Origin of the sequence: Proteus sp. CA142267 (genome assembly GCF_003336825.1) — a bacterium.
GTDB classification, from domain to species: Bacteria; Pseudomonadota; Gammaproteobacteria; order Enterobacterales; family Enterobacteriaceae; genus Proteus; species Proteus terrae.
In genome coordinates this window covers 1-57,671 of record NZ_QPMG01000004.1, presented here as the reverse complement: position 1 = coordinate 57,671, position 57,671 = coordinate 1, and the positions used below count along the sequence as shown (strand labels likewise).

The window sequence follows — 57,671 nt, the reverse complement described above, 5'->3', positions numbered from 1 at the left end:
GTGTAGATAACAGTGTTATTTTCATCTAAAACAATTACTGCACGGCTCGTTAAGCCAGCTAATGGGCCCGATGCAATTGCAACGCCGTAGTTTTCTTTGAATTCAGCACCACGCATTGTAGATAATGTCACAACGTTGTCTAAGCCTTCTGCGCCACAAAAACGCGCTTGAGCAAAAGGTAAATCAGCTGAAATACATAAAACAACGGTGTTATTTAATTCATTTGCAACTTTATTAAATTGGCGAACACTTGCAGCACAAACACCAGTATCTACACTTGGGAAAATGTTTAGAACTTTACGTTTACCTGCAAAATTCGCTAAAGAAACATCATTAAGATCTTTACCAACAAGAGAGAAATCCACAGCTTTTTGGCCTAATGCCGGGAATTTACCCGCTAGTGCCACTGCATTTCCTTGTAAAGTAACTTGATGTGCCATTGTTGTTCTCCTTTATTAGTTGTCAGACTAACTGTTATTAATACTCATTATTAACGATAATTCTCGTTAATGCTTAACCATTATTAAAATTTGCCACTATTGGCATAGTCATCACTAAAAACATAAAAATTTATAAAATATTTGTAATCAGTGATTGTGCCTTTTTATCAGGCTCTTATAATTGTGCTGTTCATTCTCATACAGATTACAGGACGAAACAGACATGCGCAAAATATTCGTCATCTCATGTGCACTTGTCGTTCAAGGATTGCTCACATCGCAGGTAAATGCGGCAGTAGTCCCCGTAGGAACGATACTCGATAAAAAGCAAGAAGTGGTCCGACATTTGAAAGATGAGCCTGCATCACTTGATCCTATTAATGCAGTAGGGTTAACAGAAGCTCAAGTGCAACGTGATTTGTTTGAAGGGTTGACGATAGAAGATGAGTATGGACGACCCATTCCGGGAGTTGCTCAGAGTTGGCGCACAGAAGATAATCGCGTGTGGATCTTCACTTTACGTGATAATGCAAAATGGTCCAATGGTGAAAAAGTAACAGCAACAGATTTTGTCTATAGTTGGCAAAGGTTGGTTGATCCTAAAAATCTTTCACCTTTTGCATGGTATGCCTCACTCGCATCGATTGAAAATGCACAAAAAATTATTGATGGAGAATTAAAACCAACATCATTAGGTGTAGAAGCGATTGATGAAAAAACACTAAAAGTCACGTTAGAACGACCAGTTTCTTATTTTCCAAATTTGACGACTAATTTTTCGTTATATCCTGTACCTCGTCATAGTATTGAAAAATATGGTGCCGAGTGGGTTAAAGTTGGCAATTTAGTCGGAAATGGGGCTTTTGTTTTAAAAGACAGAGTCGTTAATGAGAAGATTGTATTAACGCCAAATCCTTATTATTGGGATCATAAAAATACAGTATTAACTAAAGTCACTTTTGTGCCTATTAATCATGAATCACATGCGACTAAACGTTATTTAGCTGGTGATATTGATATTACAGAGTCGTTCCCGAAAAATTTATATCATAAATTAATGAAAGATATTCCTAATGAGGTTTATATTCCTGACCAGTTAGGAACTTATTATTATGCTTTTAATACTCAATCAGGGCCAACAAAAGATATTCGTGTACGTAAAGCGTTAGCGATGGCGATAGATAGAAAAATTATCACTGATAAAGTATTAGGAACAGGGGAGAAATCAGCAAACCGTTTCACACCTGATGTAACGGCTGGCTTTACCCCAGAACCTACAATTTATGATGAATACAATCAAGATGAATTAGACAGTCAGGCTAAGATCTTGTTAGCGGCTGCTGGATATGGCCCTCATAATCCATTAACACTCTCATTGTTATACAATAATTCAGAGAATCATCAGAAAATTGCTATTGCAGTTGCTTCTATGTGGAAGAAAAAATTAGGAGTGAAAGTTGAATTACGTAATCAGGAATGGAAAACATATATTGATAGCCGAAATTCGGGGGATTTTGATGTTATAAGGGCATCATGGGTTGGTGACTATAATGAGCCTTCTACTTTTTTAAGCTTATTAGGTTCTAAACATACCGGTAATATCTCTAAATATCAGAATAAGCAATATGATGAAGTATTAACCTTATCTGGTATGGCTATTGATATAAATGAGCGAAATAGTTTGTATAACCGTGCTGAACAAATAATTGCTGAAGATGCACCAATAGCACCTATTTATCAATATACAAATGGGCGATTAATAAAGCCATGGCTAAAAGGTTATCCAATTAAGAATCCAGAAGATGTTGCATATAGCCATACGCTCTATATTCTGAAGCACTAACATAGAAACTAAATTAAAAGCTTATATTATGCCTCAAAGTTAATATCTATTTTGGGGCATTTTTTTATTTCATGTACAAATAGAATGTAAAGAAGTTGTGATTTATATGATGGTATATATCAATAATAAGAAAATTAAAGAAGTGTGAGAAAATAGTAGAGAGTATCAATAAAAAAGAACCCCTTTAAAAAAGGGGCGTAGCAAAATAAAGCAGGGTGACTTATCGTCTGGATATAAATTATATTTTTAATGCTTTCTTTGCACGTTTTTTATTGTATCTAACTGTTACAGTGATTAATAAAATATTTATAACAAAAAAAATCCCTCTGTTATAAAAACAGAAGGAGACTCAAAAGGAATAAACATTGCAAGAGTATGTTAATACATTTTTATGGTATTGTTTTGACTAATTGTGCAATGTGCTTGATGTTAAATATTATGTCTTGTTTTATTTATGGATATAAACACTTAATTGTAATAAAATCTAATGTATTTATCATGGTATTTGAGCAAATTAAAGTGGATTTATCTATTCGTTTTTCTTTATTATTAAATAAAGTTACAGGTTATCAATAATTATTAGAAAGTCGTCTAAAAACGGAATCCTAGAGATAATTGTAAAACACTTAATTCAAAATGCCGCTTATTTGCTGTGGTATCAGAGTAAAGATAGCCCAAGCTAAACGAGATATCCTTAATAGGATTATAATCGATGCCAATTTGACCAATTACACTTGTTGTGTTTACAATATGAGAATCTATTGTATTTATTTTAGAGTGATGTTTGTCTTCCTGATATTTTAATTTATTAGGACCCATTTGAGCATAAACAGAAATTTCAGGTGTTATCCTATAAGTTGGGCCGATTAATAAGCCTGTGGTTTTGGTTCGGTACTTTATTGTTGATGGTGTGGTAAATCGAGGATCAATAAAATATTCTTTATGATTTGTATTTAAACGCAGTAGAGAAATTAATATCCCCCAAGTATTTTCTGTTTCATATCGATAACTGATTATCTCTCCTTTTGCGGTGTCGCCTTTTATTTTGCCGTAAATATAACCAGCAGAGAGCGTATGTATTTTATCATAGGCATGTAATGTAGAAGAATACGATAAAGCAAAGCTAATTAAAATAAGGACTAATTTATTCATTTTAGGGTTTCTATGTTGATGTGTAGAACGCTATTTTTAGTAAAATAAATGTTGATTTCAATATTAATTAATTGAAATTACTCTTAAAAAAAGTTTGTGTGCTTATTTTTAAACCCAATAAAAATAAAACTATTATAAATAGCTAATAATTAATATAAATTGTATTAATTATTTTAAATGATGGTGTAATGAGACGTCATTATTTAAATAAAAGGGAGTGGAAATTGAGCGTAATAGGTGAAAATACTCACAATAAGTTTTAATACCTATTGTGAGCTAGATTTTGGTGTGACGTTCTATTTCTTATCTACAACTTCAATCAGAGTATATTTCACACTTGATGCATCTGCTGGAGGGTTAGGAATATCTGTAACATTAACTTTTAATGTGTATTCAGTGCCTGCTTTATATTCAAAACCATCAATATTTTGATAGAACAGAGACCATTCGCCAGAAGGTAACTCTTTCACCTTCATACACTTCATTGGTGCGACACCAACACAATCATACAGTTGTGAATCTACTAGAAGCGTTTTTGTTGTTCCCGTAGTTGGTGTTGTATTTGCACTTTTAGTTGAAGTTGCATCATTGCATCCAGCTAAAAGCAAAAATAAAGGAATAGCGATAAATTTTTTCATATTGATGACCTTATTTTTAGGGTGCAATAAATGTATTAAATAATATTTAGTATACACCAGATAGATAATTATTATAAATTACAGCAGGTAATTTTTTTCCTAAAAATAAAATAAGTTACCTGCTGTTATTCTAAGTATTAATATCCTAACGTAACTATCAGTATTTAATTTAGTGTAATAATCCTAAAGTGATGAAGATAAATAGAATTTTCAGATAAATTAAACAAAAATAGCGTTGATATACAGATAACTAGAAAAAAGTATAGAATAATAGCTCAAAACATAGCGTTATAAAATGAAGGTAAATCAATCAGATTTGATAATTGGGCATTGAGTTCAAGTATTACCTTTAAAAAGCAAAAGTTATGGAGGAAGCTAAGTGAAAACAATTAATGACTCTGTTATACAGGATTCAGATGCTATTTACACAGCACAACTTAATGGGCATGGCGGGGCAACAGAAATCACAGCAGAGACTGTTGCAACAAATGAAAACCCATACTGGGTGCACTTAGATTACCGTAAACCACAAAGTGCTCAATGGATACAAGAGACAGAATTACTTCCACCTATTGCTAAAGATATATTGCTTGCAGAGAATGTCAGACCAAAAGCACAACGCATTGGTGAAGGTATCGTTATCAATCTGCAAACAATTAATAATAATCCTAATGATCGACCTGATGAGCTTGTTGCTTTTAGAATTTACATTAACAGTCAAACAATCGTTTCAAGTCGTCACCGCCGAGTTAATTCTGTAGATTCTGTTATTCATACTTTAGAATTAGGTAATGGACCTGAAAATAGTGGCGATTGGCTTATTACGATGGCTGATGCTGTGACTGATGAAATAGGTGAATTTGTTGAGACTTTGCATGACCAATTAATTGAATTGGAAGATATGATCCTTGACCAACAAATACCGGCAAGAGGTGAACTCGCATTATTAAGAAAGCAGTTAATAGTTTTACGTCGTTATATGGCGCCTCAGCGAGATGTATTCTCAAGACTCTCTATTGAAAAATTGCCGTGGATGAGTGATAGCGATAGAGTTACGATGTTAGAAATCTCAGAAAGGCTTTCTCGGCGTTTAGAGGATTTGGATAGTAGTATTTCTCGTACCGCTGTGATTGCTGATGAAATAACATCAATGATGGCTGATGCGATGAATAGACGTACTTATACTATGTCACTAATGGCGATGTTATTTTTACCAACAACATTTCTAACAGGGTTATTTGGTGTCAATTTAGGCGGAATACCCGGAAATGAGTTTCCGTATGGTTTTACCATCTTTTGTTTATCCCTCTTTGTTTTGATTGTGATTGTTACTTGGTGGTTAAAGCGTAGTAGATGGTTGTAAATTTTCAGCAAATTAATCGTAACTAAATGGATTTAAAAAAGAATTCTCTAACCCTGTTTGAGATATATCAATTTTTTAAAATAGAACATCTGGCATTATAACTCTCGCAGGTGAATACAACGTTGAGCGATGAACGTTGTGCTCCATAATTGTAGTTTTTCTCATATTGAGTTCTTAATACAGAATAATTGACCATTATTACACCGATGTTTATTAACATCGGTTTTTTTTGCTTAAATTTATTGTTGGCTATTATTTAGTCATAAAAATCCTAAGCCCTGAATGCAAGGCTTAGGAGATAGTGCATTATTTCACTTCAACAATATCGAGTTTGTTTTGGCTAAAGTCAGGACGTTCATCATCTTCTTCTTGGAACATCACTGGAACGGTTGGAATATCGTCTTTATCAAAAGCTAAGTCGCCACCATTAATGACTTCATCACCATGCTTGATGTTCACAAAATCAAATAATTGAGTATCACATAAATGTGATGGGACAATATTTTGAGTTGCTCTAAACATAGTTTCAATACGACCAGGATAACGTTTATCCCAATCTCTTAGCATCTCTTTAATCACTTGGCGCTGAAGGTTAGGCTGTGAGCCACAAAGATTGCATGGAATAATTGGGAATTGCTTAGCTTGTGCAAAACGCTCAATATCTTTCTCACGAGCATAAGCTAGAGGACGAATAACGATTTGTTTCCCATCATCACTCATTAATTTAGGTGGCATACCTTTAAGCTTGCCACCATAGAACATATTTAAAAATAATGTTTCTAAAATATCATCACGATGGTGACCTAAAGCAATTTTAGTTGCACCAACTTCTGTTGCTGTGCGATATAAAATACCACGACGTAAACGTGAGCATAAAGAGCAGGTTGTTTTACCTTCAGGAATAATATCTTTAACGATCCCATAGGTATTCTCTTCAACAATTTTATATTCCACACCAAGCTCATTTAAATACTCAGGTAGAATATGCTCAGGGAATCCAGGTTGTTTTTGGTCTAAATTGATTGCAATAAGTGAAAAGTTAATTGGCGCACTTTTTTGCAGATTCATTAAGATAGAAAGTAGCGTGTAGCTATCTTTACCGCCAGAAAGGCAGACCATGATTTTATCGCCATCTTCAATCATATTAAAGTCAGCGATAGCTTGCCCAACATCGCGGCGTAAGCGTTTTTGTAGTTTGTTGAAATTATACTGCTCTTTTGGGATGCTCATTTTTTACGGTTCTATATCGTTGCTGATTATTCTGTAACTTGCTAACCAAGGCTTTGTTCTTCGCTGTTTTGATACCTTAAAAACATGATAAATCAAAAAATATCTTATAGGCTCAAATGATAAGTTGTGTGAAAAACAAAGTTATTTATGGCAAGAAAATTGATAAGTCGACAATGATACCAGATGGTAGGGTGGTTTCGATATAGATAACTACAGTTAAGCGCTTTCAAGGTGGTAAAAAGTAAGAAGTAATAGCCTTATATAAACTGAATAAGGCTATTAAATTTTTGCATTACTAGGAAATTGGCAATCAGTATAGGACTTAATCAGGCGTCAATTACTAAAATTTAGGATGATAATGTCGCTAATTTAGTCGCAAATCCCATAAAGAAAAGCCCGATAACACCATTACCTAGTTTAGCGATATTTTTACGTGAGCCGAAGAAGCGAGCAAGGGCCACACCACCAAATATCAGAAAAGAGAGATAGATAAAGCTAAAGGCTTCAAGCATGGAAGCCAAAATTAAATAAGATAATCCCGTATGTGCATAATTAAAATCGATAAACTGAACAAAAAATGAGATATAAAATAAAATCGCTTTAGGATTAGTCATACTTAATGTAAGTGCTTTTCTAAAAACGTGTTTTTGTACAGTTGTTGTTTGTTCTGAATGTACTTTTTGGGAGAAAAAAGTTGCACGAATAATTTTTATTCCCAAGTAGAGAAGATAAAAAGCACCTAAAAAGCGAACAATAGTAAAGAGTAAAGGAGAGGCTTTTATTACAGATGCAACACCAATAAAGGCGAGAAAAATTAAAATAGCATCACCTAAGAAAACACCAAATGCAGCACGATATCCATCACGAACACCGCCTGATGCGCTTGTTTTTAGCACATAGAGTGTATTGGGGCCAGGAACAAGAATAATAAAAAACATGCCTGCAAGGTATGTCCAAATATTGAGTACACCAAATTGTTCAAGCCACATGTTAACCCCCAAATCTCACTTTCTCTGCATTACTTAATGAATTGCTATTATATAAAGAGAATCCACATTATTTAAACGCATATTTTCATTCATACAGAAGATAAATGTTTGATGCTTACTGCTTTCTGGCTAAAACGGTACTTCTTTACCACTTCAACAGATTGCTGAACTGTTTCATCTTTGTTTCCAAAATTGGTTCACGATTAAAAAAATGATAGGGTTTCAAATAGAAAAATAAAACCTTATAAAGGAAAATTATGGTTTTTTCTCAAGTAAATAAAATAAGCTTACCACCTAAGTAAATAAAATAAGCTTACCACCTACAACAGGTTTTCAAACACTATTTAAACCTGTCATTACAGATGTTGCTGAGCACCTTTCCCAATTATTAAAAGACAATTTATACAGCATTTATGTTTATGGGAGTGTGGCTAATGGATGTGCAATAGCAGAAAAATCAGACTTGGATATTTGTTTGATTTTAAAAAATAAAATAGATGAATTTGAAAATCAGCAATTAGATAAAACAAAAGTAATGCTAAGTACATTACACCCTATTGTTAGCAAAATTGATTTCGATATTGGTGTTTTAAGCGAAGTCTTGGCGCCTAACAATTTATACAGCTGGGGATATTGGTTAAAACATCACTGTCGTTGTATTTTTGGTGATGATTTGACGCAACATTTTTCGCCATTTGCTCCATCAAGAAAAATTGCTTTGGCAATCAATGGTGATTTTGTCCAAGTTGTAGAGGGATATATTAAGCAAATATACCCAAAAGATCTTCTTATTGAAAAACGTCATATACAAAGAGCCATTGCTCGAAAATTAATTCGCTCAGTGAATATTTTGCGTAGTGAAAAAGATGAATATTGGCCTGAAACACTAAAGGATCACGTAAAAATACTAGAGGCTAATTACTCTGAGCAACATAAAAATATTAATTATCTTTTATCTGAAAGCATAAATCCAAGCGATGATATAGAGGCGTTTATACACAAAGCAAAGCTATTTATGCATTGGTTAGAAATTGAGTGTTTAAAGAAAGATAAAGAGGATATAGCCTGAGATGCTAGAGGAGTTTTGTTGTTTAAAAAAAAGCGCTTTTTTATGTAAATAGGGTAGATCTCTTACGTTAATCAGACTACATTTAACTGTGTTTTTATACAGTTTTTGTCAATCAATTACGGTAAGGAAAATGCGATGTTAAAAGTGATAGCTGAAGATTTTATTAAAACAGAAGCGATAGAAATTGTTTTACCTCTTTATCGTGAACTTGTTGAGGCGACTAAGAAAGAATCTTTTTGTATTAGCTACAATCTATACGTTGATGAAAAAGATCCTGGTCATTTTGTCTTTGTTGAACAATGGCCTGATCATGCTGCACTTGATGAGCATTGTGCTAGTGAACATTTTCAGCGATTAGTCCCTATGATTAATGCATATACAAAAGCAGAGCCTAAATTTTTACTTATGGCAGATGCTTTTGATGAAAAACAAAAGTAATAAAAAGTGGCTAATTTATAGTGGGTACATTAAATAAGAAAAAGTAAAACAAGAGAGAAGGTGATGTTAGCGAAGTATATATCTCAAGTTGTAAACCAAGAAGATAGCTATCAAATTTTAAGTACCCAGAAACTTTTGGATGACTTAACAGAAATAACCAGGGCAACCCATACTTGGTTATTTCCTGATGGTGTCATTTTGAAATGTACAGAAGAGATAGAAACAGAACACTATGATAATGACGCTCAATGTCCTGAACATTGGATCACTTGGGAAATTGTCGAATCGAATAACAAACCTATCTCTCCTTATAGAAAAGAATTTTTTAATTTATGTCAGCAAAGCTTTTGGTTAAAAATGCAACTTTCTAATAATAAATAAAAAAGAAAGCCACTTTATAAGTGGTTTTTTTATACGTATTAAAATTAATAAAATAACTTATTTCCATACTGTTTTAAATTTTAGATTAAATATTAATTAACATTTTATAGACTAAGATAAGTTAATTTGACTTAGTGGGTTTTTTTTATCCTAATGATTAAGCATAAATAGAACGACAATAGTGTTTTTAAGAAAATTAAAACTGATGAAAATTAAAATTAGTCTTTTTTTCATAATGTTATGATCTTAATATTTACTTAATAATAGTGAAAAATAAGGTAAGTTTGTTGTTGAGAGAAATGGTGTTTTAATTATAACTTTAATCATAAGATTTTCTTTATAAAATATTATTGTTAATGTATTATTTATAAATAAATTTTATTGAGTATTACACTCAATTTAACAAGAGAGCTAAATTATAATTTAGTTCCATTTGTCTATCCTTTTGTTTTTATATAGAGAATAAAGATGCGTCGTAATTTATTTATTTCAACTTCACTGTTAGCTATTTCTACACTTTCTTTTAATGCACAAGCAGCATTAGATAATACTTTATCTGTGGGTTATGCCCAGACTTCAATTAAAGTTGATGATAAAATGGATGATGATCTTAAAGGAATTAACTTTAAATATAATCATGAATTTGATAATAACTGGGGAGTTATTGGATCACTAACGTATACAAAATTAACTTATAATTATTATGGCCGCTGGGGAAAAATTGGTTCAACTGAAATTGATTATGTTTCATTAACAGCGGGTCCTAGCTACCGTTTTAATGACTATTTTAGTGCGTATGGTTTAATTGGCCTTGGTCATATTAATCAAGAAGATAATTTTTTCTATGATAATGACAATGATAAGTTAAGTAAATCGTCTATGGCTTATGGATTAGGTTTACAAATCAATCCAATTCCAAACGTGGCCATTGATGCATCTTATGAATATTCAAAAATAGATGGTGCAAAATTTGGTACTTGGATATTAGGTGTTGGTTACCGTTTCTAGTATTAAGCTGATAAATAATATATTTAAAAGGTCACGTTATGTGGCCTTTTTTGTTTTATATGAATGTAAATACTTATCGCTATATTGGGGATTTTGTCTTATCAAAACTTATTTAATATACACAATATGTGTGTTTTTTCTTCGGGTGGCTTGACTGTTAATAATGGAGCTATAAGATGCAGTATTTTATGGAGAGAGAAGTATGTTAACTATAATAAAAGCAGAGCCTTTGCACTATAATGAAATGATTGCAGTTTGGGAATCATCAGTTAGAGCCACACATACATTTCTATCTGAAGATATCATTTTGTCACTCAAAAAAGATATTGTAGAACAGTATTTTCCTATGCTTAATACCTATATTGCGATAGATGATAATAATGTTATTCACGGGATCTTAGGTACAACAGAAAATAAGTTAGAGATGCTTTTTGTCGATGCGAATTCTAGGGGGCATGGCTGTGGTAAATTGCTTACAACTTTTGCGATAAATACACTGCATATTGATGAATTAGATGTAAATGAGCAGAATCCTCAAGCAATTGGTTTTTATTTTTATATTGGGTTTGAGCAAATAGGACGTTCTGAATTAGATGGACAAGGCAATCCTTTCCCATTGTTACATTTAAAATTAAATAAAAATAAGTATAAATACTAAATAAAGAAATATGAAAGATACAAAATAGGGAGGAAAATAAAAAAACTCTCTTTTTATCTTATAAAAATAACAATTATCCACTTAAATTTGATTTATATCGTAATAATTTCCCTGCTTTAATGAAATAATTTTTTCATAATTAAATAAATTTAACACAACAGTGGCATAGTTATGAACAAAACCTTAGTTGTTATTTTATCTTTATTTTTACTACCAGCTTGCTCTGAATCACAAGAAAATAAAGTTATTGAATATTGTATGGATACATTAAATGTCTATAGTAACGTGAGTAAAGATCAATGTTTGTGTTTTTATAATGAAACGAGAGATAAATTTTCTTCAACTGAAATAGATAGAATGGTCAAATCACCGCCCATAAAGCAAGACAGCACACTCACAAGAGAAGGCACAATGTTTTTAACTATTGCTCATTCATCTAAATGCTTTGAGTAACAGTTATTACACGTAATAAGTGACAATAATCTAATAAAGAATAAGTCGTAAATTAAGTCACATATACCGAAGATCATTGCCTCTAAAAGCAAATACCACAAATTTGATAAACCTATCTCTATAAATTGAATATATTATCACTGTTTTTATATACAGTTAGTTGTGGGTTTATCCTTTATTGTGAATTGTGAGGAAATTATGTCAAAGCTTCGCTTATCTTACCCAAAACTAAGCCCTAAAGCTTATGCTGGTTTAATTCAATGTAAAACTGCGCTAGAAGGTAGTTCATTGGATATAACGTTGATTGAACTTGTCTATTTAAGAGTGTCTCAACTTAATGGCTGTGCTTTTTGTTTGGAAATGCATAATAACTCATTGCGTAATCATGGCGTTGATCAAAATAAGTTAGATGCACTAAATGGTTGGCAAGTGAGCGAACGTTTTACTGATAAAGAGCAAGCTGCATTATTATGGGCAGAAGCAGTCAGTAATATTTCAGCAAAAAACACAGATGATAATATTTATCAGCAGGTTAAAGCGTATTTTACAGACATAGAAATGAGTGATCTGACATTGGCAATTGGGTTAATGAATGCCTTTAATCGTATTGCTGTGAGTTTGCGCCAGTAATGAGTATTATCTACGCAAATTATATATCATTAAATTATGATAAAGAGAAAAGCGCCGATAGAGCGCTTTTAATTTTTTAGGTTTAATTTTACCAAAGATATTGCATAAAGGGCAAATAAGCAAAAATTAAAGCAATGAGTATAAATAAGATACGAAATAACATTTTTTGTGTTTTTATTACAGCAAAGAGCATTACGATAATAATAGCTACGCAGATATGCCAATAAAATGCACCAAAGAAAGCTAAGGTAAAAATAGTATCGATAATAAAGTGGCTTTCACTCATTTTATTTCTCTTTGAAATAAAAAATCACCCACTAAAATATAAGCAGGTGAAGATAAAAGTGATTATGATTTCCAAATAATATGGAACATAGGTTGTAATGGATCGCGGCTAATTAGGACACGACCAAAAATATCATCAATATCGGAATCATCGTCTGGAGCAAGACCAATAATTACTTCGCTAAAACGGGCTGATGTGACAGGCAAGCCAACAATAAATTGCCAATCATTACCTAATGGAACCACTTCAGCTGCGCCTCTTTCTTCAAATTGCAGGTTAAACAATAATTGGTCTGCAACATCCAAATTATCCGCTGCTTGGGCTAAAAATAGATCATAAGCTTGTTCTAAAGCGTCGTCTTCACTGATTAAAGTTGGTTCATTCATGGTAATGCCTGTCTATTATTCCAATAATTATCGCGTTATTTGTATCGCATTTTTACTAATTTAGCACGGTTATCTGTTGCCCGTTTTTAGTAGTCTCTTGATTATAACATTTCTGTTATAGCAGAGGACTAAAGAAATAGCAGATACGCTCTAATACGCGATTTAAGAATGGTCGTTTTTCCCATTCATCCATAGTTAATTCTGTCGAGCGAGCAATATAATCATATTGAACAATGCTTAAATCACTGCCAAAACCTTCATCATCAATGACAACGGTAATTTCAAAATTTAACCACAAGCTACGCATATCAAGGTTAACTGAACCCACCATACTGAGTTGTCCATCAACCATCACGCTTTTGGTATGTAATAAACCATCTTCAAATTGGAATATTTTCACACCAGATTCGAGCATTTCTGTAAAGAATGAACGGCTTGCCCAACGTACAAGGAATGAATCATTGCTGCGAGGAACGATAATACTTACATTAACACCTCGCATCGCAGCGGTTGATATTGCATGGGCAAGATCATCGCTAGGTACAAAATAAGGAGTTGTCAATACTAATTCTTTTCTCGCAGAGTAAATAGCTGTAATAAGTGACTGTTGAATTAGCTCATCAGGAAAACCTGGACCTGAGGCGATGATTTGTGTTGTATGGCCGCTTTCTTGTTCACAAGGCATAATATTATCATCAGGAGGAGGGGGTAAATGGCGCTCACCAGTTTCCATTTCCCAGTCAAAGGCATAAATCATTCCTAATGTGGTCGAAACAGGGCCTTCCATTCTGACCATGATATCAATCCATTGGCCTACACCAGAATCTTGCTTGAAATAACGAGGATCAACCATATTCATGCTTCCTGTGTAGGAAATATAGTTATCAATCAATACGATTTTTCGATGTTGACGCAAATCCATGCGGCGTAAGAAGAAACGGAATAAATTAACATGTAATGATTCAACAAATTCAATACCCGCAGCTCTCATTACATCTGGGCCGTTAGTACGGAAGAAATTCCAACTACCCGCAGAGTCAACCATGACTCGGCATTTTACACCACGCTTAGCGGCTCTAATTAAGGCATCGGTTACTTCATCGACTAAACCACCTGATTGCCAAATATAGAAAACCATTTCAATATTGTCACGGGCATTATTAATATCGCGTGTAATTGAATTGAGCGAATCTTCACAGGTGGTTAAAAGTTCAATTTTGTTACCTTTAACACCTTTAATACCTTGGCGTTTAGCTGTTAATTGGAAAAGAGGCGTTGCAACATCGCTCGTACTTGTAGCAAAGATGTGCTTACATTTTCTCAAGTCTTCAAGCCACGCAACAACAGAAGGCCACATCTGCTTAGCATGTTCAACACGTCGTTTTCCTAGGTGTAATTCACCAAAAGCAAAATACGCAATAACTCCAACTAATGGCAGGATGTAAATGATCAATAGCCATGTCATTGTTGATGTAACGGGTCGTCGGTGCATTAGGACACGAAATGTGACCCCCGCAATTAATAGCCAATAGAAGAAAAAGGTTAGCCAACTTAATACAGTATAAAATGTTGTCATAGTAGAGCTATTTTCCGTTGAAAATGAATTGCATGGATAAGCTAAAGGCAATTTAATAAAAATAGTTCATTATTTTTGTTATTTGCCGAATGTTGTTATTAAATCAGGATTATTATCTCTGTCAAATCTCTTTCTTAAGAGATAAGCATTAAATAAGTAATAAGATACAACTCTTTATTCATTTTTTCTTTGTGAGAAATGCTCAAATAATGGATTAAATTCAAGCAAATCATAAATCACCCCTTGGATCACAAAATGAACGTCTTATAATAGTCTACTTATTCGAAAAAATAGGTGCTGATAGCATGAGACACAGTAGGACTGAAGTAGCTCGTTGGCGTATGATGAGACAAGCTATACGTAAACGACGTCGATGGTTAGAAGGGCAATCTCGTCGTAATTTCCGAATTTATAAACTGCGTAAACTTGATACTTCTAGAAAACATAGAGCACTTTTATTTGTACAACACATAGAATGGAACTCATAATTTCACTTTTTAGCGGCTAATATCAATCATTTTACTAAACGTTATTGAATATGATTGCTATTTGCATTTAAACTAGGAGCATATTTTTTCTTTAGGTGAAATAAGATCAGTTATGCGTTGGAAGCTTTGGGTATTCATATCACTTTGTCTACATGCCTCACTTGTTGCGGCTGCGATGTTATATGTTGTAGAAGATAAGCCAGTTACACCTGAGCCTATCTCTATACAGATGTTGGCATTTGCAGCAGATGAACCGGCTGGCGAACCAGAACCTGTGGTTGAAGAAGTTACTCCTCCAGAACCTGAGCCGGTTGTTGAGCCTGAACCCGAGCCAGAACCTATTCCTGACGTAAAACCTATTATCGAAAAACCAATAGAGAAAAAACCAGAACCAAAACCGAAACCTAAGCCAAAACCAGTAGACAAACCGAAACCGCCTGTTGAGCGACCACAACCTTTAGTCGTTAATAAAGGTAATGATCTCAAAAATCTTAATCCGACGGCAAAGCCAAGTGATAAAGGCGATGAAAAACCGGTTGCAATGGCAAGTAGTGGGGAAGGTAAAGTACCTAATGCAGTACGCCAAGGTTTACCTGAATATCCATCACGAGCACGAGCGGTAGGTATGGAAGGTACAATCAAAGTTCGTTTTGATGTTGATGCCGATGGAAGAGTCGATAATGTAGAAATTATTTCAGCTGATCCTAAAAACGTGTTTGAGCGAGAAGTAAAAAGAGCAATGCGACAGTGGCGTTATGAAAAAATTCCTTATAAAGGAAAAGTGGTTCTGATTGAATTCAAAATAACAGGGATCTCAGCAAGCTAATTTTTATAAAACTAGCGCTTAAACAGAGCGATATGATTATTTGATACCAGATAAATAAAAGGCACTTTAATAAGTGCCTTTTTTAGTTTCAATTTTTAATGCTTTCACGCTATTTGTCATAAGCGAATTGTCGTAATGGCGTTTTATTCCATTGTACTTGTTAGCGTGAAATGAGCTTTACCTTCAGGTAAGCGACGAGCTGAATTGTTCTCATCAACGGCAACGTAGGTAAATACAGCCTCTGTTGCACGATAGCGTTGGCCGACAGGTTCTGTGGCGACTTTCTTAACCCAGACTTCAATATTAACAGTAATTGAAGAGTTACCTGTTTTTAAGCAACGCGCATAGCAACAAACGACATCGCCAACAGCAACAGGTTTAAGAAAGGTAATGCCTGTTACGCTTACAGTAACGACACGACCTAACGCAATTTCTTTCGCTAAAATTGCACCACCGATATCCATTTGGGACATTAACCAGCCACCGAAAATATCACCATTGGCGTTAGTATCAGCAGGCATGGCAAGAGTACGTAAAACGAGCTCACCATTAGGCAAAGATTGTTGTTCAGTCATGGGTATAAAGTATCTGTAAATAATGTTAAAACCAAAGAAATGTCTACTCATCATACTTCAAGTATTTAGAGTATCTACTGGTTATACTCTAATAGCTACTTTGAATTATTTAGAGCACACATCTCCCAATAAAATAAAAATGATTATTCAGATTTTGAATGAGCATCGTGTGATGTCGGTTTAGATGCTTGTTTTGTCATATCATCTGATAATTTGTGTTCATTATTTTCTGTGGTTTCGTCTTCAGTTTGTTCTTCTGGTAAACGGTTATTCCAGATATAAACCACACTGGCGATAGTAAAAACAAAGGTTAAAATAGTTAAGCCAAAGACTTTAAAATTAACCCAAGTCTCCTCCGCCAAAGAAAATGCCACATAAATATTACCAAGAGCACAAGCAAAAAAGAAAATCACCCATGCAATATTGAGTTTCTTCCAATTTGCAGGTGGCATTGCAAGCTCTTTGCCTAACATTCTTTCCATTAGCGTTTTGGGCGTAAATAACTGCATACCAATTAAAACGATGGCAAAAATGGCATAAATAGCCGTCACTTTCCATTTAATAAAATCGGCAGAATGAAAGAAGATGGTTAATGAGCCAAAAATAGTGACCACAATGGCGGTAATGAGTGGCGCTTTCTCAACTTTATGGAAAATAAGCCATGTCAAGCCGACTGAGATCCACGTCGCGATAATTAATGCACCTGAAGCATAGAAAATATCTTGCCATTTATAGAAGATAAAAAACACTAATAGTGGAGCAAAATCAAGTAATTGCTTAAGCCAGCCATTTTTCATAACAGATAGGAACCTATGGTAATTAAATTCATAAACTTGGCTATTCTAATGCAAAGCGACAGAAAATGGGTAAACAATTGCACATCTTTAACGACAGAGTGTTAATTTATACAAAAAACGCTATTTTTATCTGAAATAACTCAATGAAAAATCAACGTAATTGCATTTATGTAAAATTAAAACTCAAGCTTGAGTTATGAAAGAGGATTTAAATATTACACTAGTATATGATTTATTAACTCATCATTATCACGCGCCACTTTTTGATGAATGCATAAATAAAAAGTATTTCTGATAAGAGGAAATCAATGAACGGAAAAAGAATAATAAAATGGATGCCAGGACTAGGCTTATTATTTAACTATAAGCGTGAATATTTTGGCTACGACTTAAAAGCAGGGCTTTCTGTTGCAGCTGTCGCGCTACCAGTTGCCATTGCTTACACCGAATTATTAGGCATTAATGCTATTGTTGGATTATATGCCTGTATTTTTCCCATGATTATTTATGCATTATTTGGTACTTCTCGCCAATTAATTACAGGGCCTGATGCTGCAACGTGCGCCGTTATTGCTGCGGTCGTTATTCCATTATCTGCTGGTGATGAAAATACACGATGGCAACTTGCAATTATCATGACAGCAATGACGGGTTTTTGGTGTATTTTAGCCAGCCACTTTCGATTGGGGGCTTTTACTGATTTTCTGTCTCGTCCGATCCTTCAAGGGCTATTAAATGGTGTTGCGATCACCATTATGGTGGGACAAATTAGTAAAGTATTTGGTTTTGACACTTCCCCAGATCATTTAATCGAAAAACTAATTGAAGTCCCATTTCGATTAATGGATGCACATTTACCCACGGTATTGATGTCTGGGATAACACTCGCCTTATTATTGGGTATTCGCTATTTTCGTAGCCGATGGCCGGCACCATTAATTGCTATGGTTGTGATGACTTACCTTAGCTGGCAATTTGATTTAGCCAGCTATGGTATTGCTATTGTGAATAAAGAAGCGGGAAATGTTGATCTCTTTCTACCCGTTGTATCTATGAGTGGATTTCATCCTGGTGTATTACGAGAATTATTGGTTCCATCCATAAACTTGGCTGTCATTAGCTTTGTGAGTTTTATGATGACAGCCCGCAGTTTTGCTAGCAAAAATGGTTATGATGTTGATGCGGACCAAGAATTAAAAGCATTAGGTATCGCTAATATTGCGGCAGCGCTTTCTCAAGGATTTGCTGTAAGTGCAGCAAGTAGCCGTACTGCAGTCAATGATTCTGTTGGTGGTAAAACACAATTAGTTTCTATTATCGCAGCACTGGTAATTCTGCTAGTGCTATTATTTATGACTGATTTTCTCGCTTATATTCCATTATCTTCGCTAGGAATTGTGTTGATCGTCTCTTCATGGTCATTGTTGAGTATTCGTCATATTTGGTCTTATCGCAAACGTAATAAACAAGCATTCACATTGGCATCATTTACATTATTAGCAGTGTTATTGGCAGGACTAATTAACGGTATCGGCTTTGCGGTTTTATTAGGTTTGTTGCAGTTTTTACGTATTGTTTTTCGTCCGAGCGATCAATTGTTGGGTGTTGATGAACAGGGTATGGTTCACTCAATGAATAAGGATAATGGTATTGAACCTATCGATGGCTTGATGATGTATCGTTTTAATTCACCACTGACTTATTTTAATGTGGGTTATTTTAAAAAACGAGTGCTTCAACTTGTTGATAGCGCGCCTCAACGACCAGCATGGTTAGCCGTAGATGCGGCTGTAAGCTTTACCTATGACGATGTCAGCGTGTTTGCTGCTATTGATGAACTAATACGGGAATTGCGAATAAAAGGTGTGAAATTGGTTTTAGCAGGACGCAGAACCGAACTAAATCGCTGGATTGAACGTAACAGAATTTCACTAAATGAAGATGACTTAATTATCGCCCCTGATCTCTATTTTGTGATCCGGCTTTATCAAAGCCGACAGCAGATCAAAGAAAAACAGAAAGAAGCAAGAAAAGAGGCTCTAAAGCAAGAAGCTGAAAGCCAAGAAACAGAGAATAACGAAAATGCGATATTAGAAGTACCAATAGAGAGCCATACATCAACGCCTTAAGTATTTTGGTTAAGTTTTACGAGTAGTGATGAATAAAAAGCAAAATCCCGTGATAAGTCGTTAGCTTATACACGGGATTTTTTATCGGTAAATTTTGTGGATAGCTATGTCTTGAATAGATTAGCGCGTTTGTTGCGTTATGTATTTGTTCTCAACCAACATAAATAAACGAAATAGGTAAATAATCATCCACGCTGAAGCCATATTTTTCAGAAAATAGAATAAGAAGTTATGGATAAGATCAGGCAGTTGAATTGTAAGATTACTCACAAAACCAATACCAAACTGCAATAAGATCCAAATACCTAAAGCAGGAATAAGTGAGCCAGACTCACTAAACCCAATCTTCCAACCTAAACGTATTGCACTTCCCATATTTTGTTGGCGCACTAAGACAACGGGCGCTAATGCAAAACCGATTAGCAAAATGATGCCAGGAATAATCATCACCATAAAACCTGCGCTAATCAAAATAGAGCACAGAACAATCAGTAAAAACATTTTTGGTAAGCGAGGTAAACATGCGTTAAATGTTTGACCAAGGGTGACGTTGTGACCTGCAGAGATTGCCATAGCAAACATCAATAAGGTTAGCACCAAGATGCTCTGCTGTAGTGTTTCAAATGCATACAGTGATAACACTTTTTTGGCGATACCCACGACACTGTTTGACATTGCTTCTAATTCAGCAGGAGAAGTAGAAGAAAGCTGTGTATTTTTAAAATTAGCCACAAACTCAATCATCAATTGATATTCTTGAGGATTAGGGCCAATTAAGACATGAACTATCGCTAACACAACAGCAAGGATAGCGGAAAGGGTAACAATACTACGTCGTTCATTCTTATAAAAATTCAGACTGTCTCGGTAGATTGTGCGTGCCGTGGTAGGCATGAAACTGCTCCTATAAAAATAGACTGTGTCAATGCGCGCTATTGTACCTTCTACAACAGCAAAAAGGGATATTTTCTCTTACTTCTCTTATTTGGTTTTTTTCTTGATGTTAATAATCAGAATATGCACAGAATTTAAAATAAAACAAACATAATATTAACATAAGAATAACTTTATTTTTAAATTAATCTTTTTAGGATATTTTTTATTCAAAAAGTATTACTAAGAATAAATTTAATTATAAGAAAAAATTGTATTAATAGGTAATTTGATGTGGATCAATTATAAATAATAGCATTGATAAATAATAAAAAGAGAAATAACACTTTCTGCAAAAATAATTCCAAAGTTGTGATCGGTATTAGATCATAATTATCAATAAATGGTTATATTTTTAGCGGAGATTTTACTTATTACAGGAATGGGTTAAATAATGAAAAAACTTTCTGCGCTTATTTTAGCGGCTGCAACTCTTGCGCCTTCTATTTCTTTCGCTCACCAAGCCGGTGATTTTTTATTCCGTGCTGGTACTGCAACTGTTCGTCCAAATGCAGGCTCTGATGCAATATTAGGTGGCGACCATTTTGAAGTAAATAATAATACTCAATTAGGTTTAACTTTTGGGTATATGATTACTGATAATATTGGTGTTGAGTTATTAGCAGCTACTCCTTTTGAACATAAAGTATCATTAACTGGTGTTGGCGAAATTGCAAAAGTTAAACATTTACCACCAACATTAATGGCGCAATACTACTTCGGTAATGGTGAAGACAAACTACGCCCTTATTTAGGTGCAGGTCTTAACTTTACCACGTTCTTTGATGAGAAATTCAATAATAACCCAGCTGTTGATGGTTTAGGTTTAAATGGACTTGATCTTAAGGATTCATGGGGCTTTGCAGCACAAGCAGGTTTAGATTATAACCTCGATAAAAACTGGATGCTGAATGCTTCTGTTTGGTGGATGAACATCGAAACAAAAGCAAGATTCAACAGTGAAGTTGCTAATAAAGACTTTGACGTTAAAACACGTTTAGACCCATTTGTCTTTATGTTTGGTGTGGGTTACCGTTTCTAATTATTCTTTCTTTAAAAGAATATCTCTTAATGAAAAGCGAAGATTATCTTCGCTTTTTTTGTTTTTTTAAATTCGAATAAAGCCTTTCATTTTTAGATAATATAAAGTCTCTAGTTTATTGTTGAATACACTACTTATGGGTAATTAAAAATAACGATAAATAAAAAAAGATGCATTTTAAATAAAATATTTAATATTAAAATAATAAGAAAGATGTATTTTATATATATCTTTTATTTACACCATCTTAATAAGATAAGAAAGAGTATTTTTATTTATTAAAAACTAACGAGCTTTTAATAAAGAAAAGAGAGTATTAAATAGATGTATTTAAAATGCACCTTTAATTTGATTTTAGCAAAAGTACTTTATCTATCAAGAGATAGAAAGAAGTAAAAGAAGAATAAAAGAGGTTTAAGATAGGGCATATTTATAAAAACATGAAGATCAAATTTCAATCAGTAAATGATTAATTATTCTTTTGCATTGCTCTTTTTATGAACGATTATTAATGCTAGGTAAAAATAACCTTTTTTTAATCCATTGGCGTTTTTTATAAAAATTGATCTGCTTTATAATAAAAGCAAATGCTAAAAATGAAATACTTGGCAAAAAAAGACCACCGAAAAGGTGGTCTAAAAAGTAAGGCTAAAGGAAGACTAGAATAAAGAGGGGATCAGCGAATAACCATTGAGTTGATAACGCCTTTTACACCTGTAACTTTGCGTGTCGTTTCAATGGCACGATTAGCATCCGCTTGCGAAGAGACGAAACCACTTAGTTGAACTTTACCCTTAAATGTCTCGACGCTAATTTGTGTTGAATTAAGATTTTTTTCACCGATTAGTGCAGTCTTAACTTTAGTGGTGATCACGGAGTCATCAAAATAACCCCCTGTACCTTCTGATGTTGCAGTAGGTGAACATGCAGATAAGGTAAACGCCATAAGTAACGCCGTCATAACAGCAGATATTTTTGCCCATAGTTTCATCATAAAACTCCTTTTAATCACATTATTGATTGAGTATTTCTGAAAAGAAAATATAAAGCGCTTTATAAAGTATGTGCAAAAAATAGAGTTTTGCCAAATTTTTATCAGTACAGTTCAAGTCTCTTGAAATAAGAGAAGAGGGGATATTACACCATTTTATGCGGGTTAAGCAGCAAAATAGGTAATAAAAAGCGTGAGTTAATCAGTGTAGATTTCAGAGTAATCCGCTTAGAAAAATAGCAGGCTATTCTTCTAAGGCGGATCAAATAAGAAGGTTAGGCAATAGTTGCCGCTTTCATTTCTTTAACAAACTGAGTGAGCGCTTTAAGCATGATATCTGGCTGGTGTAGGTTTTTCTCAATAATTTGCACAACCGCTGAGCCTGAAATTGCGCCAGCCGCGCCATTTGCAATCGCTTCTTTTACTTGTTTAGGCTCTGAAATTCCAAACCCTTGTAATGCCTGAGGGGCATTATAGGTTTTTAGTTTGTCAGTAAGATGTGTTAGCGATTGTTCTGCACGTTTATCTGTACCCGTTACGCCGGCTCTTGATAGCAAATAGGTATAACCTTTACCTGATGCCGCTAATTCTTGTAAAAGTTCATCATCAGCATTAGGTGGGCAAATAAAAATAGGGCTGATATTGGCACGTTGCGCTGCTTCACGGAACTCTTTTGATTCACGCAGAGGTACATCACCAATTAAGACGGAATCCACACCTGCTTGCTCGCATTTACTATAAAAATTATCGATGCCATTACTAAAAACAAGGTTGGCATAAACTAATAGGCCAATAGGAATATTAGGATGTTTTTTACGTACACTTGCTAAAAGTACAAAGCAATCAGTAGGGGTCACACCTACATTTAGTGATCGTAAATTAGCACCTTGAATGGTAGGGCCATCAGCAAGTGGATCGGAAAAGGGAATACCAATCTCTAATGCATCTGCGCCACCTTCAATTAACGCATCAATTATTTGTAATGACAGCTCAGGAGAAGGATCACCTAATGTGACGAAAGGAACGAATGCGCCTTGTTGTTTTTGTGCTAGTGCTTCAAAGCATACTTGATAACGGCTCATTAGATTTCTCCTCTTGCTGCTAAAATATCGTTTACAGTAAAAATATCTTTATCGCCACGACCGGATAAGTTCACGATTAATAACTGTTCTTTATCAGGATTTTGTTCAATTAATTTCAGTGCATAAGCCAATGCATGAGAAGATTCTAAAGCTGGGATGATCCCTTCACGGCGAGAAAGTGCTTTGAATGCTTCAATGGCTTCATCATCGGTAACAGAAACATAATCAGCACGACCAATGCTATTTAAATGTGCGTGCTGAGGCCCGACAGATGGGAAATCAAGACCTGCTGAAATTGAATATGACTCTTCAATTTGTCCTTCATCTGTCTGCATAATTGGGGATTTCATACCAAAATAGATCCCTAATTTACCATGTTTCAGTGGTGCGCCATGCTCACCGGTTTCAATACCTTTACCTGCAGGTTCAACACCAATCAATTGCACTGAAGTTTCAGGAATAAAGGAAGCAAATAAACCGATAGCATTAGAGCCTCCGCCAATACAAGCGATAGCTGCATCCGGTAGACGACCTTCACGCTCTAGAATTTGTGCTTTGGCTTCATCACCAATCATACGTTGAAACTCACGGACAATTGTTGGATAAGGATGAGGGCCTGCTGCTGTTCCTAATAAGTAGTGCGCACGATCGTAACAACCAGACCAGTCACGTAAAGCCTCATTACAGGCATCTTTTAAGGTAGATGAACCACTGTGAACAGGAATAACCTCTGCACCCATTAAGCGCATACGAAATACGTTAGGTGATTGACGTTCGACGTCTTTCGCACCCATATAGATACGGCATTTCATATTAAGCAGTGCGCAGGCTAAAGCGGTTGCAACACCATGTTGGCCTGCTCCTGTTTCTGCAATAATTTCAGTTTTACCCATACGTTTTGCTAGTAAGGCTTGACCTAATACTTGGTTAGTTTTATGAGCACCACCATGCAGTAAATCTTCACGTTTTAGATATAAACGGGTTCGAGTGCCTTCTGTTAAATTACGGCAAAGCGTTAATGCCGTTGGTCTGCCTGCATAATTTTTTAATAAATCTTGGAATTCTTGCTGAAATGACGGATCGTTTTGTGCATCAATAAAAGCTTGTTCGAGTTGATCCAATGCAGGAATTAAGATTTCAGGTACATATTGGCCACCAAATTCACCAAAGTAGGGGTTAAGTTTTCTCATTGTGATGTCATCCTGTTTAAAATTTTATTTTTGTGAGATTTAGCTTAGCTGTAATTGTGCAAATACCTGATTCAGGCGTTGTATATCTTTTATGCCAGGAGCCGATTCTACTCCAGAGTTAAAATCAAGCCCGATACAGCCTGTTTTAACCGCATCTAAACAGTTTTCACTGTTAAGACCACCTGCAAGTAATGCTTTTTCACGTAATGTATTAGGAATTTTTTGCCAATTAAATGTTGTTCCTGTGCCACCTGTTCCGTTATCAAGTACATATTTATTAACGAGTGCAACGGGGTGAATATCAGTATGGTTTGCCATATTTATCGCTTGCCAAATTTCACAATTAGGTTGGATTTTCTGGTGAAGTTGTTCAATAAATTGCGCATCTTCTTGTCCATGTAATTGAATGGCAGATAAATTAAGTTTTTCGGCATAGTCACAAATAAGCTCAATAGGTTGATTTTGAAACACGCCCACAAACGCTAAGGGAGCTTGTGCTATTAACTCTTTCGCTTGTGACAACGTCACCTTACGCGGGGATTTTTCTGCGAAAATCAACCCTGCATAATAAGCACCTGCTTGATAAACCGCTTTTACATCTTGTGTACGAGTTAACCCGCACACTTTATGCTTTCCCAAAACGAGTGCTCTCACTGCTTGGTCGATATTGTCTTGTGACATTAAAGCACTGCCTACCAGAAAACCATTAGCATATTGGCTTAACTCTTGAACTTGCTGGTGGGTATGAATACCTGACTCACTGATCACGATTGCATCTTGGGGCAATCCTTGGCTTAACTGCTGGGTACGAGCTAAATCGATAGAGAGATCACGCAAATCACGATTATTAATACCAATAACTTTGGCATTAAGATTGATGGCACGCTGACGCTCTTCTTCTGTACTTACTTCGGTTAATACACCCATATTTAATTGATGAGCAACGGCTGATAGCGCACGATATTGCTCATCATCTAAGACAGAAAGCATTAATAAAATGGCATCTGCTTGATAAAAACGTGCTAAATAGATTTGGTATTCATCAATAATAAAGTCTTTGCACAAAACGGGCTGATGAACAGCTTGACTGACTTGACGTAAATAATCGAAGCTCCCTTGAAAATATTTTTCATCGGTTAATACAGAAATTGCAGCAGCATAAGGCTGATAAATTTTTGCAATCGTCGCAGGATCAAAATCAGCACGGATTAAGCCTTTTGATGGTGATGCTTTTTTACACTCTAAGATAAAAACAGTATTAGGCTGAGTTAATGCCTGATAAAACGAACGTGTTGATGGCTCTATTTGGTGCACAAATTCTGATAGCGGTTGGTTTGCTTTACGTACAATCAGATATTCAGCTTTATCTTTTACAATGGCGTTTAATACAGTCATGCTCTTATCCTCTTGCTGCTAATGCAGTTACACGATCTATTGCTTTACCGCTATAAATGGCGTGCATAGCAACTTCAGTATTCATTTTTAAATCCTCTTGCCCATGTAAACGCATTAATAAAGCGACATTAGCTGCGACAGATTCGGTATGTGCTCTTTTTCCTTCACCTTGTAGTAAATCTGCTAATAATTGACGGTTTACTTCAGGTGTACCACCTTCTAGATCAGTAATGGCACAAGGGCGAAGACCAAAATCACTTGGTGTGAGTTCATAACGTGTAATTTCACCATTACGTAATTCAGCGACTTGAGTAGGCGCATGTAATGAAACTTCATCCATTCCGCCACTGTGAACGACGGCCGCACGCTCATAACCTAAAACTTTTAATGTATCTGCAATAGGCATCAATAGCTCTGGGCTATATACACCAATTAATGCTAATGGTGGGCGAGCAGGGTTAATTAGAGGGCCTAATACATTAAATAATGTGCGTGTTTTCAGTTGTTGGCGAACAGGGGCTGCAAAACGAAAACCACTGTGATATTGAGGTGCAAATAAAAAGCATAAACCCACTTCATCCAATAATTGGCGTGCATCATCAGCACTTCTGTCTAAAGGGATACCAAATGCCGCTAATAAATCAGAAGAGCCGGAGCGACTGGATACGCTACGATTACCGTGTTTCGCCACTTTGATACCGACTTCAGCTGCAACAAATGCGCTTGCTGTTGAAATATTAATACTGTTGGCGCCATCTCCCCCTGTGCCGACAATATCGCAAAAAGTGTAATCAGGGCGAGGAAATGGTTGTGCATTTTCAAGTAATGCACGCGCTGCGCCAGCAATTTCTTGAGGATGTTCACCACGCATTTTCATGCTGATCAAAACTGCTGCTAATTGTGATTCCGTTAACTCACCGCGGATAATGGCACTAAACAGTGTTTGGCTTTCTTCTAATGTTAACTGTTGTGCGCTAAATAATTTGTTGAAGATAGTTTCCATTTTATGCGTCTCCTTTAGGAGTTAATGCCCATGCGATTGTTTGTTCTAAAAGTTGTGCGCCTTTTGTGGTTAAAATTGATTCTGGATGAAACTGAAAACCACACGTTTTATGTTGACGGTGACGCACCGCCATAACAGTGTTATCGCACCAAGCATTAATTATGAGTTGTTTTGGAACTTGTTCTCCTGAAAGCGAATGATAACGAGCAACGGGTAAAGGGTTAGGCAAATTCACAAACATTTTGCTGTTATCGTGCTCAGCTAATGTTGCTTTGCCGTGTAAGATCTCTCCACATGAAGAAACTTTGCCACCGTAAGCCTCAATAATGGCTTGATGACCTAAGCAAATACCAATCATTGGTAATGTGCCTAATACACGTTTTAACAGTTCAGGCATACAACCGGCTTGTGAAGGTGCTCCTGGTCCCGGAGATAACAGTAAAATCGGGTGATCGAGCTCACGTAGCTTTTGTTCAATAAAATCGGCTGTGACGCTATTGCGATAAATCACAACGTTATTGCCAAGGCTACGTAATTGATCGACAAGGTTATAAGTAAATGAGTCGATGTTATCGAGCAGTAAGATAGTCGCCATTAGCAAGCCTCCTGCAGTTGTGTATCTGTATGAGCTTGTAAAATAGCGTTGATTACCGCTTGTGATTTATTGCGTGTTTCTTCAGCTTCCATTTGAGGATCTGAATCAAGCACAATTCCAGCACCGACTTGAATAGTTGCAATATTATTTTCAACATAAGCAGAGCGAATAACTATGCAAGTATCAAAATCACCTGCGCCAGTAAAATAGCCGATGGCACCACCGTAACTACCACGTTTTGTTTTTTCATAATGAGCAATTAATTGCATTGCACTGACTTTGGGTGCACCTGATAACGTTCCCATATTCATACAAGCTTGATAAGCATGGAAAATATCTAAGTCATCACGTAGTTTGCCTACGACTCTTGAAACTAAGTGCATTACAAAAGCGTAACGGTCAACTTTTGTTAATTCCGCGACATAACGGCTGCCTGCTTGGCAAATACGTGCCAAATCATTACGCGCTAAATCGACTAACATTAAATGTTCAGAAAGCTCTTTCGTATCAGTGCGCATTTCAAGTTCAATTCGACTGTCTAAATCGGCATTAATCGAACCATCTGCATTACGTCCTCTTGGGCGAGTTCCTGCAATTGGGTAGATTTCAATTTGTCGATCGCTTGTTTGATATTTCAATGCACTTTCTGGTGATGCACCAAATACTGTGAATAAGGCATCTTGCATATAGAACAAATAAGGGCTTGGATTTTTCTCTTTCAACACTTGATAAGCGGCAAGCGGTGAAGGGCAAGCAACTTGAAAGCGACGTGATGGAACAACTTGGAAAATATCACCACGACGAATATAGGTTTTCATTGCTTCTACGATATCGCCATAACCTTTATCATCCATATTGCCTTGTATTGTTGATTCTGCTGCTGTTAAAGCACGGCGAATAGGGTGTTTTAATGGTTGTTTGGCCAACGAGATTAACTCGGCTTGTCGCGAAGTGAGGCGTTGACACTCCGTTTTATCGTCAGTAAAAGCAATGGAGATTAACTGACTATCTTTATTCTGATGGTCGATAACAATTAATTGTTCTGCTAAGTAAAAGCAGTAGTCAGGGCATGAAAAAACAGTGTCTAATTCAGGAATAGGTTCAAATCCACTGACTAAATCGTAAGCAAATAAACCACCAACAAAAATAGCATTAGCATCTTTAGTGTCTTTATTAGCAAGAAAGAAGCGTAAAGCATCAAATACGCTGGCTGATTTTAATTTACTTTCTTCATCAATATATTGTGCTGGTGCTGAAAAGGTAAAAACACACTGTTTATCGCTCTCTTGTGTTAAGAAAGCTTTTTCTTTTAGTGCGATTTTTAATGCAGGCAATAAAGCTTGCCCATTCACGCTTAATGCATCAATAGTGACTTGATTTTTTACTGCACTGATACGCAGTGCGCTATCAACAATTAACAAACTTTTTAAGTTTGCTTTCGTGTCAACTTGTGCAGATTCTAACAATAGTGTGTGATGTTTGTTTTCACATAATGTATTGAAAAGTAAAGCTGGTTCACTGTGGTAAGGCAGTGGCGTTGCCTTGGTGTTAAATGAGAATGCAAGTGACGTATTCATTATTATCGCTCTATATTATTTTTTACTAACCGTTTTTAATGCATAAAAAAACCCGCGTAGGCGGGTTTTAGATATCACTGACGTAAAGTCGGAGATCAAACCGCCCATAAAAGAGTATTACGCCACCAAAGAGCGATAAGACGTTGATTGATATTCATAAGATCTCCTTACAGCTAACGACAGATAATAAGTTAATAGACTAGCTCGTGTTGTGTACTAGTAAACTGGATTGCGTTAGGTTCGTCAAGTACTTTATGGCATACTCTTTAAAAATTATTATCTTGCTAAGATGAAAAGGGAGAAGCGATGACAGAAGTGCTATCTGATTTAAGAGTGATTTATGATTTGCACAGCCACACTACCGCGTCAGATGGCGAGCTTTCACCAGAAGAATTGGTTGATAGAGCGATAGAGCGTCAAATTAATGTCTTAGCGATTACCGATCACGATACAACGGCGGCGATTACTCCTGCTAATGATTATATTGCAGAAAAAAATCTGCCTCTTACCCTGATATCAGGTGTCGAAATATCGACTTTGTGGGAGAATATAGAAATCCATATTGTTGGATTGAATATTGATATCAACCATAACGCAATCAAGGCACTTCTTTCGTCACAAAGCCAATGTCGCGAAACTCGAGCGATAATGATTGGTGAGAGATTAGAAAAAGCAGGTATTGCAAATGCATTTGAAGGGGCAAAAGCCTTAGCGCATGGTGGACAAGTTACAAGAGGACATTTTGCCCGTTTTCTCGTGAATGAAGGGCATGTTGCCTCGGTTAATAAAGTGTTTAAACGGTATTTAGCTAAAGGTAAAACCGGTTATGTACCACCACAATGGTGTTCAATCGGTGACGCTGTCACGGCAATTCATGAAGCTGGTGGTGTTGCAGTATTAGCGCATCCGGGACGATATGGTCTATCCTCTAAATGGTTAAAACGATTAACGCTTTATTTTAAACAACTCGGTGGTGACGCAATCGAAGTGGCACAATGCCAACAACCACCACAAGAACGGGAACAACACGCAGCATTAGCGCAACTTTATGGGTTAAAGGCTTCGTTAGGTTCTGATTTTCATCGCCCTTGTTCGTGGATAGAATTGGGGCGTAATTTATGGTTACCCAGTGGCGTCGAACCTGTTTGGTCGCTATGGCAAGAGTAACATTAGAAATTCGTTGAGGGATGTATGAGCCAACTTTTTTATATTCACCCTGATAATCCGCAGGCTCGTTTAATTGAACAAAGTGCTGATATTTTACGCAAAGGCGGTGTGGTGATTTATCCAACAGATTCTGGCTATGCTATTGGCTGTTGTTTAGAAAATAAAGATGCAATGACGCGAATTTGTCGTATTCGCCAATTAGATAAAAACCACAATTTCACACTGATGTGCCGTGATTTGTCTGAAATCGCTAACTACGCTTATGTTGATAATGTGGTGTTTCGCTTAATAAAAAACAATACCCCAGGTAATTACACCTTTATCTTAAAAGCAACTAAAGATGTACCAAAGCGTTTGATGAATGATAAGCGTAAAACCATAGGGTTGCGTGTTCCTTCTAACCCAATTGCACTGGCATTGTTAGAAAATATTGGTGAGCCATTAATGTCAACGAGCCTGATTTTACCGGGCAATGATTTTGCGGAGTCTGATCCGGAAGAAATCGAAGATTTATTAAGTAAACAAGTTGATTTGGTGATCCACGGTGGTTATTTAGGACAAAAACCGACAACGGTCATTGATTTAACGGAAGATACCCCAGTTATTGTACGTGAAGGTACGGGTGATATTACGCCATTTCAGTAAGCAATTTGGTTGATTAAACTAAATTGGGAGTAAATGACTCGATAGCGAAGAAATTTATCACGAGATAAAGAGATAAAAGGTGAAGGGATCTATCGCTTGTGTTAAATTTATACATTGCGATAAAAATCACGGTGTCTGTTTTTGAAATCGGTTATATCAACGCGTATTTTAAGCGCTAAGCACAGTAACTTGATAAGCAGACAAATGGTTAAGCTGTCATTATAGTTTTGCCAACATCGTTTTATCGGCACTATTTATCACAATGTTGATGTGAAAAATCATCAACATTGTTCACTATTGAATCAATAAACCTGTGTTTATTTCTTATTTTAATAAACATGGGTTATTTTTATTTAATTGATTTTTAAAAATTAATTCTATTTTTATGACGCCTGTGAAGGCGACACATGAGGTTGTTTCATGAGCGATAAATCGCAACGCACTGAAAAATTACAAAAAATCCTTGCTCGTTCAGGTCATGGTTCTCGCCGTGAAATTGAAGGTTATCTTCAAGAAGGACGTATCAGCATTGATGGTACAAAAGCGAAATTAGGTGATCGTATTGATGTCACCACTACAGCAAAAATCCGCTTAGATGGCCGTATTCTAAATATTCGTGAAGCACAAAAAGATGTTTGTCGTGTGCTTGCTTATTACAAGCCTGAAGGTGAACTGTGTACTCGCAGTGATCCACAAGGTCGCCCGACTGTTTTCCAACGCCTTCCTCGCCTTAACAGTGCTCGCTGGATTGCAGTGGGTCGTCTTGATGTAAATACCAGTGGATTACTGTTATTTACAACAGATGGTGAATTAGCTAACCGTTTAATGCACCCTAGTCGTGAAGTCGAGCGCGAATACGCAGTACGTGTTTTTGGTGAAATTGATGATGCCAAAATTCGTCAGTTAACGCGCGGTGTACAATTAGAAGATGGTCCCGCTTCATTCCGCTCTGTTTCTTATCGTGGTGGCGAAGGGATTAACCAATGGTATAACGTTTCTCTTACTGAAGGACGCAACCGTGAAGTTCGTCGTATGTGGGAAGCGGTTGGTGTACAAGTTAGCCGCCTTATTCGAGTTCGTTATGGTGATATTGATTTACCAAAAGGCTTACCACGTGGTGGTTGGGTTGAACTTGGATTAGATCAAATTAACTATTTACGTCAGTTAGTTGAATTAAACGACGAAACAGTAACAAAAGTTGCAGTAGAAAAAGATCAGCGTCGCATCAAAGCGAATCAGATCCGTCGTGCTGTTAAGCGTCATACTAAGATTTCAGCACGCACTTCAACATCACCTGCTAAAAGAGCGTCAAGTCGTCGTCAGTCAGCAGGAAATAAAAAGTAATTAGCGAATAATTATTTATTATTTTAAATTAAAATATCATTTTTCATAAAGAAGCACTCATTGAATAGGGTGCTTCTTTTTTTTGATAGCTTTCTTTTTTCCATAAATGAAACTATGATGCACAGATTAATGAGATGAGAAGTCATTTTTATTAAAATAATATTTTATTTGTATATTTTACGATAAGGTATACGCGATATATGCATCGTTCTTTTTATTTAACAACAATGTTATGTGCGACTACTCTTACTACGGGTTGTGAGCCAACGACTAATTCAAACTCACAGTCTGGCGTGTTTTATATTAGTAACAATAAAACAACGCCGTTAGTATTTCAAATAGATAATAATTCTTTTTGGCTTAATACCGGTGAAGTGAAAGAAATAAAATTAGAGAATGGAAAGCATGTATTAGTTGATGCCGATGGGGCGAAGAAAACCTTTATGATTTATCCCGGTAATCATGGCGGAATAATTAATCCATCTAGGGAAATCTACTATAGTTTTACTTCTATTTTTTCTCCTAAAGAAGACAGTGAGCATTTGTACTTAACAATGCGTTCCATTTGGATTAATGGCCAACTTGTGCATGGTGCTATTAATAGCTCTGATGCTATGTTTATTGATAATAATGTTTTCCGCTGTGAAATCCCATTAAATGAACCTATCCCAACTTATTTACCTGATTGGAGTAATAAGGGGGTAGTAAATGTATTAACTAAGTGTTTTTCCCAATCTGAATTTCAAGATTTTATATCAAGAAAGCCATATGGTATTCATGTTTATGCAGGACGTAATTTATTAGAAGCTCATAAAGAAAAAGATAAATACAATTGGATAAATGATGAAAATACGCGAACAGATGATTTTATTCCGACATTGAGTCATATTGAGTTTAATAATGGCGAAATGCTGAAAGAAGCTAAAATTATTTATAAAGTAACTAATTCCTATTTAGCTTCACGTGATCCGAATGAAAAGCAAAATTACTATAATGAATATCATTTTCATATAATGGCAATGGCTATGGTTTATAATCAACAAATACAGAATGATATATTCGATGATAGAGAAGCTTACTTTAAACTGATAAATGAAACAGGGCGTATATTTGGTGCTGGTATATTAAGTGAGCCAGCTTTAATATAAATAATCATTCATTTTTATATAATTGGAAAGGTGGTAAGGGATTATTACCAATCTATGCCTTTTTGTGCTTTTATCCCACTATCAAAAGCATGTTTAATAGGACGCATTTCTGTCACAGTATCTGCTAACTCGATTAATTTTCTATGGCAGCCTCTTCCAGTGATAATGACATTTTGATGAGAAGGGCGAGAGCTAATCGCTGAAATAACCTCATCTAATGGCAAATAGTTAAAACTAATCATATAGGTAATTTCATCGAGAATAACGAGATCGTATTCTGGGTTATTAAGCAGTTTGAGTGCATATTGCCAAGTATTTAAACAGGCGGCTGTATCTGCACTTTTATCTTGCGTTTCCCAAGTAAATCCAGTTTCCATTACATAGAAAGGTACGCCAAATTGTTCCAGTAGGTTACGTTCACCGTTTTCCCAAGTTCCTTTAATAAATTGCACAACACCAACCTTTTTTTGATGACCAACTGCGCGGGCCGCTGTACCCATAGCTGCGGTTGTTTTTCCTTTACCATTACCGGTAAAAATCATCACAATACCTTGTTCTCGTTGAGCTTGCTCAATTCTGGTATCTACTTTTTCTTTTAAACGTTGTTGGCGTTTTTGGTGTTGTGCATCATTCATTGAACTACCTCGAACTTATATTACGTTATTCAGCAGGGCCAGCTTTACGACCAGGTTGTGCATCTAAAGATTGTCCTTTCACATCAATACTGTCATCACTCATCAAATAGAGATATAACGGCATCAAATCTTTAGGTGTTTTTAGCTTTTGTGAATTTTCATCAGGGAATGCGCTCGCTCTCATTGCTGTACGAGTACCACCAGGATTGATGCAGTTAATACGCAAAGTACTTTCGTTATACTCTTCATTCAGTACCTGCATAAAGCCTTCTGTTGCGAATTTAGATACAGAGTAAGCACCCCAACCATAACGACCTTGGCGACCCACACTGGATGTCGTGAGGATAAGACTCGCATGAGGTGCTTTGAGCATCAATGGCAGTAGGGCTTTTGTGAGCATAAATGTCGCATTAACGTTGACTTGCATAACGTCATGCCAAAGGTTGCTAGGTTGATTAATGATAGGCTCAACAACACCTAATAAACCGGCATTTTGTAATACACCATCAAGATGAGGGAAGCGTTTAACGAGAGTATCCGCAAATTGCTGAAAATCGTTCTCTGTCGCTGTAAGTAGATCAAGTGGATATAACATAGGTTGTTGGCCACCTGATGTGATTATCTCTTCTTGAACATCCTCAAGTTTTGATAGAGTACGGCCTAATAAGATAAGTGTTGCGCCGTATTGCGCATAAGTTAGTGCAGCTTCTTTTCCTATGCCATCACCAGCACCCGTTACTAGAATAATTTTATCTTTTAGCACGCTATGATCGGGTTGATATTGCAACATATTGATATCCTGTCTAGTAAAAAGTAAATAAAGTGTAACGTCTTATTTGTCTAGCGACCAGTTTAGTCTGACTTTTTGTTTACAATTTATGGCTGTTTTCTTTATGGTATTAAACATAATCATGCCTTTGTTGCTGGCGCTAAAGCAGAATTTCGTTAAACTAGGCGTATTGATTTGAGTCAGTGTTATTAACCTTAAAAAGAGGTCTTTGTGGAATATATTTTGCAATATGGACTGTTTTTAGCAGAAATTGTCACTGTTGTTGTGGCGATTATCGCTATCGTATTGTTTTTCGTCGTGATTGGAAATAAAAAGCAAAATCGTAAAGGGACATTAAGAGTCACAGATCTTGCTGAAGCCTATGAAGAAAAACAGCGCGTTATGCAACAAGCGAAAATGGACGATGCTGAATTAAAAGTCTGGTATAAAGCATTTAAGAAACAGCAGAAAAAAGAGAATAAACAGAGTAAAAACAATGCGAAAGAAGGTAAAAAAGGCGTTGTAAAACCTTGTTTATATGTGCTTGATTTTAACGGTAGCATGGATGCCCACGAAGTGGGTGCATTACGTGAAGAAATCAGTGCCATTCTTTCTGTTGTGCAATCGGGTGATGAAGTATTACTGCGTTTAGAAAGTCCGGGTGGTATGGTTCATGGTTATGGATTAGCAGCAGCCCAGTTAACGCGTTTAAAAGAAAAGGGCATTAAACTGACTGCAGTTGTCGATAAAGTGGCTGCCAGCGGAGGATATATGATGGCATGTGTAGCAGATAAAATTGTTGCTGCACCATTTGCGATTATTGGTTCGATTGGTGTTGTGGCTCAAATCCCTAATATTCACCGTTTACTCAAGAAAAATGATATTGATGTTGAGTTACATACTGCCGGCGAATATAAACGCACATTAACCTTATTAGGCGAAAATACCGAAGAAGGACGTGAGAAATTTAAGCAAGATTTAAATGAAACACATCTGTTATTTAAATCATTTGTGCATAAATATCGCCCTCAACTTGATATCGATAGTGTTGCAACCGGTGAGTATTGGTACGGCTCAGAAGCACTAAACAGAGGCTTAATTGATGAAGTTGGTGTGAGTGATGATTGGTTGATCGATCATATTAATGATTTTGAAGTTCTCTCAGTCCAATATGTTACCAAGAAAAAAATGGTCGAACGTGTTACAGGCGGTGCAATGGAAAGCATTGATAAACTGATGATGCGTTGGGTACAAAGAAGTAAAAAACCGCTACTATAAGACAATAAATACGCCATAAATGATATCAGCGATACGGGTTATTGCTGGTATCATCTTTCCTTACCCATCACTATTCCCAAATCTTTCCAATAAATATTCTAATCTTCTATTCTAAAAGCTTTTATTTCGATAAGGCAAAAAAAAGCCAGTGAAAATTTCACTGGCAATCAAAGAAATAATTGATATTGCTTATAACAACAACTGGGTAAATATTTCCTCTTTCTAGGAGGTTTCAATATAACTGTAAATAGAAAATAAAAATAATTGATATTACTGATTGTATTGATAGGTAATTGTAATCGTGAGTTGAGATGTGACAGAAAATCCGCATTACGTTCAAATTGAATTTTTATTCTTTATTTTTGTTTGGTTATGCCAGTTATTGGCATCTGAATGAATGCAATAACTGGCAAGCAAAGCCTCTTTTTTTGTTATCGATAAATTTACTTTAGTGATTAAACAAAAATAATCACAAGGATGGTTTATTCTAAATGGTATTTATCAGATAACACATGAGCTAAATGCTTAAACATATTGAATGCTGCGGTGCTTTTTGCAGTAGGTAAACCTTGTTCATCTAAAAAAAATTCGCCTTTAAATACGAGGACATTACCTTTCTGTTCAACCGAATCAGCACGCATACCGTGTATATAATCTTCATGTTCACATATGATTTTATTCGCTTTTTCAAGTAGCATCTCTGTTGTAATCGGTGTAGTTTGTGTTGACATAATATGTGCTCCTTAGAAAAATAATTTGTTGCGCCTCACTTTTTATCAGGTAGAGTGTGGCATTTTTAAAAGCTTAGCTACTCTATATGTAGCAAACAATGATTTGCCTGTACCCGATCAAAGCGATGAGGTGATTAAAATACCTCAAAAAAAGTCACGAGTTTTGAGCTCGAACAAAAGCTTTGAATAAAAACAGGTTGATATATTGCAAAACTAACGCAATATAAAAAAGAGATTTTAAACATTTTTTTAGTTGAAGGTATTAAACGATACCGTCATAACAAAGTTTAATTAGGTAAAGGTAATTATGGGTAAAGCTCTTGTTATCGTGGAGTCCCCGGCTAAAGCCAAAACAATCAATAAATATCTTGGCAATGACTACGTAGTTAAATCTAGCGTGGGTCACATTCGTGATTTGCCAAAGAGTGGTTCTGGCAGCCAGAAGAGCGAAAACTCATCCGCCACGAAAGGCGTGAAAAAAGTTAAAAAGGATGAGAAATCAGCCTTAGTCAGCCGTATGGGAGTTGATCCCTATAATGGATGGAATGCGAATTATCAAATTCTACCCGGCAAAGAAAAAGTCGTGGCTGAACTAAAAGCATTGGCTGAGAAAGCTGATCATGTCTATCTTGCAACGGACCTTGACCGCGAAGGAGAAGCTATCGCGTGGCATTTACGCGAAGTTATCGGCGGTGATGATGAACGATTTAGTCGAGTGGTTTTTAACGAAATCACTAAAAATGCCATTACACAAGCTTTCCAAACTCCGGGTGAGTTAAATATAGATCGCGTTAACGCACAACAAGCACGTCGCTTTATGGATCGTGTTGTGGGCTATATGGTTTCACCTTTACTTTGGAAAAAAGTGGCTCGTGGATTATCTGCAGGTCGAGTGCAATCAGTTGCCGTGCGTCTTTTAGTTGAACGTGAGCGTGAAATTAAAGCCTTTGTTCCCGAAGAATATTGGCAATTACATGCGTCACTGCTAACGCCTGACGAACAGCCATTGCGTATGGAAGTCACGCATTATAATGATAAAGCCTTCAACCCTGTTTCATCTGATGAAACACAGGTTGCGGTTAAAGCATTACAGAATGCGACCTTCACGGTAAAAGATCGTGAAGATAAACCAACATCCAGCAAGCCAAGCGCACCACTTATCACATCAACCCTACAGCAAGCGGCAAGTACGCGTTTAAGCTTTGGTGTGAAAAAGACGATGATGCTAGCTCAGCGCCTTTATGAGGCAGGTTATATAACCTATATGCGTACTGACTCAACTAACTTAAGTCAGGATGCAATTCAAATGGCGCGTGATTATATCAATGAGAATTTTGGCGCTAAGTATTTGCCGAAAGAGCCAAACGTTTATTCGAGCAAAGAAAATTCTCAAGAAGCGCACGAAGCTATCCGTCCTTCTGATATCAACGTTATCGCAGAATCTTTAAAAGATATGGATAACGATGCCAAACGTTTATATCAACTGATTTGGAATCAATTTGTTGCTTGTCAAATGACACCGGCAAAATACGATTCGACCACATTAACAGTCGAATCAGGTGATTATAAACTACGTGCTAAAGGTCGTACTTTACGTTTTGCAGGTTGGACTAAAGTCATGCCAGCGATGCGTAATAAAGATGAAGATAAAACCTTACCAGCCGTTGATGTTGGGGCAAAACTGGCTTTAGCTGAATTAGAACCTACTCAGCACTTTACTAAGCCACCAGCTCGTTTTAGCGAAGCGACGTTAGTTAAAGAATTAGAAAAACGCGGTATCGGCCGTCCATCAACATACGCATCTATCATCTCCACTATTCAAGATCGTGGTTATGTGAAAGTTGAAAACCGTCGTTTTTATGCAGAAAAAATGGGTGAAATTGTAACCGATCGCTTAGAAGAGAATTTTAGCGATTTAATGAATTACGATTTTACTGCGCAAATGGAAGATCACCTCGACCATGTTGCTAATAATGAAGAAAACTGGAAAGCGGTATTAGATGCGTTCTTCACTGATTTTAGTCAGCAATTAGAAGTTGCTGAAAAAGATCCTGAAGAAGGTGGAATGCGACCAAATCCAATGGTTATTACGTCGATTGAATGTCCAACGTGTTCTCGTCATATGGGAATTAGAACGGCGACAACAGGCGTATTCTTAGGATGTTCGGGCTATGCTTTACCGCCTAAAGAGCGTTGCAAGCAAACCATCAATCTTATCCCTGAAGATGAATTATTAAATATTCTTGAAGGGGAAGATGCAGAAACCAACGCATTACGTGCTCGTCGTCGTTGCCCGAAATGTGGTACTGCAATGGACAGTTACCTGATTGATACTCATCGTAAATTACATGTTTGTGGTAATAATCCTGCATGTGATGGTTATGAAGTTGAAGAAGGTGAATTCCGCTTAAAAGGTTATGAAGGTCCAGTTATTGAGTGCGATAAATGTGGTTCTGAAATGCACCTGAAAATGGGGCGTTTTGGTAAATACATGGGTTGTACTAATGATGATTGTAAAAATACTCGTAAGATCTTAAAAAGCGGTGAAATTGCACCACCGAAGGAAGATCCTGTTCCACTTCCTGAGTTGCTATGTGAAAAATCAGATGCTTACTTTGTCTTACGAGACGGTGCTGCGGGCGTCTTCTTGGCTGCAAATACGTTCCCTAAATCAAGAGAAACGCGTGCACCAAAAGTAGAAGAACTGGTTCGCTTTAAAGACCGTTTAGCAGAGAAAATGCGTTATTTAGCAGAAGCGCCGGTGGCTGATCCTGAAGGAAACCCAACGATTGTGCGTTTTAGCCGTAAAACAAAACAGCAATATGTTTCTTCAGAGAAAGATGGCAAAGCAACAGGCTGGTCTGCGTTTTATGTCGATGGTAAATGGGTTGAAAAAACCAAATAACATCGGCATTACGTGCTAAATAAAAAAGCGACTAATGAGAGTTAGTCGCTTTTTTGTATTTAGAAGGTATGCTAATTAAAGATATTGAAACAGTATTAATGGTTGATTTCTATTTGTCTGATATTTTACTTTGCTAATAATAAGACGGAGATACTATGAAACTGATGCCTTTGTTACTATCTGGCTTACTCTTCACTTCTGTGGCGAGCGCTGCAACGTTAGATGTCACGTTAAAAGAAGCCTTACCAACGGGTGCTGGCAACGATATTGGTGTTGTCACTATCACTGAAACTGATTATGGGCTGTTATTTACGCCAAAACTCACTGGATTAACACCGGGTATTCATGGTTTTCATATTCATGCTAATGGTTCTTGTGAACCAGATATGAAAGATGGCAAACCTGTACCCGCTTTAAAAGCGGGTGGCCATTTAGATCCTGAAAAAGTTGGTGTTCACTTGGGGCCTTATAATAAAAATGGGCATCTAGGTGATTTACCGGGATTAGTCGTGAATGACAAAGGTGTTGCTAATTACGCAGTATTAGCGCCAAAACTCACTAAGCTTGAACAAGTGAAAGACAAAGCAATCATGGTGCATGTTGGGGGAGACAACTATTCTGATGATCCCGAGGCTCTTGGCGGTGGTGGTGCAAGAATGGCATGTGGTGTGATTAAATAATTTAGTGCCATTATTATGAAATAAAAGCTGACAACGAACGTCGGCTTTTTTTATGCTTGTTTATAGCTTATAACTATTCGATATAACAAAATCTAAATAACGTTATTAATTACGTTAGACCGAAATGAAATAAGTGATATAGTGGTTATATATTACATCTTTATTATTCTTTTTAGTTATATGGATATAAATAGAATAACGGAATAATAAGTCTTTTGTTGAAGGGATAGCCTCTCCATGAAATTACAACAGTTGCGTTATATCGTTGAAGTGGTGAATAACGATTTAAATGTTTCAACCACGGCAGAGCGTTTGTATACATCTCAACCGGGAATAAGTAAACAAATTCGCATGTTAGAAGATGAGTTAGGTATACAAATATTTTCTCGTAGTGGTAAGCATCTAACGCATGTGACACCTGCGGGTGAAGAAATTGTAAGGCTGTCTAGAGAAATCTTATCAAAAACAGAAGCTATTCGGTCTGCTGCGGGTGAACACACTTATCCAGATAGAGGCTCATTATCGATTGCAACAACGCATACGCAAGCTCGTTATGTATTACCTCCAGTAATAAAAGGTTTTATTGAGCGCTATCCTGATGTTTCATTGCATATGAACCAAGGCTCGCCAACACAAATAGCTGAAGATGTATGCAGAGGTAAAAGTGATTTTGCGATCGCGACAGAATCACTGCATCTTTATAACGATTTAGTGATGTTGCCTTGTTATCGTTGGAACCGTATTGTGGTGGTTTCAAAAGATCACCCACTGGCACAAAAACGAGAAGTGACGTTAAAAGAGCTTGCGGGTTACGATATTGTCACTTATACCCAAGGTTTTACTGGGCGTTCTGATCTTGATGATGCTTTCGGTAAAGTAGGGTTAAAACCTAAAATTGTTTTCACTGCAACCGATGCGGATGTCATTAAAACTTATGTGAGATTACATTTAGGTATTGGTGTGATTGCCAGTATGGCATTTGATCCTGTACTCGATAGTGATTTAGTCGCAATTGATATGCGTGATAAGTTTAGTTATAGCACCACTAAAATTGCATTCCGTCGTAGTGGTTTCTTACGTGGCTATATGTATGATTTTATGTGGCGTTTTGCCCCTCATCTTACGCGTAATTTGATTGAACAAGCGGTTGCATTGCGAACTAACGAAGAGATTGAAGAGTTATTTAAAGATATCGAATTACCCTTAGTGTAATACTGAAAGGCGGGTGATCCCCGCCTTCAAGCGTGTTCATAAACCTAATTTCTGCTATTACTCATTTCAAATAAAAATCCCCACTAAAAAAAGCATCGGATTTTGCAATACTTAGCTGACGATACTTATTTAAAAAATCATAAAACTGCTGATTAATCAGTGGATCATCAAGTGCGCTAGCATCAAATACAGAAGTAATAGTCGTGTACTCTAAAGAGAGGGTAAATTTACGACCTATACAACTGGCGAGTAACATTTTCGCTGATTGATAAGAAAAACGTAGACTCAAAATTTTCAGCTTTGGAACAAAAATAAGATGATTATTATGATTGAGTATCTCCGTGATCCCAGCAATAGTTATCGTTTGATAGCTGTCTAATGATTTTCGTAAGCCGACTTCTATTTTTTGTCCTTGGGTACGTAAAAAATCAATAAACTCTCCAAGTGCGGGTGATGTGGCACTGATTGCAGCGCCTAGTAATAACTGAATAAATGCTTGAGCAACGGAAAAATCAAAGGTTTGCTTATGAAGCTTTTTTGTTTCGATTTTATTGTGCCCTAGAAGGGGTAAATGATTGAGGGTATCTAACCAATGTTCAGGGCGATAATAGGCTTCATTATCCTCTTTTTTTAATGCAGCAAGATGGTTTGCCATAATAGAAATGAGTCCAATTTGAATATTTTTAAGCTGTGACATTTTTTCTATTTCGGAAGGCTCAAAAGGTTTTGGTGATGCGATGATAAACTGCACTAAACCTTCTGCATCTTTTATGTTTTGAGAATGTAATGCATTCATCGATAAGGTTTGCGGAAAAGGCGGTGTAACAGGCTCCGCAAAATAGCGATCGGCATTCATAATATTTTTTAGTAAATCAGATTGTTCGTTATTCATAAATATTATCCTTACACAGTTATACCTCCGCCATTAAAGTCTAATTAAGTGAAAATCTAGAGACTAAAATTTATTAACATCATGACAGTCATAACATTGCGTTAACAAAATGTGTGATCTTTAAGCGAAATTCAATGTTATATGATATGTTTAATAAATAACCTTACCTATTTTGATGGTTTAAACATGCTGTCAGTATAAAAATAAGAAGGAGGAGCTATGTCGTTACGTTTGAAAAAAGAGAGCCATTCCACGCTCTTAGTCGGATCTCAAGAATATGAGTATTACCGTCTTTCAGAAGTTGCCCGCCAATTAGGCGATATTACCCGTCTTCCTAAATCTCTGAAGGTGTTACTAGAAAACTTAGTGCGTTATCTCGACAATGAAACTGTTGTTGAAGAGGACATTAAGGCGTTGGTTGAGTGGCAAAAAACAGCGCATGCATCACGTGAAATTGCTTATCGACCTGCCAGGGTGCTTATGCAAGATTTTACCGGTGTACCTGCGGTCGTTGATTTAGCCGCTATGCGTGAAGCAGTGAAATCTTTGGGTGGGCAAGTGGATAAAGTCAATCCATTATCACCTGTTGATTTGGTTATCGATCACTCAGTTATGGTTGATGAATATGCCAGTAAAAATGCGTTTGCTGAAAACGTGGAAATTGAAATGGAGCGTAACTATGAACGTTACCTTTTCTTACGTTGGGGACAGCAATCCTTTGAACGCTTTCGTGTCGTGCCACCAGGTACAGGAATTTGCCATCAGGTAAACCTTGAGTACTTAGGTAAAGCTATTTGGTCTGAAGTGCAAAATGGACGTCATGTGGCTTATCCAGATACCTTAGTTGGCACGGATTCTCACACCACAATGATCAACGGTCTTGGTGTCCTAGGTTGGGGGGTAGGAGGCATTGAAGCGGAAGCTGCAATGTTAGGTCAACCTATCTCCATGCTAATTCCTGATGTTGTTGGCTTTAAATTGACAGGAAAATTACGCGAAGGGATCACCGCAACTGATCTGGTTTTAACCGTCACACAGATGTTACGCGCTCATGGTGTGGTGGGTAAATTTGTAGAATTCTATGGGGATGGTCTAGCGTCATTACCTTTAGCTGATCGTGCAACAATAGCGAATATGTCGCCAGAGTATGGTGCGACCTGTGGATTCTTCCCAATAGATGATATCACTCTTGATTATTTGCGTTTAACAGGTCGTGAAGAACAAGAGATTGCACTAGTTGAAGCTTATAGCAAAGAGCAGGGCTTATGGCGACATACAGGCGATGAACCTATCTTTACGTCAACATTATCGCTAGATATGGGAACCGTTGAAGCAAGCCTTGCTGGACCTAAACGTCCTCAAGATAGAGTTAATCTACCGAGTGTACCAAAAGCATTTAAAGCGGCAGTAGAGCTTGAAACTAATAAGAAACCACAGTCACACTTTCCTCAAGTCAAAATTGATGATTATCCTGCGTTTGAATTAACTGATGGTGCTGTCGTTATTGCGGCGATCACATCATGTACCAACACATCAAACCCTAATGTTTTAATGGCCGCCGGATTACTGGCTAAAAATGCGGTAGAAAAAGGATTGCAGCGTAAACCTTGGGTTAAGTCTTCTTTGGCTCCAGGCTCTAAAGTGGTCACGGATTATCTTAATCTTGCAGGATTAACCCCTTATCTTGATGAATTAGGATTTAACCTTGTGGGATATGGATGCACAACATGTATTGGTAACTCAGGACCTTTATTAGCACCGATTGAAAGTGCAATTAAGGATAATGATTTAACTATTGCGGCTGTATTATCTGGTAACCGTAACTTTGAAGGTCGAATTCATCCCTTAGTGAAAACCAACTGGTTAGCCTCACCGCCTTTAGTGGTCGCTTATGCTTTATCAGGAAATATGAATATCGATCTCACTAAAGAGCCATTAGGTAAAGATAAACAGGGCAATCCTGTTTATTTAAAAGATATTTGGCCTGATAGTAGAGCGATTGCTGATGCCGTTGAGAAAGTTAAAACAGAGATGTTCCATAAAGAGTACTCCGCTGTGTTTGAAGGTGATGAGACATGGAAATCACTAAAAACACAAGATACACCTGTCTATGATTGGCAACCCGATTCTACCTATATTCGACATCCTCCTTTCTTTGAAGGAATGTCAAAAATACCAGCGCCAATTAAAGATATTCATCAAGCCAGTATTTTGGCTATTTTAGGTGATTCGGTGACAACTGATCATATCTCACCTGCAGGTAATATTAAGGCGGATAGTCCAGCGGGACGTTATTTACGTGAACACGGTGTCGAGCCGAAAGATTTTAACTCTTATGGCTCAAGACGCGGTAATCATGAAGTCATGATGCGAGGCACATTTGCCAATATTCGCATTCGTAACGAAATGGTACCGGGAGTAGAAGGTGGTTTTACCAAGCATATTCCAACGGGTGAAATATTGGCTATTTATGACGCCTCAATGCGTTATCAACAAGAAAATACACCATTAGCGATTATTGCTGGTAGTGAATATGGTTCAGGCTCTAGCCGAGACTGGGCAGCGAAAGGAACGCGTTTATTAGGGGTGCGAGTCGTTATCGCAGGCTCTTTTGAGCGTATTCACCGTTCCAACTTGATCGGTATGGGAGTTTTACCTTTAGAGTTTCCTAAAGGAGTAACTCGTCAAACATTGGGCTTAAAAGGTGATGAGAAAATTGAGATCACAGGGCTTAATGCATTAACACCGAGCCAAGATGTCGCAGTTAATATTACTTTTGCAGATAATCGCACTGAAACCATTATGGCGCGTTGCCGTATTGATACTCAAACTGAATTAGCCTATTTCCAACATGGTGGCATATTGCATTATGTTATTCGTAATATGCTTTAACTAGGTTTAGTTGTAATAAATCAAACGCCTCATTATAAAAATAATGGGGCGTTATATTCCTCGTATAGATATCGCTTTAGATGATGCTTGGTATTTTGAAAGAGGACCTGATGCTAAATAGAGCTTCTATCACCAGCCCTGGATCGCGCCACCGTTAAAAATAGTTTCGGCAGCGGTGGCAACTTCGGGTGATTGGTAAGCCTTAATAAAATCCCGCACATTATCAGCGTCTTTGTTCTCTTCTCTTGTCACAATAATATTGGTGTAAGGAGAGTTTTTATCTTCAATAAAAATACTGTCTTTGGTAGGAGATAAATTAATTTGCTGGATGTAAGTTGTACTGATAATAGCGACAGTCACCTTTGGATCGTTCAAAACTCGCGGTAATTGTGCGCCTTCTAGCTCCATAATTTTAAGCTTAAGTGGATTATCAATAATGTCGATAGCCGTAGGCAATAAACCACTGTTTGGTTTTAATGTAATCAGCTTTTCTTTATCTAATAGCAGTAATGCTCGACCTAAATTGGTGGGATCGTTAGGTACGGCAATGGTATCGCCTGATTTTAACTCCGAAGGATGCTTAATTTTTGTTGAATAGCCCGCCATAGGAAAAACAAAGGTATTACCAACAGCGACTAAATTGTAACCACGAGATTGATTATCTTGGGCAAGAAAAGGGCGATGTTGGAAAACATTGGCATCAAGTTCTTTATTTGCTGTAGGATCATTAGGTAATAAAGAACCACTGAAACTCACCAATTCAACCTCTAAGCCATATTTTTCTTTTGCGACTTTTTTGGCAATTTCAGCCACATCTTGTTCAGCGCCATTAATTACACCAACCTTGATTGAATAGCTGGTTTTATCACTATTATCACAGCCAGTTAATAACGTTCCTACTAATAATAGTGCGCCGAAAATCCTACCAGAAAAATGTAATGGCATAATGCATTCCTATCAAAATTTATTTATTAATAAATAACTTAGAATAAGATAGATAGTCAATGAAATCGCATATGACAAATTTTCACATGATATAATTTAATGATGAAAGAGCAGTAAAAAAGAACAAGATATAAGCAGAGAAAAATAGATAAAGAATGAATTTACAAGGTAATAGAACAAGAGGAATAAATAAAAAATCCGAGCAACTCAGGCTCGGATTTGAAAATAATTAATGTTGAGCTGTTACTTTATTATTGCGCTTTCTTAAATAAAAGATGACCCATTTTATCGGCTTTAGTATCAAGATAATGTGCATTGCTTGGATTACGTCCGACGATCAATGGCACTCGCTCGATAACATTAATGCCTGCGGCTTTCATGATTTCAATTTTCTTCGGATTATTGGTTAATAACCGAACTTCATGAATACCTAATAGGTTATACATGTCAGCACAAAGGGTAAAATCGCGTTCGTCAGCTTTAAAACCTAACTCGAGGTTCGCTTCAACGGTATCTAATCCTTTATCTTGCAATGCATAAGCGCGTATTTTATTTAATAATCCAATATTTCGGCCTTCTTGGCGATGATAAAGTAATACGCCACGACCCGCTTTGCTGATTTGTGAAAGCGCAGCTTCAAGCTGGAAACCACAATCACAACGTAGGCTAAATAAAGCATCACCCGTTAAGCACTCTGAATGAATACGAGATAATACGGGCTCTGAGCCTGAAATATCGCCATAAACAAGGGCGACATGATCTTTTCCTGTTGCGATTTCTTCAAAACCAACCATTAAAAACTCACCAAAAGGAGTAGGTAGTTTTGCTTCTGCGATACGTCTTAATTTCATTATTTTTGACTCATAATTTCAGGTGAAACTCTCGTTCAAGATTATACACTTTATAACGAGAACAAAGAGAAATAAAACACTGAAATGCTTCCATGTCTGATAGGCAAGGAAATGGGATAACACACACTTATAAATTCACACCATTACAAATTATCAGATTTTGTGCCCTCTTGCATAATGATTTATTGCTAAACTTGCATCGTTTATACTGATAATCTTTAGCTGTGAACGGAAGATAATATTTGTATTTAACAAGGGGCAATATATTGAATAAGCAAATAACAAAGTTGATTCTATTAGGCAGTATGTTGCTCTTAATCATACCGAGTGTTGTTTTGATATTGGGTTGGAAATGGCAACCTACCGACCACCCTTTAGGCGGTATAAGTACATTATGGATAGCAGATAGTGCAGCAAAACCTTGGGGTGCTGTGACTATTATTACTTTCTTAACGTTGCTTTTTATGGTTTTAAAATTAAAGCGTAACCATTTTATTCAATTAGCCGTGATAATTATTGCTACACTGGCTATTGGACAATTAATTAAAGTTGCGGTTAAAAATACAGTAAAAGAGCCTCGTCCTTATGTTGTTTGGGTTAGTGAAAATTTGCACATTAGCTCTGAGGCTTTTTATCAAGTTTCAAGACTAGAGCGAGAACAATTGCTTCAAAATGGATTAACCAACTCACCTGTGATCCCTGAATGGCAACTTAAACATTGGAAAGCTGAAACGGGTTATGCTTTCCCGTCGGGTCATAGCTTATTTTCTGCCACGCTCGCATTATTTGTTTTTGCCCTTTTTATGTTGCGTCGTCATTATTTTTTAGCGTCACTCGGGTTATTATGGGGAATTGATGTCACGGTAGGGCGTATTGTATTAGGAATGCACTGGGCATCTGATGTGATTGTCGGTATTCTTATCAGCACAGTGCTGGTTTGGTGTGCATTTAAGGTGATTGAGCGACGTTTATTGCTCAAATCCTGACAATAGCCCTTATTTTTGAGATACAGAATGTCTTTTTCGATATTTATGTGAAAAAATATACGAAAATCAGATGATTCTAAGAAATCACTTTCTTTGTGCGCAGTGAAAATGCTACCTTTATCTGTCTACTAAAGAAAAGAGAATAAAAAAGGAAATAATGTGAAAAAAGTCCTACTTTTTATTTTGGTTATTCTTGTTCTTGCCATCGTGGTGATTGCCATGACTTTAGGCACAAATAACGATCAGGTAGTCACATTTAATTACCTTATTGCTCAAGGCGAATATCGTATTTCTACCTTGTTAGCGACCCTGTTTGGTGTGGGCTTTGTACTTGGCTGGATTGTAAGTGGTGTTTTTTATCTACGTGCACGCTTATCATTAGGCCGAGCAAAACGTAAAATTAAACGCCTTGAAAGCGCCCAAACAAAACAAGAAAACCAAGAAAGTCGCCCAACGGTTGCTTCTGCTACGAAATAAGGACGATAGCTGATGCTAGAATTGCTGTTTCTGTTATTACCTGTCGCTGCGGCTTACGGCTGGTATATGGGGCGTCGTGGTGCTCAACAGGACAAACAGCAGAACGCCGATCGCCTGTCACGTGAATATGTGGCGGGTGTTAACTTCTTACTTTCTGATCAACAAGATAAAGCGGTTGATCTTTTCCTCGAAATGCTTAAAGAAGATAGCTCCGCTTTTGAGGCTCATCTTACTTTAGGTAATCTTTTCCGCTCTCGTGGCGAAGTTGAACGAGCTATTCGTATCCACCAATCGTTAATGGAGAGTGCTGCACTTTCTTTTGATCAACGCCTACTTGCTGTTCAACAGTTAGGTCGCGATTATGTGGCGGCGGGTGTTTACGATCGTGCTGAAAATATGTTTCAGCAACTTATTGATGAACAAGAATTTCGCCAAAGTGCGCTACAGTCTTTGCTTGCTATTTACCAGTTAACCAGTGATTGGGGGAAAGCCATAGAAACGGCTGAAAAATTGGTAAAGTTAGGTCAGCATGAATTAAAAGAACAAATTTCACATTTTTATTGTGAATTGGCACTTCAAGAAATGAGCAGTGATAATCTCGATAGTGCGCTTAATTTGTTGCAAAAAGCAGGGCAAATGGATCCACTTTGCGCCCGTGTTTCAATTATGTATGGTCGTATCTATATTGCCCGTGATGATAAACAAAAAGCCATTGATGTTTTAATGAAAGTCATTGAGCAAGATAAAGAGATGGTCAGTGAAACCTTACCTATGCTTTTTGAATGTTTCCAATCTCAAGGCGATACTTCTCGCTGGGAAACTTATTTACGTCAATGTGTGGATAGTAATTGTGGTGCGATTGCTGAACTTTACCTTGCTGACATTATTGAAGCTAAAGAAGGTATTGAAGCGGCTCAGTTATACATTAATCGCCAATTAGAACGTCATCCAACCATGCGCCTGTTCTATCGTTTAATGCGTTACCATTTAGCAGAGGCGGAAGAAGGACGCGCCAAAGAGAGCCTTATCTTATTACGCTATATGGTTGGTGAACAAATTCGCACAAAACCAGATTATCGTTGCCATAAATGTGGTTTTACCTCTCATGCATTATATTGGCATTGTCCATCCTGTCGTTCATGGGATACCGTTAAACCTATTCGCGGTTTAGATGGTCAGTGACAATGTCACTTTTTTAATAGTCTCTTTATAAATAAAGGCCCTAAAATGTCATTTCATTGTGATAAAAAATCGCCCGAGCTTACCTGCGCGCCCGTTATCGTGGCACTAGACTATGAAGACCAAAAAAGTGCATTAGATTTTGCACAACGTATCGATCCCTTATCTTGTCGTTTAAAAATTGGTAAAGAGATGTTTACCCGTTTTGGGCCTCAATTTGTGACTCAGTTACAAAAAGAAGGGTTTGATATTTTTTTAGATTTGAAATTCCATGATATTCCCAATACCGTTGCAAGAGCTGTCGCCGCCGCTGCTGATTTAGGTGTATGGATGGTCAATGTACATGCGAGTGGTGGAAGTCGTATGATGCGTGCTGCCAAAGAGAGCCTTACAGCCTTTGGTAAAGATGCACCACTTTTAACGGCAGTGACAGTACTTACCAGTATGGACCAATCTGATTTAATTGAATTGGGAATAACATTGACGCCTGCAGAACAAGCTGAACGTTTAGCGTTACTGACAAAATCTTGTGGTCTTGATGGGGTTGTCTGCTCTGCGCATGAAGCAATGCGTTTTAAACAAGTTTGTGGTGATGATTTCTTATTAGTCACTCCGGGTATTCGCCCGGCAGGAAGTGATGTTGGCGATCAGCGTCGCGTAATGACACCAGAGCAAGCTATTGCAGCCGGTGTTGATTATATGGTGATTGGTCGACCTATCACGCGTAGCGATAACCCTCTTGAAACACTGCAACAAATTAATCGTTCTATACAAGGTATGTAATTTAACATGGATAATAACTCTCGTTTGGTTTATTCCACAGATGCGGGTCGCATTAAAGAAGAAGAGCAAAAACCGGTTCGTCCTACTGGTGATGGTATTGTGCGTATTCAGCGTCAAACTAGTGGACGTAAAGGCAAAGGTGTTTGCGTTGTTTCAGGTATCGATCTGGATGATGTAGAGCTAGCCAAACTGGCGGCCGAACTAAAGAAAAAATGTGGTTGTGGTGGTAGTGTAAAAGACGGTTTAATTGAGATCCAAGGCGATAAACGCGATTTAATTAAATCGCTATTAGAAGCCAAAGGAATGAAAGTTAAACTCGCTGGTGGCTGATTTATTTAGCTAGATAGCAACAAAATTAATCATAGTGCGCTGATTTTCCATTGAGATTAGCGCATTTTTTATTTTTACACTCTTTATTGTCACATAAGAGATGTCTTTTTAAAGGTATTTTATGAAAGCGTATTTGATGATTGTTGCACTGTTATATTCTTCTGCGCTTTTTGCAGAAAACAAGACTGAAAACATGGTTATTCATGATAAATATTGCTCTTCGCCAGAGCAAACAATGGATGAGGTTTTTGAAAATGGGGCGCTAACCTATTGTGTTTATGCAGGTCTTTCAATTGCAGATGCTTATAAAAAATATGTCAGTGAGCATAATGAAGATTATCTCGTAAAAACCATTAAGGTGAACAATAACATCCAAAAAGAGTATACGAAAGATGATGTTGTTGTTGATTATAAATGGGAAAGCCCAAAGAAATTGATGATAGAACAACAGTTTTCAGGTGGCTTTACGGAGTTTTTGCTAGAAGAAGATAAGAAAGGCACTAAAATCACAATTACGGGACATCCGGATTAATAATCAGTCAAACAGAGAAGTCTATAAGTAAGATTATAGGTGACAATGTCACCTATTTTTTGCATTTCATTTTATTCTTTCTCATCTATTTTTAGATATTTCACCGGTACTGAAAGCGTTAACCAGACCCCATTATCAGCCTGATAAAACTCAAAACCTTCACTAAACATTTTTTCACTATCCACAGTTAAAACAATAGCTTTTCCATGACGATCACCGACATTCACGGCTGTTTTATAATCTTGTGAAAGGTGAACATATTGACGACCATTAGGAATTAAACCTTGCTTAAAAATACTATCGATAAAGCGAGTTGCTGTACCGTGAAAAAGTATTTTAGGGGGAGTAATAGCTTGGTAATCAATTGTGGTTTTAAGCGAGTGGCCTTGAACTGCGCGAATAAAAAGCCCGTCTTCTGAGATAGCAAAACGCTTTTTATCATTGGTTTCTACAACGTCTTTAATTAATTCAAGGGTTAGCGCTGTTCCATTTTTCTGTGCTAAAGGGATTAATTTTGATATTTCTCCCCATCCTTGGTCATCTAACGTTAAACCGATACTTTCAGGGGCGTGACGTAAGATATAACTTAAAAAACGACTAATTTGTACTTTATCTTTCATTGATTTAATCCATTTATTAACTATTAAATTTATGATGCAAGAGAAGATCCCCATGCAACATAAAAACATTTCCTTTCTTTTTAATGCTCTTTTTTATCGCTAGTTTAAAAATGAGAGACATAAAAAAAGCTGATAGCTCAAAACGAACTATCAGCCTTATTGTATACCGATTTAAGTCCTATTAGATAGGACGAGCAACGATATTACGAGTTTCTAGTTTTACATCTTCAATACGAACAGGAATGACATCATTGAGTTTATACGCGGTTTCGCCTTTCACAATAACGGTGCCTGTCTCTTGGCTACATTGGATTTCATCACGTACAGCATGTAAGAATGGTGCAGGAATAAAAGCGACAGCACCATTTTCAACTAGGCGAACACGAACACCACCACGAGTAATATCGATAATTTCTGCATTAAATGGTGTTTCAGTGCCAGCAAAGGGTTTTAAGAAACGTGCATATAACCAATCACCCACATCACGTTCAGCCATACGGTTAGCGCGGCGACGCTCTGCGATACGAATGCCATCTTCTTCTTGCGGTTTTTCAGCACTTTCTTTGCTGATAATCGCTTTGAGTAAACGGTGATTTAAAATATCACTGTATTTACGAATTGGAGAAGTCCATGTTGCATAAGCTTCTAACCCCAAGCCAAAATGAGGGCCTGGCTCTGCTTTGATTTCAGCAAAGTTCTGGAAGCGACGAATACGGCTATCAAGGAATTGATTTGGCTGATTATCAAGTTCACGACGCAATTGACAGAAACCTTCAAGCGTTAACAAACTTTCAGATGTCGTTTCAATACCGTTATCTTTTAAGGTTTGTACAACTTGATCGATATAAAGTGGATCAAAGCCTGTATGAACGTTGTAAACGCCAAAGCCTAAGTTTTTCGCTAGCACTTTTGCTGCACAGATATTGGCGGTGATCATCGCTTCTTCAACAATGCGGTTTGCGATACGGCGTTTTTCTGCCACGATATCTAAAACATTGCCGCCTTCATCAAGAATAAAACGGTAATCAGGGCGTTCTTTAAAGACCAGAGCATGTTTTTCACGCCATTCATGACGTTTTTCACACATCTCTTTTAATAACATTACTTGCTCATGAACCATTTCATTTTCAGGTTGCCATTGTGAGTTTTCACCTTCTAACCAATCTGAAATATTGTCATAAACCAGCTTAGCTTTTGATTCTACCCATGCAGAATAGAAGTGAATATCTTCAAGCAGAGCACCATCTTCAGTGATGCTGACTTGGCAAACTAATGCAGGGCGTTTTTCATTAGGGCGTAATGAGCAAATGTTATCTGACAATTCGCGAGGCAGCATCGGGATATTAAAGCCCGGTAGGTAATTAGTTAGTGCACGTTGTGCAGCAATTTTATCTAATTCACTATTTGGCAGAATATAAGCTGTTGGATCGGCGATTGCGATAAATAGCGTTAATTGACCATTCTCTTCTTTACGAATAAAGAGCGCGTCATCCATATCTTCTGTTGATGCACTATCAATAGTGACAAAGGAGAGAGAAGTCAGGTCTTCACGAGGCAAAGTATCATGTAATGTCAGTGCTTCGTTACCCATTTCAGGCGCATCACGTTCAAGTTGATGACGCATTAAGGTCACCCACCAAGGAGCAAAGTGATCATCTTTATCTGTGATATAGTCGGTTATTTCTGCCTGAAAACCTTTATCACCTTTATTAAGAGGGTGACGACGCATTACAGCAACGACCCAATCTTGATCAACAAAGCTATGTGTTAAGCCTTGAGCAGGACGGCAAGGAATAGCGTCTTTTAAAAGAGGGTGGTCTGGAATTATCCACAGACGGTTATCACCTTCTTTTTTCTGAATACGGCCGACAAAACGCGTTAAGAAAGGTTCGACTAATTCTTCGGGTTCAACCGACTCTTTATCGCCGTTTGTATGAACAGCGGCAATAACTCGGTCGCCGTGCATTACTTTTTTCATTTGTGGAGGGGGGATAAAATAGCTTTTCTGACCATCAACTTCAAGGAAGCCAAAGCCTTTATCTGTTCCCTTTACAAGGCCTTCCACGCGCGGTGTCTGGGCATGGAGTTGCTGTTTTAGCTGTGCAAGCAGCGGATTGTCTTGAAACATATTTTTCCGGAAAGTCGGCAGTTTTAATAATAAAAGTGGGCAATAGTTTTATTCGATTGTGTGTAGTGACGCAAGCAATATTGCATCAGAAAAACAGACAAATCGGCAAAAAATTATTCAGGATCTGTTTTTTCTTTAAATTCACAAAGATCTTCAATAATACAAGAGCCACACCGTGGTTTTCGTGCAATACAGGTATAACGACCATGAAGAATAAGCCAATGGTGACAATCAACTTTAAATTCTGCCGGAACAACCTTTAACAGTTTTTGTTCAACTTCATTGACATTTTTACCTGGGGCGAAACCTGTGCGATTACTCACTCTAAAGATATGCGTATCGACAGCGATTGTTGGCCAGCCAAATGCTGTGTTTAAAACGACATTTGCTGTTTTACGACCGACGCCGGGTAAGGCTTCTAGGGCTTCTCTGTTTTCAGGAACTTCGCTGTTATGTTTATCGACTAAGATTTGACACGTTTTAATCACATTTTCAGCTTTAGTATTATATAGACCAATGGTTTTAATGTATTTCTTAAGACCATCGACGCCTAAAGTCAGTATCGCCTGTGGCGTATTGGCAACAGGGTAAAGCTTAGCTGTTGCCTTATTAACACTCACATCGGTGGCTTGTGCAGAGAGTAATACGGAGATCAATAGTTCAAACGGAGAGTCAAATTTTAGCTCTGTCGTTGGTTGCGGATTGTCATCGCGCAACCGAGTTAGAATTTCAATACGTTTTGCTTGATTCATTATGCTCACAAATTAGTTTTTAACGATATGACTACCACAGCCTTGTTCTTTTTCGTAAGTTTTAATTGTCGAAGCGCTGCGCTTTTTCTGTCTTTCATCAATTAGGTATTTTGCTGCTAACATAAAGCCTAAGCCGATAAAAGCACCCGGTGGCAAAATAGCAAGTAAGAAGGGGGAGTCTAAATGTACTATCTCAACTCTTAATACTTGCGCCCATTCACCTAATAGTAAATCAGCCCCGTCAAATAATGTACCGTTACCTAATACTTCACGTATAGCACCTAAAACAAAGAGCGCCGCTGTTGCACCTAATCCCATCGCTAGACCATCAATAGCAGAAGGAAAAACTTCATTCTTAGCGGCAAAAGCTTCAGCACGACCAATAACAATACAGTTAGTGACGATCAATGGAATGAAGATCCCTAAAGATTGATATAAGCCATAAGCGTATGCGTTGATCAGTAATTGCACAGCACTGACGACTGACGCAATTATCATAACATAAATTGGGATACGAATTTCAGAAGGAACCCAACGACGTAAGCTAGAAACGGCAACATTTGTGCAAAATAGGACTAATGTTGTCGCAATACCAAGGCCTAAGGCGTTTGTTGCTGTTGAGGAAACCGCAAGTAAAGGGCACAACCCAAGTAATTGCACTAAAGCTGAGTTATTTTTCCATAGCCCTTGAGAAAAGAGCTCTTTAATTGAGTTCATATTAATTTGCCTCACAGACAGAGAGTGTATCCAGTTTCTCTGGTAAAGATTGTATTAACCACGCAGTACGCTTTGATGAGTTGACGACAGCACGAGGGGTGATCGTCGCACCCGTAAATTGATCAAAATCGCCACCATCTTTTTTTACTGCCCAGTGCGGATCGTTTTCACTGGAAATGAATCTATTACTCAGTGTCATGATCCAATCCGAAATACGTGTTTCAATTTTATCACCTAGCCCCGGTGTTTCATTGTGAGCAGTAACACGAACACCAAGGACATTACCTTTAAAGTCGGCACCCACAAGAAGCTCAATGGCGCCTGAATATCCATCGGGTGCCGTAGATTCTAACGCGGCAGCAACAGGTTTACCGTCTAAACGGGCAACATACAGTTTATGGGGTTTGGTATTACCTAATTCTGGTGCTGTAAGAAGATAACAATCTTTAGAAAGCGAATTGTTATACATAGCTTTGGGGATCACTTGATCCAATAATTTTTGTTTCTCTAAGACAACTTGCTCTGCAATGGTATCTGCTGTGAGGTGATAGACCACAGCGGTTAAGCCCGTAGTACAAGCAGCAAAGATAGCTAATGTGAGTCCATGGCGTTTTAAGATTTCGATCATCATTTTCTCCTTAGCATTAATGCCCGTAAACACGAGGGCGTGTATAGCTATCAATAAGAGGTACAGCGATATTGGCAAGTAATACAGAGAAAGCAACGGCATCTGGATATCCGCCATAAACACGGATAACCCAAACTAATAAACCAATCATTCCTGCATAAATTAAACGACCTTTAGGCGTTGTTGAGGCGCTAACCGGATCAGTGGCAATAAAAAATGCTCCTAGCATGGTCGCTCCAGAGAAAATTTGTAATAGCGGTTGTGAGTAACGAGTAGGATCAATGCCCCAGCTAATAACCGAGCATAGTGCTAATACTGAGATCATCGCAACAGGGATATGCCAGCTAATAATGCGTTTATAAAGTAGAATTAATCCACCCACTAAATAAGCCACATTCACCCATTGCCAACCAATGCCCGCAAATTCACCTTGTAAAATAGGTGTTGCTAACACTTCATCAATTGAGTGAGTTAATAAGCCTGTTTTAAAACTATCAAGAGGCGTTGCTTGTGTAATGCCATCAACAGAGCGTCTTAAATCTTCAAGCGTTAAGCCAGATGATGTATGTCCCGTAAAGAAGATACTTAAACTATCCATTACATTGTAAGAGACAGTTTGTAATTCAACTGGAGGCATCCATGATGTCATTTGTACTGGGAATGAGATAAGTAAAACCACATAACCCACCATTGCTGGATTAAATGGATTTTGTCCTAAGCCGCCATAAATATGTTTTGCGATAACAATGGCAACAAAAGTACCTAACACAATGATCCACCATGGCGCTAGAGGTGGAATACTAATAGCGAGTAATACGCCAGTCAGTAACGCTGAGTTGTCTTTCAGATATAGTAAAGGATCTTCTTTTTTGAGTTTTACGCAGAGTGTTTCAGTCACAAGCGCTACGATAATCGCTAACACAATTTGGTAAATAGTTCCTAGGCCAAAAAAATAGATCTGGCTTAAGATCCCCGGTAGTGCTGCTAATGTTACCCATAGCATAACTTGGCTGGTGGACTGTTGATTATGCGTAAAAGGTGAACTCGCAATCTTTAATTTACTATTGTTATTTTGTATTGGTCTGAATTTCATCTGTGATTAATCCAAGGTAACTTCTTCTTTAGCTCGACGTTGTTCGGCTTCTTTTTTCGCTTTTACTCTGGCAATAGCGGCAGCGACAGCTGCTTTACGCGGATCGACTTCTTCCGCTTTAGCATTTTGAGTAGGGGCTTCATCAATTGTTTCTGCTGGAGCTTGTTGAGCTTCTTTTTTGGCTTTTAC

Annotated in this window: 57 protein-coding genes and 1 pseudogene (1 of these 58 running past the window's edge); 28 read left to right on the top strand and 30 right to left on the bottom strand. The window is 37.1% G+C overall.

Going from position 1 to position 57,671, the window contains the following annotated elements; translation table 11 throughout:
• On the bottom strand, positions 1-440 hold the 5' portion of the coding sequence (tpx, locus tag C0T34_RS08910; RefSeq protein WP_098943046.1) for a thiol peroxidase. It extends 64 nt beyond the left edge of the window; the window shows 440 of its 504 coding nt (coding positions 1-440); its start codon is at positions 438-440; its stop codon lies beyond the left edge, outside the window.
• Between the two features lie 223 nt (positions 441-663).
• On the opposite strand from tpx, the gene C0T34_RS08905 reads away from it, so the two are divergent.
• Positions 664-2,283, top strand: a complete 1,620-nt coding sequence (locus C0T34_RS08905; protein WP_098943044.1) for a peptide ABC transporter substrate-binding protein — start codon at positions 664-666, stop codon at positions 2,281-2,283.
• Positions 2,284-2,874: 591 nt separating this feature from the next.
• Here C0T34_RS08905 and C0T34_RS08895 read toward each other — a convergent pair.
• Together C0T34_RS08895 and C0T34_RS08890 are read right to left on the bottom strand one after the other, a co-directional pair.
• The gene (locus C0T34_RS08895) at positions 2,875-3,435 is read right to left on the bottom strand and encodes an Ail/Lom family outer membrane beta-barrel protein (RefSeq protein WP_109850033.1); all 561 of its coding nucleotides are present in this window, start codon (positions 3,433-3,435) and stop codon (positions 2,875-2,877) included.
• A gap of 296 nt (positions 3,436-3,731) precedes the next feature.
• The gene (locus tag C0T34_RS08890; protein WP_098943038.1) at positions 3,732-4,073 is read right to left on the bottom strand and encodes a DUF4377 domain-containing protein; all 342 of its coding nucleotides are present in this window, start codon (positions 4,071-4,073) and stop codon (positions 3,732-3,734) included.
• 379 nt (positions 4,074-4,452) lie between these two features.
• On the opposite strand from C0T34_RS08890, the gene zntB reads away from it, so the two are divergent.
• Positions 4,453-5,436: a zinc transporter ZntB gene (gene zntB, locus C0T34_RS08885; RefSeq protein ID WP_075672146.1), complete on the top strand. Its 984-nt coding sequence runs from the start codon at positions 4,453-4,455 to the stop codon at positions 5,434-5,436.
• A 306-nt stretch (positions 5,437-5,742) separates the two neighbouring features.
• Here zntB and ttcA read toward each other — a convergent pair whose 3' ends face one another.
• A complete protein-coding gene (ttcA, locus tag C0T34_RS08880) occupies positions 5,743-6,666 on the bottom strand; it encodes a tRNA 2-thiocytidine(32) synthetase TtcA (RefSeq protein ID WP_109850032.1) in 924 nt (307 codons plus the stop codon).
• A 347-nt stretch (positions 6,667-7,013) separates the two neighbouring features.
• A complete protein-coding gene (gene leuE, locus C0T34_RS08875; protein WP_109850031.1) occupies positions 7,014-7,655 on the bottom strand; it encodes a leucine efflux protein LeuE in 642 nt (213 codons plus the stop codon).
• A 307-nt stretch (positions 7,656-7,962) separates the two neighbouring features.
• On the opposite strand from leuE, the gene C0T34_RS08870 reads away from it, so the two are divergent.
• From C0T34_RS08870 to C0T34_RS08840, 7 genes are all read left to right on the top strand, one after another.
• Complete coding sequence (locus C0T34_RS08870; RefSeq protein WP_109850030.1) at positions 7,963-8,724, top strand: nucleotidyltransferase domain-containing protein; 762 nt, start codon at positions 7,963-7,965, stop codon at positions 8,722-8,724.
• Positions 8,725-8,859: 135 nt separating this feature from the next.
• A complete protein-coding gene (locus C0T34_RS08865) occupies positions 8,860-9,162 on the top strand; it encodes a putative quinol monooxygenase (protein ID WP_109850029.1) in 303 nt (100 codons plus the stop codon).
• A gap of 63 nt (positions 9,163-9,225) precedes the next feature.
• Positions 9,226-9,543: a hypothetical protein gene (locus tag C0T34_RS08860; protein ID WP_109850028.1), complete on the top strand. Its 318-nt coding sequence runs from the start codon at positions 9,226-9,228 to the stop codon at positions 9,541-9,543.
• A gap of 468 nt (positions 9,544-10,011) precedes the next feature.
• Positions 10,012-10,551: an Ail/Lom family outer membrane beta-barrel protein gene (locus tag C0T34_RS08855; protein ID WP_109850027.1), complete on the top strand. Its 540-nt coding sequence runs from the start codon at positions 10,012-10,014 to the stop codon at positions 10,549-10,551.
• Between the two features lie 202 nt (positions 10,552-10,753).
• Positions 10,754-11,209, top strand: coding sequence for a GNAT family N-acetyltransferase (locus C0T34_RS08850; protein WP_109850026.1), 456 nt, complete (start codon positions 10,754-10,756; stop codon positions 11,207-11,209).
• Between the two features lie 171 nt (positions 11,210-11,380).
• Positions 11,381-11,662, top strand: coding sequence for a hypothetical protein (locus tag C0T34_RS08845; protein WP_098943029.1), 282 nt, complete (start codon positions 11,381-11,383; stop codon positions 11,660-11,662).
• A gap of 198 nt (positions 11,663-11,860) precedes the next feature.
• Positions 11,861-12,292, top strand: a complete 432-nt coding sequence (locus C0T34_RS08840) for a carboxymuconolactone decarboxylase family protein (protein WP_075672128.1) — start codon at positions 11,861-11,863, stop codon at positions 12,290-12,292.
• Positions 12,293-12,380: 88 nt separating this feature from the next.
• Here the strand turns inward: C0T34_RS08840 and C0T34_RS08835 are convergent, their stop codons facing one another.
• The 3 genes from C0T34_RS08835 to cls all read right to left on the bottom strand — a co-directional run bounded on the left by C0T34_RS08835 (position 12,381) and on the right by cls (position 14,540).
• Positions 12,381-12,578 carry a hypothetical protein gene (locus C0T34_RS08835; RefSeq protein WP_075672126.1) on the bottom strand — a complete coding sequence of 66 codons (198 nt, stop codon included), beginning with the start codon at positions 12,576-12,578 and terminating at the stop codon, positions 12,381-12,383.
• A 62-nt stretch (positions 12,579-12,640) separates the two neighbouring features.
• A complete protein-coding gene (locus C0T34_RS08830) occupies positions 12,641-12,964 on the bottom strand; it encodes an HI1450 family dsDNA-mimic protein (RefSeq protein ID WP_006536991.1) in 324 nt (107 codons plus the stop codon).
• A 115-nt stretch (positions 12,965-13,079) separates the two neighbouring features.
• Positions 13,080-14,540, bottom strand: a complete 1,461-nt coding sequence (gene cls, locus C0T34_RS08825) for a cardiolipin synthase (protein WP_098943025.1) — start codon at positions 14,538-14,540, stop codon at positions 13,080-13,082.
• Between the two features lie 305 nt (positions 14,541-14,845).
• Between cls and C0T34_RS08820 the strand changes: the two genes are divergently transcribed.
• The gene (locus C0T34_RS08820; protein ID WP_036913581.1) at positions 14,846-15,028 is read left to right on the top strand and encodes a YciY family protein; all 183 of its coding nucleotides are present in this window, start codon (positions 14,846-14,848) and stop codon (positions 15,026-15,028) included.
• A 112-nt stretch (positions 15,029-15,140) separates the two neighbouring features.
• Positions 15,141-15,854: a TonB system transport protein TonB gene (gene tonB / locus C0T34_RS08815; protein ID WP_109850025.1), complete on the top strand. Its 714-nt coding sequence runs from the start codon at positions 15,141-15,143 to the stop codon at positions 15,852-15,854.
• A 143-nt stretch (positions 15,855-15,997) separates the two neighbouring features.
• Here tonB and yciA read toward each other — a convergent pair whose 3' ends face one another.
• Together yciA and C0T34_RS08805 are read right to left on the bottom strand one after the other, a co-directional pair.
• Entirely contained in the window at positions 15,998-16,429 is a 432-nt protein-coding gene (yciA, locus tag C0T34_RS08810) for an acyl-CoA thioester hydrolase YciA (RefSeq protein ID WP_006536988.1), read from the bottom strand.
• 143 nt (positions 16,430-16,572) lie between these two features.
• Positions 16,573-17,226 (bottom strand): septation protein A, encoded by a 654-nt coding sequence (locus C0T34_RS08805; protein ID WP_098943023.1) that lies wholly within the window; start codon positions 17,224-17,226, stop codon positions 16,573-16,575.
• A gap of 308 nt (positions 17,227-17,534) precedes the next feature.
• On the opposite strand from C0T34_RS08805, the gene C0T34_RS08800 reads away from it, so the two are divergent.
• Entirely contained in the window at positions 17,535-19,355 is a 1,821-nt protein-coding gene (locus C0T34_RS08800; RefSeq protein WP_109850024.1) for a SulP family inorganic anion transporter, read from the top strand.
• 120 nt (positions 19,356-19,475) lie between these two features.
• Here the strand turns inward: C0T34_RS08800 and C0T34_RS08795 are convergent, their stop codons facing one another.
• Entirely contained in the window at positions 19,476-20,249 is a 774-nt protein-coding gene (locus tag C0T34_RS08795; RefSeq protein WP_098943021.1) for a YciC family protein, read from the bottom strand.
• Positions 20,250-20,682: 433 nt separating this feature from the next.
• Here C0T34_RS08795 and ompW point away from each other — a divergent pair, with 433 nt between their 5' ends.
• Positions 20,683-21,330 carry an outer membrane protein OmpW gene (gene ompW / locus C0T34_RS08790; RefSeq protein ID WP_098943020.1) on the top strand — a complete coding sequence of 216 codons (648 nt, stop codon included), beginning with the start codon at positions 20,683-20,685 and terminating at the stop codon, positions 21,328-21,330.
• A gap of 676 nt (positions 21,331-22,006) precedes the next feature.
• On the opposite strand, the gene C0T34_RS08785 is transcribed toward ompW, so the two are convergent.
• From C0T34_RS08785 to C0T34_RS08755, 6 genes and pseudogenes are all read right to left on the bottom strand, one after another.
• Positions 22,007-22,321, bottom strand: coding sequence for a BON domain-containing protein (locus tag C0T34_RS08785; RefSeq protein ID WP_098943019.1), 315 nt, complete (start codon positions 22,319-22,321; stop codon positions 22,007-22,009).
• Positions 22,322-22,596: 275 nt separating this feature from the next.
• A complete protein-coding gene (gene trpA / locus C0T34_RS08780) occupies positions 22,597-23,403 on the bottom strand; it encodes a tryptophan synthase subunit alpha (protein ID WP_098943018.1) in 807 nt (268 codons plus the stop codon).
• Positions 23,403-24,593, bottom strand: coding sequence for a tryptophan synthase subunit beta (trpB, locus tag C0T34_RS08775; protein ID WP_109850023.1), 1,191 nt, complete (start codon positions 24,591-24,593; stop codon positions 23,403-23,405). The genes trpA and trpB overlap by 1 nt, the downstream gene beginning before the upstream one ends.
• Positions 24,594-24,632: 39 nt before the next feature.
• Positions 24,633-25,988 (bottom strand): bifunctional indole-3-glycerol-phosphate synthase TrpC/phosphoribosylanthranilate isomerase TrpF, encoded by a 1,356-nt coding sequence (gene trpCF, locus C0T34_RS08770; protein WP_109850022.1) that lies wholly within the window; start codon positions 25,986-25,988, stop codon positions 24,633-24,635.
• A gap of 4 nt (positions 25,989-25,992) precedes the next feature.
• Positions 25,993-27,586 (bottom strand): annotated as a pseudogene (gene trpD, locus C0T34_RS18305) (bifunctional anthranilate synthase glutamate amidotransferase component TrpG/anthranilate phosphoribosyltransferase TrpD).
• On the bottom strand, positions 27,586-29,163 hold the full coding sequence (locus tag C0T34_RS08755) for an anthranilate synthase component 1 (RefSeq protein ID WP_098943008.1): 1,578 nt from the start codon (positions 29,161-29,163) through the stop codon (positions 27,586-27,588). The pseudogene trpD and the gene C0T34_RS08755 overlap by 1 nt, the downstream one beginning before the upstream one ends.
• Before the next feature lie 306 nt (positions 29,164-29,469).
• Between C0T34_RS08755 and C0T34_RS08750 the strand changes: the two genes are divergently transcribed.
• The 4 genes from C0T34_RS08750 (at position 29,470) to C0T34_RS08735 (ending at position 33,467) form a co-directional block, all read left to right on the top strand.
• Positions 29,470-30,330 carry a PHP domain-containing protein gene (locus tag C0T34_RS08750; protein WP_098943006.1) on the top strand — a complete coding sequence of 287 codons (861 nt, stop codon included), beginning with the start codon at positions 29,470-29,472 and terminating at the stop codon, positions 30,328-30,330.
• Positions 30,331-30,354: 24 nt separating this feature from the next.
• Entirely contained in the window at positions 30,355-30,975 is a 621-nt protein-coding gene (locus C0T34_RS08745) for an L-threonylcarbamoyladenylate synthase (RefSeq protein WP_023582284.1), read from the top strand.
• A gap of 420 nt (positions 30,976-31,395) precedes the next feature.
• Positions 31,396-32,319, top strand: coding sequence for a 23S rRNA pseudouridine(2605) synthase RluB (gene rluB / locus C0T34_RS08740; protein WP_075672104.1), 924 nt, complete (start codon positions 31,396-31,398; stop codon positions 32,317-32,319).
• A 200-nt stretch (positions 32,320-32,519) separates the two neighbouring features.
• Positions 32,520-33,467, top strand: a complete 948-nt coding sequence (locus tag C0T34_RS08735) for a hypothetical protein (protein WP_109850020.1) — start codon at positions 32,520-32,522, stop codon at positions 33,465-33,467.
• A 44-nt stretch (positions 33,468-33,511) separates the two neighbouring features.
• Here C0T34_RS08735 and cobO read toward each other — a convergent pair whose 3' ends face one another.
• Positions 33,512-34,102 (bottom strand): cob(I)yrinic acid a,c-diamide adenosyltransferase, encoded by a 591-nt coding sequence (gene cobO, locus C0T34_RS08730; protein ID WP_109850019.1) that lies wholly within the window; start codon positions 34,100-34,102, stop codon positions 33,512-33,514.
• Positions 34,103-34,127: 25 nt separating this feature from the next.
• Positions 34,128-34,889, bottom strand: a complete 762-nt coding sequence (locus C0T34_RS08725; RefSeq protein ID WP_171455364.1) for a YciK family oxidoreductase — start codon at positions 34,887-34,889, stop codon at positions 34,128-34,130.
• Positions 34,890-35,102: 213 nt separating this feature from the next.
• Between C0T34_RS08725 and sohB the strand changes: the two genes are divergently transcribed.
• Positions 35,103-36,149 carry a protease SohB gene (gene sohB / locus C0T34_RS08720; RefSeq protein WP_098943000.1) on the top strand — a complete coding sequence of 349 codons (1,047 nt, stop codon included), beginning with the start codon at positions 35,103-35,105 and terminating at the stop codon, positions 36,147-36,149.
• A 482-nt stretch (positions 36,150-36,631) separates the two neighbouring features.
• Here the strand turns inward: sohB and C0T34_RS08715 are convergent, their stop codons facing one another.
• Positions 36,632-36,880: a YciN family protein gene (locus C0T34_RS08715; RefSeq protein ID WP_088495697.1), complete on the bottom strand. Its 249-nt coding sequence runs from the start codon at positions 36,878-36,880 to the stop codon at positions 36,632-36,634.
• A 307-nt stretch (positions 36,881-37,187) separates the two neighbouring features.
• On the opposite strand from C0T34_RS08715, the gene topA reads away from it, so the two are divergent.
• The 3 genes from topA (at position 37,188) to cysB (ending at position 41,677) form a co-directional block, all read left to right on the top strand.
• A complete protein-coding gene (gene topA / locus C0T34_RS08710; RefSeq protein WP_109850018.1) occupies positions 37,188-39,785 on the top strand; it encodes a type I DNA topoisomerase in 2,598 nt (865 codons plus the stop codon).
• A gap of 155 nt (positions 39,786-39,940) precedes the next feature.
• Positions 39,941-40,465 (top strand): superoxide dismutase family protein, encoded by a 525-nt coding sequence (gene sodC, locus C0T34_RS08705; RefSeq protein WP_109850017.1) that lies wholly within the window; start codon positions 39,941-39,943, stop codon positions 40,463-40,465.
• Positions 40,466-40,702: 237 nt separating this feature from the next.
• Positions 40,703-41,677, top strand: coding sequence for an HTH-type transcriptional regulator CysB (gene cysB / locus C0T34_RS08700; protein WP_075672088.1), 975 nt, complete (start codon positions 40,703-40,705; stop codon positions 41,675-41,677).
• A 61-nt stretch (positions 41,678-41,738) separates the two neighbouring features.
• Here the strand turns inward: cysB and C0T34_RS08695 are convergent, their stop codons facing one another.
• A complete protein-coding gene (locus C0T34_RS08695) occupies positions 41,739-42,569 on the bottom strand; it encodes a hypothetical protein (protein ID WP_098942996.1) in 831 nt (276 codons plus the stop codon).
• A gap of 219 nt (positions 42,570-42,788) precedes the next feature.
• Here C0T34_RS08695 and acnA point away from each other — a divergent pair, with 219 nt between their 5' ends.
• The gene (acnA, locus tag C0T34_RS08690; RefSeq protein ID WP_109850016.1) at positions 42,789-45,461 is read left to right on the top strand and encodes an aconitate hydratase AcnA; all 2,673 of its coding nucleotides are present in this window, start codon (positions 42,789-42,791) and stop codon (positions 45,459-45,461) included.
• Between the two features lie 129 nt (positions 45,462-45,590).
• Here acnA and C0T34_RS08685 read toward each other — a convergent pair whose 3' ends face one another.
• Positions 45,591-46,406 carry a MetQ/NlpA family lipoprotein gene (locus tag C0T34_RS08685; RefSeq protein WP_098942992.1) on the bottom strand — a complete coding sequence of 272 codons (816 nt, stop codon included), beginning with the start codon at positions 46,404-46,406 and terminating at the stop codon, positions 45,591-45,593.
• A gap of 251 nt (positions 46,407-46,657) precedes the next feature.
• Entirely contained in the window at positions 46,658-47,257 is a 600-nt protein-coding gene (gene ribA / locus C0T34_RS08680; RefSeq protein WP_098942990.1) for a GTP cyclohydrolase II, read from the bottom strand.
• 266 nt (positions 47,258-47,523) lie between these two features.
• Between ribA and pgpB the strand changes: the two genes are divergently transcribed.
• From pgpB to C0T34_RS08650, 6 genes are all read left to right on the top strand, one after another.
• Positions 47,524-48,243 (top strand): phosphatidylglycerophosphatase B, encoded by a 720-nt coding sequence (gene pgpB / locus C0T34_RS08675; RefSeq protein WP_098942988.1) that lies wholly within the window; start codon positions 47,524-47,526, stop codon positions 48,241-48,243.
• Positions 48,244-48,402: 159 nt separating this feature from the next.
• Positions 48,403-48,720 (top strand): LapA family protein, encoded by a 318-nt coding sequence (locus C0T34_RS08670; RefSeq protein WP_098942986.1) that lies wholly within the window; start codon positions 48,403-48,405, stop codon positions 48,718-48,720.
• Between the two features lie 12 nt (positions 48,721-48,732).
• The gene (gene lapB / locus C0T34_RS08665; protein WP_098942984.1) at positions 48,733-49,902 is read left to right on the top strand and encodes a lipopolysaccharide assembly protein LapB; all 1,170 of its coding nucleotides are present in this window, start codon (positions 48,733-48,735) and stop codon (positions 49,900-49,902) included.
• A gap of 45 nt (positions 49,903-49,947) precedes the next feature.
• Positions 49,948-50,682, top strand: a complete 735-nt coding sequence (gene pyrF, locus C0T34_RS08660; protein ID WP_109850015.1) for an orotidine-5'-phosphate decarboxylase — start codon at positions 49,948-49,950, stop codon at positions 50,680-50,682.
• A gap of 6 nt (positions 50,683-50,688) precedes the next feature.
• Positions 50,689-51,012, top strand: coding sequence for a stress response translation initiation inhibitor YciH (yciH, locus tag C0T34_RS08655; protein WP_098942980.1), 324 nt, complete (start codon positions 50,689-50,691; stop codon positions 51,010-51,012).
• A gap of 121 nt (positions 51,013-51,133) precedes the next feature.
• Positions 51,134-51,544, top strand: a complete 411-nt coding sequence (locus C0T34_RS08650) for a hypothetical protein (RefSeq protein ID WP_098942978.1) — start codon at positions 51,134-51,136, stop codon at positions 51,542-51,544.
• A gap of 71 nt (positions 51,545-51,615) precedes the next feature.
• Here C0T34_RS08650 and C0T34_RS08645 read toward each other — a convergent pair whose 3' ends face one another.
• The 7 genes from C0T34_RS08645 to C0T34_RS08615 all read right to left on the bottom strand — a co-directional run.
• On the bottom strand, positions 51,616-52,164 hold the full coding sequence (locus C0T34_RS08645) for an RNA 2'-phosphotransferase (protein ID WP_109394353.1): 549 nt from the start codon (positions 52,162-52,164) through the stop codon (positions 51,616-51,618).
• Between the two features lie 181 nt (positions 52,165-52,345).
• Complete coding sequence (locus C0T34_RS08640) at positions 52,346-54,292, bottom strand: exoribonuclease II (protein WP_098942974.1); 1,947 nt, start codon at positions 54,290-54,292, stop codon at positions 52,346-52,348.
• 113 nt (positions 54,293-54,405) lie between these two features.
• Complete coding sequence (nth, locus tag C0T34_RS08635) at positions 54,406-55,044, bottom strand: endonuclease III (protein ID WP_075672064.1); 639 nt, start codon at positions 55,042-55,044, stop codon at positions 54,406-54,408.
• Between the two features lie 12 nt (positions 55,045-55,056).
• Complete coding sequence (locus C0T34_RS08630; RefSeq protein ID WP_098942972.1) at positions 55,057-55,761, bottom strand: electron transport complex subunit E; 705 nt, start codon at positions 55,759-55,761, stop codon at positions 55,057-55,059.
• A 1-nt stretch (position 55,762) separates the two neighbouring features.
• Positions 55,763-56,389: an electron transport complex subunit RsxG gene (gene rsxG / locus C0T34_RS08625; RefSeq protein WP_098942970.1), complete on the bottom strand. Its 627-nt coding sequence runs from the start codon at positions 56,387-56,389 to the stop codon at positions 55,763-55,765.
• Positions 56,390-56,405: 16 nt separating this feature from the next.
• Complete coding sequence (gene rsxD, locus C0T34_RS08620; protein WP_098942968.1) at positions 56,406-57,482, bottom strand: electron transport complex subunit RsxD; 1,077 nt, start codon at positions 57,480-57,482, stop codon at positions 56,406-56,408.
• A gap of 6 nt (positions 57,483-57,488) precedes the next feature.
• A partial coding sequence (locus tag C0T34_RS08615) for a hypothetical protein (RefSeq protein WP_162556820.1) occupies positions 57,489-57,671 on the bottom strand: 183 nt, incomplete at its 5' end.

Bases quoted from the DNA above. Each gene is read 5' to 3' on its own strand.
- C0T34_RS08905 (WP_098943044.1), top strand. From the start codon at position 664: ATGCGCAAAATATTCGTCATCTCATGTGCACTTGTCGTTCAAGGATTG.
- C0T34_RS08895 (WP_109850033.1), bottom strand. From the start codon at position 3,435: ATGAATAAATTAGTCCTTATTTTAATTAGCTTTGCTTTATCGTATTCT.
- C0T34_RS08890 (WP_098943038.1), bottom strand. From the start codon at position 4,073: ATGAAAAAATTTATCGCTATTCCTTTATTTTTGCTTTTAGCTGGATGC.
- ttcA (WP_109850032.1), bottom strand. From the start codon at position 6,666: ATGAGCATCCCAAAAGAGCAGTATAATTTCAACAAACTACAAAAACGC.
- leuE (WP_109850031.1), bottom strand. From the start codon at position 7,655: ATGTGGCTTGAACAATTTGGTGTACTCAATATTTGGACATACCTTGCA.
- C0T34_RS08865 (WP_109850029.1), top strand. From the start codon at position 8,860: ATGTTAAAAGTGATAGCTGAAGATTTTATTAAAACAGAAGCGATAGAA.
- C0T34_RS08860 (WP_109850028.1), top strand. From the start codon at position 9,226: ATGTTAGCGAAGTATATATCTCAAGTTGTAAACCAAGAAGATAGCTAT.
- C0T34_RS08855 (WP_109850027.1), top strand. From the start codon at position 10,012: ATGCGTCGTAATTTATTTATTTCAACTTCACTGTTAGCTATTTCTACA.
- C0T34_RS08850 (WP_109850026.1), top strand. From the start codon at position 10,754: ATGTTAACTATAATAAAAGCAGAGCCTTTGCACTATAATGAAATGATT.
- C0T34_RS08845 (WP_098943029.1), top strand. From the start codon at position 11,381: ATGAACAAAACCTTAGTTGTTATTTTATCTTTATTTTTACTACCAGCT.
- C0T34_RS08840 (WP_075672128.1), top strand. From the start codon at position 11,861: ATGTCAAAGCTTCGCTTATCTTACCCAAAACTAAGCCCTAAAGCTTAT.
- C0T34_RS08835 (WP_075672126.1), bottom strand. From the start codon at position 12,578: ATGAGTGAAAGCCACTTTATTATCGATACTATTTTTACCTTAGCTTTC.
- C0T34_RS08830 (WP_006536991.1), bottom strand. From the start codon at position 12,964: ATGAATGAACCAACTTTAATCAGTGAAGACGACGCTTTAGAACAAGCT.
- cls (WP_098943025.1), bottom strand. From the start codon at position 14,540: ATGACAACATTTTATACTGTATTAAGTTGGCTAACCTTTTTCTTCTAT.
- C0T34_RS08820 (WP_036913581.1), top strand. From the start codon at position 14,846: ATGAGACACAGTAGGACTGAAGTAGCTCGTTGGCGTATGATGAGACAA.
- tonB (WP_109850025.1), top strand. From the start codon at position 15,141: ATGCGTTGGAAGCTTTGGGTATTCATATCACTTTGTCTACATGCCTCA.
- yciA (WP_006536988.1), bottom strand. From the start codon at position 16,429: ATGACTGAACAACAATCTTTGCCTAATGGTGAGCTCGTTTTACGTACT.
- C0T34_RS08805 (WP_098943023.1), bottom strand. From the start codon at position 17,226: ATGAAAAATGGCTGGCTTAAGCAATTACTTGATTTTGCTCCACTATTA.
- C0T34_RS08800 (WP_109850024.1), top strand. From the start codon at position 17,535: ATGAACGGAAAAAGAATAATAAAATGGATGCCAGGACTAGGCTTATTA.
- C0T34_RS08795 (WP_098943021.1), bottom strand. From the start codon at position 20,249: ATGCCTACCACGGCACGCACAATCTACCGAGACAGTCTGAATTTTTAT.
- ompW (WP_098943020.1), top strand. From the start codon at position 20,683: ATGAAAAAACTTTCTGCGCTTATTTTAGCGGCTGCAACTCTTGCGCCT.
- C0T34_RS08785 (WP_098943019.1), bottom strand. From the start codon at position 22,321: ATGAAACTATGGGCAAAAATATCTGCTGTTATGACGGCGTTACTTATG.
- trpA (WP_098943018.1), bottom strand. From the start codon at position 23,403: ATGAGCCGTTATCAAGTATGCTTTGAAGCACTAGCACAAAAACAACAA.
- trpB (WP_109850023.1), bottom strand. From the start codon at position 24,593: ATGAGAAAACTTAACCCCTACTTTGGTGAATTTGGTGGCCAATATGTA.
- trpCF (WP_109850022.1), bottom strand. From the start codon at position 25,988: ATGACTGTATTAAACGCCATTGTAAAAGATAAAGCTGAATATCTGATT.
- C0T34_RS08755 (WP_098943008.1), bottom strand. From the start codon at position 29,163: ATGAATACGTCACTTGCATTCTCATTTAACACCAAGGCAACGCCACTG.
- C0T34_RS08750 (WP_098943006.1), top strand. From the start codon at position 29,470: ATGACAGAAGTGCTATCTGATTTAAGAGTGATTTATGATTTGCACAGC.
- C0T34_RS08745 (WP_023582284.1), top strand. From the start codon at position 30,355: ATGAGCCAACTTTTTTATATTCACCCTGATAATCCGCAGGCTCGTTTA.
- rluB (WP_075672104.1), top strand. From the start codon at position 31,396: ATGAGCGATAAATCGCAACGCACTGAAAAATTACAAAAAATCCTTGCT.
- C0T34_RS08735 (WP_109850020.1), top strand. From the start codon at position 32,520: ATGCATCGTTCTTTTTATTTAACAACAATGTTATGTGCGACTACTCTT.
- cobO (WP_109850019.1), bottom strand. From the start codon at position 34,102: ATGAATGATGCACAACACCAAAAACGCCAACAACGTTTAAAAGAAAAA.
- C0T34_RS08715 (WP_088495697.1), bottom strand. From the start codon at position 36,880: ATGTCAACACAAACTACACCGATTACAACAGAGATGCTACTTGAAAAA.
- topA (WP_109850018.1), top strand. From the start codon at position 37,188: ATGGGTAAAGCTCTTGTTATCGTGGAGTCCCCGGCTAAAGCCAAAACA.
- sodC (WP_109850017.1), top strand. From the start codon at position 39,941: ATGAAACTGATGCCTTTGTTACTATCTGGCTTACTCTTCACTTCTGTG.
- cysB (WP_075672088.1), top strand. From the start codon at position 40,703: ATGAAATTACAACAGTTGCGTTATATCGTTGAAGTGGTGAATAACGAT.
- C0T34_RS08695 (WP_098942996.1), bottom strand. From the start codon at position 42,569: ATGAATAACGAACAATCTGATTTACTAAAAAATATTATGAATGCCGAT.
- acnA (WP_109850016.1), top strand. From the start codon at position 42,789: ATGTCGTTACGTTTGAAAAAAGAGAGCCATTCCACGCTCTTAGTCGGA.
- C0T34_RS08685 (WP_098942992.1), bottom strand. From the start codon at position 46,406: ATGCCATTACATTTTTCTGGTAGGATTTTCGGCGCACTATTATTAGTA.
- ribA (WP_098942990.1), bottom strand. From the start codon at position 47,257: ATGAAATTAAGACGTATCGCAGAAGCAAAACTACCTACTCCTTTTGGT.
- lapB (WP_098942984.1), top strand. From the start codon at position 48,733: ATGCTAGAATTGCTGTTTCTGTTATTACCTGTCGCTGCGGCTTACGGC.
- pyrF (WP_109850015.1), top strand. From the start codon at position 49,948: ATGTCATTTCATTGTGATAAAAAATCGCCCGAGCTTACCTGCGCGCCC.
- yciH (WP_098942980.1), top strand. From the start codon at position 50,689: ATGGATAATAACTCTCGTTTGGTTTATTCCACAGATGCGGGTCGCATT.
- C0T34_RS08650 (WP_098942978.1), top strand. From the start codon at position 51,134: ATGAAAGCGTATTTGATGATTGTTGCACTGTTATATTCTTCTGCGCTT.
- C0T34_RS08645 (WP_109394353.1), bottom strand. From the start codon at position 52,164: ATGAAAGATAAAGTACAAATTAGTCGTTTTTTAAGTTATATCTTACGT.
- C0T34_RS08640 (WP_098942974.1), bottom strand. From the start codon at position 54,292: ATGTTTCAAGACAATCCGCTGCTTGCACAGCTAAAACAGCAACTCCAT.
- nth (WP_075672064.1), bottom strand. From the start codon at position 55,044: ATGAATCAAGCAAAACGTATTGAAATTCTAACTCGGTTGCGCGATGAC.
- C0T34_RS08630 (WP_098942972.1), bottom strand. From the start codon at position 55,761: ATGAACTCAATTAAAGAGCTCTTTTCTCAAGGGCTATGGAAAAATAAC.
- rsxG (WP_098942970.1), bottom strand. From the start codon at position 56,389: ATGATCGAAATCTTAAAACGCCATGGACTCACATTAGCTATCTTTGCT.
- rsxD (WP_098942968.1), bottom strand. From the start codon at position 57,482: ATGAAATTCAGACCAATACAAAATAACAATAGTAAATTAAAGATTGCG.